Here is a 53508-nt window from a genome sequence, read left to right as displayed (position 1 = left end):
CTGCCTGTCACGCAGGGGGTCGCGGGTTCGAGCCCCGTCCGTTCCGCCACTTATTTAAATTATGCCTGCTTATATTAGCAGGCATAATGTTAAGCGTAATTTAGGGGCGTAGCTCAGTTGGTAGAGCACCGGTCTCCAAAACCGGGTGTCGCGAGTTCGAGTCTCTCCGCCCCTGCCATATAAATAACCCTTCGCGAGAGCGAGGGGTTTTTTTATGTCCAAAAATCAAAGCCTATGTACGGTATTTGGCCATCGCCATGACTTCATGTTCTAGCTAGATAACTACTGAAATAATCTTCAACTTGATTATAAAGCGACTCATCGCCTGTCAGTTGTTCCAAATTAATGCTCAGAAACATGAATCTTCAATCTTTTCGTCCATAATCACACCTGTTTCTGATGCTTAATCAAACAGTCGAAATCAGCTAGTGACACTAATTTCTACGCAGGCACCAAAACTGTTGTTTCGTCTACGAGTAATGCTCCCACACTATTTTTACTCCTTCTTTTCACTGCTGTGATGGCTGCTATTCTTCTATTTTTTATTTTATATCCCCCAATTGCCGTGATTAAGCCAGCAATATCTTTTGTGTGAACACTCCTTTTATTGATCCTATTTCTTCTTTAGCCACCACAAAATTTAAAAAGGTAACGTTCCCAATATATACCTATTTAGCTGAATTTATGTACAAAACGATTGTTATTCTGTGGTGTGACGTTGCTCATTATTACTTTTACAAAATGTACTAAAACTAATTAACATTTTAGCTATCGGGAAGCTCACCTTAAAAAACATTACCTGTTTTTCGAACGACATTATCTGCAAATTGGCCGAACTTCAGGACAGTTAATATCCTGAATGATTATCTGAACTGTTCTGCGGAATGGTAATGAATCAACGGCTCGACGATGGCAAGTGAGGAGATAAATATGTACAGGCGTTTACTGTTAGCAGCAGCTGTAACAGCGGCAATGTGTAGTGCAGTCCAAGCGGCTCCGTTAGTCGTGGGTTTTTCTCAAATAGGTTCAGAGTCCGGTTGGCGCTCTGCGGAAACTAAGGTTTCTAAACAAGAAGCAGAAAAACGCGGGATAACATTAAAAATAGCGGATGCTCAACAAAAGCAAGAAAACCAAATAAAAGCAGTAAGATCCTTTATCGCTCAGGGTGTTGATGCCATTTTCATTGCACCAGTGGTTGCAACGGGCTGGACACCAGTATTACAGGAAGCGAAAGAAGCCAAAATCCCGGTGTTCCTGCTCGACCGTATGATTGAAGTAAATGACCCTTCTTTATACACAGCAGCCGTAGCTTCAGATAGCGTTTATGAAGGAAAGGTTGCGGGTGAGTGGCTCCTGAAAGACGTGGCAGGCAAGCCTTGTAATGTCGTTGAACTGCAAGGCACCGTGGGTTCCAGTGTAGCGATTAATCGTAAAAAAGGTTTCGCTGATGGGATAGCTTCGGCACCTAACGTGAAAATTATCCGCTCTCAATCCGGGGATTTCACGCGCAGTAAGGGTAAAGAAGTGATGGAGAGCTTCATTAAGGCTGAGCAAAACGGCAAGAATATCTGCGCTGTTTATGCGCATAACGATGACATGGCGATTGGTGCCATTCAAGCCATTAAAGAAGCGGGCCTGAAACCCGGTACAGAAATCAAAATCGTCTCTATCGACGGTGTACCTGACATCTTTAAAGCAATGAGTAGCGGCGAAGCAAACGCTACCGTCGAGTTAACGCCAAATATGGCGGGTCCGGCTTTCGACGCATTAATCGCACTGAAGAAAGACGGGACTCAACCGCCTAAATTTATCCAGACAGAATCTCGCCTGTTACAGCCTGACACGGCCAAACAGGAGTATGAATCTAAGAAAAGCCTAGGTTATTGATTCAAAGGCGGAGCTTGCTCCGCCTACTTTCGTCACCTGTATTTGGGCAATAATCGTTTTTGAGCATAGGTACATCTGATGGAAACACTGCTAGAAGTCCGCGGCTTGTCGGTTGAATTTCCAGGTGTTAAGGCATTGGACTCTGTCGATTTTTCTCTGCATCGCGGAGAAGTCGTCGCTTTGTTGGGGGAGAATGGTGCAGGGAAATCGACATTAATCAAAGCATTAACCGGGGTCTATAAGCGCAGCGCCGGTGAGGTTTATTTGGACGGTAAGGCCATTTGTCCAATTGATACGGCTGATGCTCAAAAAATGGGGATTGGTACTGTTTATCAAGAAGTTAACTTACTGCCCAACATATCGGTTGCGGCTAATCTCTTTATTGGCCGGGAGCCATTACGCTGGGGAATGATTGATCACCGGACGATGAATTTGCAGGCGGAAAAGCTACTGACCGGTTATGGTTTAGCATTAGATGTGCAGCAACCTTTAGCGAATTTTTCTATTGCGATACAACAAATTGTCGCGATTGCCCGCGCAGTTGATCTCTCTGCAAAAGTTCTGATTTTGGATGAACCGACTGCCAGTCTGGACGCCAAAGAAGTCAGTATGCTACTGGATATTTTACGTCAGTTACGAGACCAAGGCATCGGCATGGTATTCGTGACCCATTTCCTCGATCAGGTCTATCGGATCAGTGATCGCATCACCGTTTTTCGTAATGGCAAACTCGTCGGCACGAAAACTGCCGCAGAACTTCCCCGCATTGAGTTGGTACAGATGATGCTAGGCCACAGTTTTGATGAGCAATTACTGAAACGTGGTGAACATAATATTGTGGCAAGTAACCCATTGGTTGAGTTTAAAAACTATGGCCGACGGGGTGTGGTTGAAAGTTTTGATTTATCGGTTTCCCCCGGTGAAATTGTTGGCCTGGCGGGGCTATTAGGCTCAGGACGCACCGAAACTGCACAGCTAATTTTCGGTGTCACCACACCGGATACCGGCGAAGCTAAAATTCAGGGCAAGCCGGTCAAAATCAGAACCCCCCGTAAAGCATCAAAGTTCGGTTTTGGCTATTGTCCGGAAGATCGCAAAACGGATGGCATTATTGGTGCGGCAACGGTTCGGGAAAATATTATTCTGGCTTTACAGGCTCAACGGGGCTGGTTGCGGCCCATCTCAATGCGTGAACAAACTCAAATCGCTGAGGAGTTCATTCAGCAGTTGGGTATTCGCACCCCTGGCCCCGAGCAACAAATTCAATATCTCTCCGGCGGCAACCAGCAAAAGGTGTTATTAGCCCGTTGGCTCGCCACAAAACCGCGATTTTTAATTTTGGATGAGCCAACGCGCGGAATTGATGTAGGGGCACATGCTGAGATTATTCGACTGATTGAGAAGCTGTGTGACGAAGGGTTGGCACTGTTAATTATCTCATCCGAGTTAGAAGAGTTAGCGGGATATGCCGATCGCGTCATTGTGCTGCGTGACCGCCGGCATATTGCTCAGCTTGAGCACAGTGAGATTTCCGTTCCTGCCATTATGCAGGCGATTGCGGTGTAATAAGGAGTTACCTCATGGTAAATAGGAGCCTATCGATGCCGCAACGACCGCGCAAAGTTAACTGGGTCTTACCGAAAGGTGCCACTCAATTTGGCGCTCTGGCGGTCATTTTATTAATTGATAGTTTGGTCGCTCCACACTTTTTCTCGATCCACATTCAGGATGGGCGACTGTTTGGCAGTGTCATTGATATCTTGAATCGAGGCGCGCCTGTTGCCTTATTGGCTCTGGGAATGACATTAGTGATTGCCACTGGCGGCATAGATCTATCTGTCGGGGCGGTGATGGCGATTGCTGGGGCGACAGCAGCGACATTAACCAGTGCGGGGCATCCTTTACCGACCGTATTAGCCGCCGCGCTGGCAGTTGGCGCGTTATGCGGATTATGGAACGGCTTCTTGGTGGCGGTATTACAAATTCAACCCATTGTTGCCACCTTGATGTTAATGGTGGCCGGACGCGGCATCGCCCAACTGATTACAGAAGGGCAAATTGTTACTTTTGATAGTGGTGGTTTGGCGAAGTTAGGCAGCAGTACGTTGATGTACTTGCCGATGTCCGTGGTCATCGCATTGAGTATGCTGATTATTGTGTGGCTATTGACCCGCAAAACAGCACTGGGGCTATTTATTGAGTCAGTGGGCATTAACTTACGTTCAGCGCGGAATGCGGGGGTGAGTACTCGGTTGGTGCTCATTGCGGTGTATGTGATCTGTGGTGTCTGTGCCGCCGTTGCGGGCATTATCGTGACCGCAGATATCCGTGGTGCAGATGCGAACAATGCTGGTTTATGGCTGGAGTTGGATGCAATTCTGGCGGTAGTTATTGGTGGCGCTTCCTTGATGGGAGGGCGTTTTAACCTTCTGCTCTCGGTGATCGGCGCTTTGATTATTCAGGGGATGAATACTGGGATCTTACTCTCCGGTTATCAGCCGGAATTTAACTTAGTGCTTAAAGCCATTGTGGTCTTAGCTGTCTTGGTGGTGCAGTCACCAATGATCTCATTTAGCCATATCTTCCGGAGGCAAAAGTAATGTTAAAGCGTAATATTCCTTTGCTGATTACTATTGCCGTTTTTATTCTGGGATATGCTTTTTGTCTCAGCCAGTTTCCCAGCTTTTCATCCACCCGCGTATGGTGTGATTTACTGACGGATAATGCCTTTCTGGGCATTGTTGCCGTGGGTATGACCTTCGTTATTTTATCGGGTGGGATCGATTTATCCGTTGGTTCAGTCATTGCTTTTACCGGCGTGCTGTTGGCAAAGTTAATCGGGACTTATGGTATTCATCCGGTGTATGCCTTCGCCATAGTCTTATTTATGGGGGCGATGTTTGGTGCATTGATGGGATGGATTATCGACTCCCTGAAACTTCCGGCATTCATCATCACTTTGGCGGGGATGTTCTTTGTGCGAGGCATGAGTTTTATCGTGTCTGAAGAGTCTATTCCCATTAATCACCCGATCTATGCCACGCTGGCGAACTATGCCTGGAAAGTCCCCGGAGGGGGGCGATTTACATTACTCGCCTTCATCATGCTAATGGTGGTGGTATTTGGGGTCTTGCTGGCCCACCGTACCCGTTTTGGCCATAACGTCTATGCGATAGGGGGTAACAGTGTTTCCGCTGCGCTGATGGGCGTTCCCGTCAGAAAAACCACCATTAAAATCTACATGCTATCGAGCACACTCGCAGCATTGTCGGGCATTGTTTTCTCGCTCTACACTTCTGCAGGTTATGCCTTGGCGGCCAGTGGTGTCGAGTTAGATGCTATTGCTGCAGTCGTTATCGGCGGCACATTACTCACGGGAGGGATCGGAACTGTCTTCGGCACCCTGTTTGGAGTGTTGATTCAGGGGCTGATACAGAGTTACATCACTTTCGATGGTACGCTCAGCTCATGGTGGACCAAGATTGTCATCGGAATCTTGCTATTTAGCTTTATTGCGATTCAGAAGATGATGAGTGCCTTTTATTTGAATCGCCGAGCTCGCCCTAAGTCACCGCCACTTAATCCTGTATAGCGCTCTGAGTGGCGTTATTCATAGGGGTTTTTAATAGTTGTCGGATCAAGGGTTGCTGGTCACTGTTTTGCAGCCAAACGGCATACAGTGGCCGTACAATTGCGGGTATATCAGCATTAAGTACCAATTGAGGGTACTCTTTTTGCCAATGTTCCGGCAGAAATGCACAACCCCCGGTGGTTTCCAATAGCTGCCGGGTTAAATGGGCTGAGGTGGTGGTTAATACCGGCGACTGCTCACTGTTGAGCAGTCGATTCTCTTGCAACTGAAAATCAGCTCCCCACTCGAGTTTGATATAGGGCGCTTCATTTGCATTTTCATGCTCATTTTCGACATCATTTTCTTTTGATAAATCAATGGCTATAGACGAAAAAAGCCGCAGCGAGAAGTGTCCTAAAAGCTGGCTGGCTAACTCGTCCATTTTCGGCGGTTCGGTGGTTATCAGCAAATCCAGTTGCCGTTCGTGCAACTGTTTCACTAGCGATTGCCGAAGGGCAATACGTGCCTCAAGGCGCAATGAGCCTCGCTGTTGGTACAACTGTTGCAACCAGGAAGTGAGGTAAGCCTCCCAAAGCGAAGCGGTTGCACCAATAGACAATTCAGTATGTTGTAGCGAGTGTGCAACTTCTTTTTTAGCCAGTTGCCAGGTGCTCATCAGTGTTTCAGCATAGGGAACCAACCGCTCACCTGCTGGTGTTAGACGAATATTATTGCGATGGCGAGTGAATAAATTTGCACCTAATTGATTTTCCAACTGACGGATACGAAAACTTACCGCTGACTGCGTTAAGTACAAAGATTCAGCAGCGCGACCAAAGTGGCGAGTTCTACTGACTTCCAAAAAGGTTTTCAGTAATTCAGTATCCACACCTATCTCCAATTTTTTTTATCGTTAAGATTTAAATGTTTTGTTTTACACGATGTCAAGCCTATCTAATACTCCGCGCCATAAACAGCACGACCATGAGAGAATTAGGAGCGTGTCAGATGGCGGATAGCTTCATCACGACCAATCGTTTTTTTGATAATAAACATTATCCTCGCGGATTCTCGCGTCACGGCGATTTCACCATTAAAGAGGCGCAATTGCTAGAGCGCCATGGTTACGCCTTTAACGAACTCGACCTTGGCAAGCGCGAGCCTGCAACGGAAGAAGAACAGCAGTTTGTGGCTGTATGTCGCGGCGAACGTGAACCGATCAGTGCCGAGGAAAAAGTCTGGTCAAAATATGTGACCCGGACTCGTCGTCCTAAACGCTTCCATACGTTGTCAGGCGGTAAGCCGCAGATGGATGCGGTGGAAGACTATACCGATAACGACGACTAATACCCTCTTACCCTTCGTCCTTGAAGCCACAGTGGTATAAGTGCGGTGATGGATAATAGGGGGCTTCTGCTCCCTATTCACATTAGGCTCTTATGCAGCTGCAACAGCAATCGGTCCATACAACGATAACTTAGCGCTTCTGAAAGATGACTTTTTTGGATGCTATTTTCCTTAGACAGATCGGCGATGGTGCGTGCGACTTTCAAAATATGGTGCCAGGCGCGCACCGACAACCCCAATGTCAAAAGAACCTGTTCCAGAAAGGCGGCGTTCTCTGGTGCTAAATAGCAATGTTCAGCAACTTCCTGGCTGCTCAGTTGGGTATTTATCTTTCCAGCCCTATCTAATTGCCTTTGCCTCGCCTGTAATACTCGCAGCCTAACTGTTTCGCTACTCTCCCCCTGATTTTTCTGTGCCCCGAGCATACCTGCGGGGAGCAATGGGACTTCAATCGAGAGATCAAATCTATCCAGAAACGGGCCAGACAGTTTTGCCAGATAGCGCAAAATTTGCTGTGGCGGCGTTCGGTTATGGATGCCCTGATAATGGCCGCTGGGGCTGGGATTCATCGCGGCTATCAGTTGCACTTTCGCGGGAAAGCATACTTTGGCTGCTGCGCGGGAAATAATAATCTCGCCTGACTCCAGCGGCTCACGTAGTGAGTCCAGTACCCGCCGCTCAAATTCTGGCAGCTCGTCCAGAAACAGCACCCCATTGTGGGCCAGCGATACCTCACCCGGACGTGGAATGGAGCCGCCGCCAATCAGTGCCGCCATGGATGCGCTATGATGGGGGGCGCGAAAAGCGCGGTGACGCCACTGGGCGGGTAGTTCGTTACTGTGCAGCAGGCCGTTGATAGCGGCAGCCTCCAGCGCTTCTTGATTGGTGAGTGGCGGCAGTAATCCGGTCAGCCGATTGGCCAGCATAGTTTTACCGGTCCCCGGTGGCCCAAGTAGCAGTAGGTTATGGCCGCCAGCTGCGGCTATCTCCAAAGCGCGCTTAGCCTGTGATTGGCCGATGATATCTTGCAGGTCGAGGTTGCTATCCCAGGATGGAGCCGACTCAAGGGGTTGACCCTGAGCGAGGCTGTTTTCACCCTGCAAAAAACCACACACCGCCAATAAGTGCTCAGCAACCCAGCTGTTACCTTGCGGGATCAAACCTATCTCAAGATGGTTGGCGGTCGGGAGGATTAACTGCCGCTGGGCTTCACGACTGGCGAGTGCTGCCGGAATTGCGCCGCTAACCCGCCTTAGCGCTCCTGACAGGGCAAGCTCACCTAAGAACTCATAGTGCGCTAATTTATCTGTAGGAATCTGTTCTGACGCCGCCAGTATCGCTAATGCGATAGGCAGATCATAACGACCACCTTCTTTGGGTAAGTCTGCCGGTGCCAGACTGACAGTGATCCGCTTCGCGGGAAAGTTAAAACCGCTGTTGATTAATGCGCTTCGAACCCTATCTCGTGCCTCTTTTACCGTGGTTTCCGGTAAGCCGACCAAGACTAATCCAGGTAGTCCATTGCTGATATGGACTTCTACCGTGACATTGGGAGCCTGAATGCCCAGCGTGGCGCGAGTGTGAATGGTTGCCAGTGACATAATGCACTCCTTTGCTGTAATTGTTGCCAGCAAGATAGTGCCTCGGGGATTTTTTCTGTGCGCAGGAAAATGGTGGGTTTGCGAAATGTCGCGAGAAGTTTCGGTGTAACGGCTGCACTAAAATTAAAAATTGCGGCTTGGCCCGCAAAAAAAGACCAGTATGCCGATGTGGGTTTTACTGGTTGATAAATAATACGTTTGTGACGTTTCGTGTGCAGACTCACAAAATAATAATTTAAATAAATATTGTCAGATAACCAATAACTGTGATAACTCTGTAGGTATTCGTTCGACACTAGACAGATGAACAACCTAATTATGAAAGCGATTGTCCAAGTGATTAACCTAGTCCTAATTAGCGTGGTGGTGATTATTATCCCACCGTGCGGGGCTGCACTTGGACGAAGAAAGGCATAGAAATCAAGCCTTAATCTCAAGAGAACCCCCGCACCGAAAGGTCCGGGGGTTTTTTTATTGGTACGTTAAAGACGCGAGGAACATAAAATGCACAACAGAATAAAATCCTGTGCCTCCCGCAAAAGGTCGGGGAAATAACTATGAATGGTGCTCAGTGGGTGGTTCAGGCGTTGCGTGCGCAGGGTGTTGATACGGTATTCGGCTACCCTGGGGGGGCGATTATGCCAGTGTATGACGCTTTGTATGATGGTGGTGTTGAGCATCTACTCTGCCGCCATGAGCAGGGCGCTGCGATTGCCGCTATTGGTTATGCACGAGCAACCGGCAAAGTCGGGGTGTGTATCGCCACTTCCGGCCCTGGGGCCACGAATCTGATCACCGGTTTGGCTGATGCGTTGCTGGACTCCGTACCCGTTATCGCGATCACCGGTCAGGTGGGTTCTGCGCTCATCGGCACCGATGCTTTTCAAGAGATCGACGTACTGGGCTTGTCACTGGCTTGCACCAAACACAGTTTCCTCGTTGAATCACTGGATGCGTTGCCGGGTATCATGGCTGAAGCTTTTGCCATCGCCACCAGTGGCCGCCCTGGCCCGGTTTTAATTGATATTCCTAAAGATATTCAGTTGGCTGTGGGTGAGTTGACCCCGCATTTGATGCCGGTTGAAGAGCACTTGGTTGATTCTGCCGCTGAGCTGCAACAAGCTTGGGATATGCTGGCGACCGCGAAAAAGCCGATGCTGTATGTTGGTGGTGGCGTCGGTATGGCACAGGCGGTTCCCGCGCTGCGTGCTTTTATTCAGGCCACAGGTATACCCGCGGTGGCGACCCTGAAAGGCTTGGGTGCCCCGGATACTGAGCACCCTTGCTATCTGGGGATGCTGGGAATGCATGGCACCAAAGCCGCGAACTTTGCCGTACAGGATTGTGATTTATTGATCGCAGTTGGCGCCCGTTTTGATGACCGCGTAACTGGAAAATTGAATACATTCGCCCCGAAAGCAAAAGTTATTCATATGGATATCGATCCGGCTGAGCTGGGTAAGTTGCGTCAGGTTCACGTGGCATTGCAGGGCGATTTGAAGGTGTTACTGCCCGCCTTACAGCAGCCGCTGAATATCCAACCGTGGCGCGATGAGGTGATGGCGTTAAAACAGCAACATAGCTGGCGTTACGACCACCCAGGGCAGGCGATTTATGCTCCGTTGTTGTTAAAGCAGATTTCTGAGCGCAAAGCGCCGCAAACCGTGGTGACCACCGATGTGGGTCAGCATCAAATGTGGACGGCGCAACATATGAACTTTACCCGTCCTGAGAATTTCATCACCTCCAGCGGCCTGGGCACCATGGGCTTCGGCGTACCGGCGGCGGTTGGCGCACAGATGGCCCGCCCTGATGATATGGTTATCTGTGTCTCCGGTGATGGTTCGTTTATGATGAATGTTCAGGAGTTGGGCACGATAAAACGAAAACAGTTACCGCTGAAGATAGTATTGTTGGATAACCAGCGGTTGGGGATGGTTCGACAGTGGCAGCAGCTGTTTTTTGATGGACGTTATAGCGAAACCAATCTCTCTGATAACCCCGATTTCATCACTCTGGCCAGTGCTTTCAATATCCCCGGCCAACGTATCACCCGAAAAGACCAAGTCGAAGCCGCACTGGATGCGCTGTTTAACAGCGAAGGCCCTTATTTGCTCCAGGTTTCTATCGACGAACTCGAAAACGTTTGGCCGTTAGTGCCGCCAGGCGCAGGTAATGAAACCATGCTGGAGAAAATCTCATGATACAACATCAACTCTCTATCCAAGCCCGCTTCCGCCCTGAGATGTTAGAGCGCGTATTGCGGGTTGTGCGGCACCGCGGTTTTCAGGTTTGTGCTATGAATATGTCACCAATGATTAATGCTGAGAATATTAATATTGAATTGACCGTTGCCAGCGGGCGACCTGTCGATTTACTGTCTTCTCAGCTGAGTAAGCTTATGGATGTCGCCTGCGTCGAGATCCTACAACCTAATTCATTACAGATACGCGCCTGATGCGCCACAAGGAAAGAAAAGAATGACGAAGAAAGCTGATTTTATTTGGTTTAACGGTGAAATGGTTCCGTGGGCAGAGGCTAAAGTTCACGTGATGTCTCACGCGTTACACTACGGCACGTCAGTCTTCGAAGGTGTTCGTTGCTACGACTCCCATAAAGGACCAGTGGTTTTCCGTCACCGCGAACACATGCAGCGTTTACATGACTCAGCCAAAATTTACCGTATGCCCGTTTCTCAGTCGGTTGATGAGCTGATGGAAGCTTGCCGCGAGACACTGCGTACCAATAATCTGACCAGCGCCTATATCCGCCCATTGGTATTTATCGGTGATGTTGGTATGGGTGTGAATCCGCCAGATGGCTATAAGACGGATGTGATTATCGCGGCATTCCCATGGGGTGCGTATCTTGGCCCGGAAGCGCTGGAGCAAGGCATTGATGCCATGGTCTCCTCGTGGAACCGTGTTGCACCTAACACTATCCCGACGGCCGCAAAAGCCGGCGGTAACTACCTCTCTTCTTTGCTGGTGGGCAGTGAAGCACGCCGCCATGGCTATCAAGAAGGGATTGCACTGGATATCCACGGCTTCCTATCTGAAGGTGCCGGTGAGAACCTGTTTGAAGTGAAAGATGGCATCCTGTTCACGCCACCATTTACCTCTTCCGCTCTGCCGGGCATCACCCGCGACGCCATTATCAAACTGGCGAAAGATATGGGGCTGGAAGTGCGTGAGCAAGTGTTGTCACGTGAGTCGCTCTATCTGGCGGATGAAGTGTTTATGTCAGGTACGGCGGCAGAGATCACGCCAGTGCGCAGTGTTGATGGCATTCAGGTCGGTATTGGCAAACGTGGCCCGATCACGGCAAAAATCCAGCAAGCATTCTTCGGCCTGTTCACTGGCGAAACTGAAGACAAATGGGGCTGGTTGGATCAAGTTTACCCAGAGTCATCATCTAAATAGTCAGTAACAGATAAATAGTCAGTAGCAGAAAACCGCAGGTGGTTCGTTCGCCACCTGCAATACAGCTTACTTTTGAAAAGTAACACTCATTTGCAACACCGACTTGATGTGCAAAATAAAAAACGCGGAGTAAAGAGACAATGCCTAAGTACCGTTCCCATACCACCACCCATGGCCGTAATATGGCCGGCGCCCGCGCACTGTGGCGCGCTACCGGTATGACCGATGATGACTTCGGCAAACCAATTATTGCCGTGGTTAACTCATTTACCCAGTTTGTACCGGGCCACGTTCATTTGCGCGATTTAGGCAAACTGGTCGCGGAGCAAATCGAAGCTTCTGGCGGTGTGGCGAAAGAGTTCAACACCATTGCGGTGGATGATGGGATCGCTATGGGCCACGGCGGTATGCTCTACTCTCTGCCTTCGCGTGAATTGATCGCTGACTCGGTTGAGTACATGGTTAATGCCCACTGCGCAGATGCCATGGTCTGTATCTCTAACTGCGACAAAATTACCCCGGGGATGCTGATGGCTTCTCTGCGACTGAATATCCCGGTGATCTTTGTGTCTGGTGGCCCGATGGAAGCCGGGAAAACCAAGCTGTCAGACAAAATCATCAAGCTGGATCTGGTGGATGCCATGATCCAGGGTGCCAACCCCAATGTCAGCGATGCCGACAGTGAGCAGATTGAGCGCTCAGCTTGCCCAACCTGCGGCTCATGCTCCGGGATGTTTACCGCCAACTCAATGAACTGCCTGAATGAAGCGCTGGGTCTGGCTTTGCCGGGAAACGGTTCACTGCTGGCAACTCACGCCGACCGTAAACAGCTGTTCCTTGATGCCGGTAGGCATATCGTTGAGCTGACCAAACGTTATTACGAGCAAGATGATGTCACCGCCTTGCCACGTAGCATCGCCAATAAAGCGGCATTTGAAAACGCCATGACGCTGGATATTGCTATGGGCGGCTCGACCAATACCGTGCTGCATTTGCTGGCGGCAGCGCAGGAAGGAGACGTTGATTTCGACATTAGCGATATTGACCGTCTATCTCGCCAGGTGCCGCATCTGTGCAAAGTTGCGCCGAGCACCCAGAAATACCATATGGAAGATGTACACCGTGCGGGTGGGGTGATGGGGATTTTAGGCGAGCTGGATCGCGCTAACCTGCTGAACCGCGAAGTGAAAAATGTTTTGGGGCTGAATCTGACTCAAACGTTGTCAGCCTATGACGTGATGCTGACCCAGGATGAAGGTGTTAAGCAGATGTACGCCGCCGGTCCGGCCGGTATCCGCACCACCAAAGCCTTCTCGCAGGATTGCCGTTTCCCATCACTGGATACCGACCGCGAAGAGGGCTGTATCCGTACTCGGGAACATGCCTATAGTCAGGACGGTGGTTTGGCGGTGTTGTACGGCAATATTGCCGAAAACGGCAGCATTGTTAAAACCGCAGGCGTGGATAAAGAGAGTCTGGTCTTCCGTGGTCCGGCCAAAGTGTATGAGAGCCAGGATGATGCGGTAGAAGCCATTCTCGGCGGCAAAGTGGTTGCCGGTGATGTGGTGGTGATTCGCTACGAAGGGCCGAAAGGCGGGCCGGGGATGCAGGAGATGCTCTACCCGACCACTTACCTGAAATCTATGGGTTTGGGCAAAAGTTGCGCCTTGCTGACGGATGGTCGCTTCTCTGGCGGCACTTCGGGTCTGTCGATTGGTCACGTCTCACCCGAAGCCGCCAGTGGTGGCCTGATTGGTTTGGTGCAGAATGGCGATTTCATCAATATCGATATTCCGAACCGTGGCATCGTATTGGATGTGAGTGAGTCTGAACTGGCTGCCCGTCGTGAAACTGAAGAGGCCCGTGGCGCTGCTGCATGGTCACCGAAAGCCCGCGAACGTCAGGTATCTTATGCACTGCGCGCTTATGCCCTATTGGCAACCAGCGCTGACAAAGGTGCGGTGCGCGACAAAAGTAAGCTGGGAGGCTAATCCCCATGGCGGTATCACAACCCTTATCCGCTGCCCCCTGTGGGGCAGAGTACCTGCGTGCGATACTTCGCGCGCCGGTGTATGAGGTGGCGCAAGTCACCCCGCTGCAAGTGATGGAAAAGATCTCCTCCCGCTTGGGCAATACCATTTTAGTTAAACGTGAAGATCGTCAGCCGGTACATAGCTTTAAGCTGCGCGGCGCTTACGCGATGCTGGCGAGTCTGACAGAAGAGCAAAAAGCCTGTGGCGTGATAACTGCATCTGCGGGCAACCATGCGCAGGGGGTGGCGCTGTCGGCCAGTAAGCTGGGTATTAAGGCGCTGATTGTGATGCCAGTAGCCACCGCTGACATCAAAGTTGACGCGGTGCGCGGTTTTGGTGGTGAGGTGCTGCTGTTTGGTGCCAATTTCGATGAAGCCAAAGGCAAAGCTATCGCGCTGTCCCAGCAGCAGGGCTATACCTTCATTCCTCCTTTTGACCACCCAGCGGTGATTGCCGGGCAGGGAACGCTGGCGATGGAGTTACTCCAGCAAGACGCGCATCTTGACCGGATATTTGTACCGGTTGGCGGCGGCGGGCTGGTGGCGGGTGTGGCGGTGCTTATCAAGCAACTGATGCCGCAGATTAAAGTGATTGGGGTTGAGGCGGAAGATTCAGCCTGTTTACGTGCCGCGCTGGATGCGGGTAAGCCGGTGGATCTGGCACGTGTCGGTCTGTTTGCCGAAGGGGTGGCGGTGAAACGCATTGGCGATGAGCCTTTCCGCCTGTGCCAGGAGTATCTGGATGAGGTGATCACAGTCGACAGTGATGCTATCTGTGCGGCGGTCAAAGACATTTTTGAAGATGTGCGCGCCATTGCCGAACCATCTGGCGCACTGGCGCTGGCGGGGCTGAAAAAATATGTGCAGCAGCACAATATTCAAGGCGAGCGTTTGGCTCATGTGCTCTCCGGTGCTAACGTCAACTTCCACGGTTTGCGTTATGTATCAGAACGTTGTGAGCTGGGTGAGCAGCGTGAAGCTTTGTTGGCGGTCACTATTCCAGAGCAAAAAGGCAGTTTCTTACGTTTTTGCGAGTTGTTAGGGGGCCGTTCGGTGACGGAGTTTAACTACCGTTATGCCGATGCAAATAACGCCTGCATTTTTGTCGGGGTACGTTTGACCCGTGGTTATGCTGAGCGGGCTGAGATCTTGTCCGAGCTGCAGGAGAAGGGCTATCAGGTAGTGGATCTCTCTGATGACGAGATGGCCAAGCTCCATGTGCGTTATATGGTGGGTGGCCGGCCATCCAAGCCGCTACGTGAGCGCCTGTACAGCTTTGAGTTCCCTGAATCACCGGGGGCTTTGCTGAAATTCCTGCATACGCTCGGCACACACTGGAATATTTCGCTGTTCCATTACCGCAGCCACGGCACCGATTTTGGCCGAGTGTTGGCAGGGTTTGAATTATCGGCATCTGAACCGCAATTTGAGCAGCACCTGGCCGCATTGGGCTACGATTACCATGATGAAACCAATAACCCGGCATTTAAATTTTTCCTTGCAGGTTAAATAAAGCCATCAGGATCGCACCCCTATCTAATGATGGATAGGGGCGCGATCTGCCTTATTAAAATAGAGGAAGTAAATATTAATTTTCTTGATGTTAGTTATTATTAAAAATCATATCTAATAAATCGCCCGTTAATAAATAAATCTCAAACCTTAATTTCATTTTACTCATTGCTGGTTATTGAGTTATGGTGGTTTTGTGTTATTTATTTCAGTGCTCTGTACGAGTGACAGAAATACTGATTATATAGAGAGGTCATTTATGTCTATGATAAACAATCAAACTGAAAGTATTAACCCTGAGAGTAATTCAACGCTACTCAATGAGGGAGGGGCTGTTAAAGTGAATCAGCATCATTTAGAAAAAACTTTATCTGATGTAGCAAAAATAATAGCAGATAAGAACGCTGTTAACCAATGTTCTGGTTATTATCAAGAGAACAGCGATGGCACTTTCCACTCATATTCTACTGAAGCAGCGAATGCAGAAGGGATTAATAACGTCAAAATCCATGTTGAAGCAGAATACATTTCCGATAATATTGTTGGCTATACTATGAATATTACTGAGTTCGATAGCGCAGGGAATAAATTGAGCAACATAGAGAGTAAATTGGCTGCTGATGGAACAACCATAGGCCACCATGAAATGGAAGGTGGAATGGTCAATGATGCTGTTGCTGGCTCACTAATAGGAAAAGAATTTCCATTGGTTGAATCAATACACAGCTTCCCGCTCGGTAGTGTCGATATAGTGGCAACAGATATCATGGCGGTCACGACTTTGGCCGGCGTTGCATTCGCAGGTACAATAATTGCTGGTGTATTTTAATGAGGCCGCAGCATCCTTAAAGGTTTGCTGTTGACTTATAAATAAACCTCAGCTCCAAAGATGTTAATTAACGGCTCAGTGAGCCGTTAATTATTGTATTGACTTATCATACATATATTTTCGTTTATTTCCTTACGGGTTTCTATGTTGTTAAATATTTCAAGATATAATCATTATCACCTAGGGGTTTGAGTAATCTATTGTTTTATATTAAATAATTTTGTTTATCTTCTCCCTCCCTTAGCTAAAATATAACCAATGTTTTTAATGGTATTTATCTAATAAACAATATAGGTATCTGTATGTATAATGCAAAGTATTATAGCCATCATGATGGCAACCTCACTGACTATATTAAAAATAATAGTTATAACAATTCCATGGCATTAGAAGGTTACTCAATACTGGATTTTGTCTCTCATGATGGTAGCGACAATAAATATTTTGTAAAGGCGAGGAAGTATAACAATTCCAATGAACTCATTGGGATTGCAGATGTAACTCTCCATTACCATAATAATGGAAAAATATCTTCACTGTATGAGGATATATACGGTTCTGAGGAAGAATACAATTCTGGGGTGAAAGTGGTTAAATCTATTAATATAGATTTTGACCCTGTCGGCAACATGCTCTACCATCATGAATTCCATGGGGATGGTAGCGGATATACGACTATTCGTCAGGAGTTTGATTCCTCAGGTAAATTAACGTCAAGGATAGAAGAAAATAGGAAACTTAAAGATGGCTCGGTGTACACCACAAATACGGAGGGGGATGGTGCTGCTGTTTCAGTTATTGAAGTTATAGAAGATCTCAGTGGAAAATTATTGAGTAAAAAAGAGTGTACGAAAGATATTAATGACAATGTGATTTTTAGTGCTGAAAATAAATATAACTCTCGGGGCGAGTTAGCTACAAGAGATACTGTAACCCAAGAATTTGATAGTAAGAATAAATTAGATTATAAAGTTGAATTAAAGCAACGGGTTGACTCAAGGGGACGACTGACTTCCAGTGTTGAGACGAAATTTGATGGTGATGGAAAATTAATTAGCAAGGTCACAATAGAACAAAAATATGATATTTATGGTAACCTAATTCAGTTAGAAAAGAAAACATATGATGCTAATGAAAAATTAATAATTTCTATTAAAGGAACGCAGGATTTTAATTATCATCGAATAAAAAAGTCCGCAGTTCTGATAACTGAAAAATTTGGTCCTAATGAAATGCTGACTTCCAGATTAACAAAAGAATATAAGTATAACGATGATGGGAAGTTGGAATGGCGAATTGAGTCACCTCAAAAATTTAATGCTGCTGGAGTTGGAGCTCCCTTCACTAGCAAGAAATACTTTCCTAACGGAACAACAATTAGTTTTAGTGGTTGTTACTCACCTGCAAAGTCAGACCAACTAGTCAGTGCGATAAATGGTTTTGGCATCCTTAATCGGGGACCAGTTATTGAAACTGATGAGGCAAAAAATAAAGCTAGCGTTAAGATTATTTATGCTGACCAGAATTTATCGTCTCAATTTTATTAATATTTAGGACTGAGCATTACAGTAGTCCCCAAAAGGCTTCAATCAACGGCTCACCGAGCCGTTTTTTATCTCACTAATTAAACCCTCCTCTGAACTCCTCAATTAATGATGCCTAAATATAAAACAATAATAGTTAATTTTCTTATTATTGTTTTTGCTTATTTTTCATGTAATTTAATTTATCTCCTTATAATATTCCATATTGTGAGATGCTTAGAGGTAAAATCATTAGCATCTAAGTGCAATACGTCATGCTCTGTTTTATATAACGCAGCTTGACTCTTTTATTTATTGCCCACTTAGATAACATATATCCGTAAAGTAAAACTATCTTAATCTAATGAGTAATATAGGTATCTATATGTATAACAAAAATTATTATGACCATCATGCGACTAATGACAATGACGCTAATATGAAAGAAAGTGGATTTTTAGAACATAAAGATAAAAATGGTGATGAATTGAGAGATAAGCTTAATGAGCGTGGCCAGGTGATTTGGCGTGAGCGACTAGCTTATAATAAGAAAGACAAGACGACTTCAATGGTCATTACAAACTTTGACCGTGACAAAAGAGGCAGGATAATCAACCGCCATCATGAGGTTTATAATACATCTGGAGTGTTAATTGAGCGCAAAGAGAAAATTACAACATTTACTGGTAGCTCTTCCGAAAGTTGGGAGACTCTGTGCCGCGATGGAATTATTATCTCAAAAAATAGGGTTACGACGAATTCCGATAAGAAAATATCGAATAAACTTGAACAGTTGCTTGATCCTAATGGGAATGTTACTTCATCTACTGAGCATAAATATAATAAGAGTAATAAGTTTATTGAATTAGTTAAGGTGGCTAATTCCTTCAATTCCAATGGCGATATGAGTAGCAGTAAAAAAACAGTTTATGATAATAAAAATAATTTACTTTACACCTCAGAAAGAAAAATTACTTATTCCAATGGTGGGCTTAACATTAATGGTGGGCTTAACATTAAAGAGGAAGAGACTAAACGTGATGCTGATAGCAATTTCATTGGGAAAATTAAAACAGAAAAACAAAAAACATCTGATGGGATAATCGTTTCTCTAACGGAAGAAACATATGATGAAAGGGAGGTTTTAACAGGGACAGTCGTTACGAAATTTGACTACTCAGGTAATAAGACTAGCAATGTTAAGTCCAGTGCTTATATTAATGATGCTGGTGAAAAGCGGGAAGTTGTTATACATGATGATTTTGATATGCGTGGAGAATTGAAAGGAAGAGTTGAAGAAAATACTACTATCTTTGCTAATAAGAGACGGAGTGTAAATGTCAAATCTACATACAATTCAAGATTGGAATGTATAAATAAAGCTTCGGTATATAAGGAAGTAAATGAGCAAGGCGATCTGGTTATCAAAAATACAATATCACAGGATCTTGTTAATCTTAAAAATGTTTATATTAATGAAAAATATGATAATGGAATTATCACTGAAAGAACTACGTCAACAGAAGTGATTATACCATCAGATGAATTTAATTTTGATACTAAAAGAACGGGAGTTTTATTAACAGAAAGTTTTGATAAATTGGGGAATATGATTGCTTCTAAGGAGACGGAGTTAAATGAACACGATTCAGAAGTCAGTAGTGTTATTGCAAAACAAGAATTTGATATTAATACTAATAAGTTACTAAAGAGAAGCGAAGAGAAATATAATATGGAGGAGGAGTCAACTGCCAAAATTATAACAAAGTACGACTACCATAGTGATGGGGAGTTAAGAGGCCGTATTGTAACAGAGGATATATCTTATCCTTCTAGACGTATGACTACAAATATACAGAAATCATATGATGCTGATGGAGTACTGTATGATTATGTTGAAATAAATAAGTATTTAAATTCTGGCAAGATACATAAAAAACATGAATATTTAAATTTCGATGGAAATAAAGTTTCCATATATGAAGAATATACTTTGGGTGATAATGGGGAACAACCGAAAAAAGTATATGAAAAGCATGAAATATATAACCTCTCTGGAAAGATTGCCGCCAGAAATATAAATTCTCATGAGGTTGATGCTGAAACAAAAAAGGTGAGAGAAATTAAAGTATCTCAAAAGTTTGATTTAGATGGCCATCTGCAGAGTTGTAGTGGAGGTGAATATATTAACAATAGCAAGGTTAAAGATTTTACCGACATAAATTATTTTGAAGATCAAGGATATATTAATTCTGACATTGCCCGAAGAATACGGAGCGATCATTATCATCATGACCATATCGAGCACCAGGATGTGAAATTAGATCAATTGGCGCTTGATATAAATGGCTTTGACACCAGTGAGGGTGTTGCCACTCCAGTTAATAAGCCTTTTATACCAACGATGAATTCGAATCCGCTTGTTGCTTCGCTATAAGCTATTTCTCAAAGAGATAAAAAACGGCTCAGTGAGCCGTTTTTTTATCTTACCAAATTAACTATTCTAATCTCATCAATTTATGACACCTAAATATAAGGCGATAATTTCGCCCTTATTATTGATTGTTTTCCGTATCATTAGTTTGTTTGCTTATTGAATTCCATGTTGTGATATATTTAGATATATAATCGTTAGCCTCTAACTGCAATAAGTTACGCTTTGTTTTATATGACATAGCTCTACTTCACACTTCTTGTACCCTTAGATAAAACGTATCAATTAAATAATTTTAACCTAATAAATAACATAGGTAGGTATCTATATGGATAATAATAACCCTCATCACCGTCATACTACTAACTATAATGACGTTAGTATGAAAAAACAGGAAATTAAGGAACGTAAAGATGAAAATGGTAATGTATTGAGATATAAGCTTGATGAGAATGGCCGAGTAATTTTTCGTGAGCGGCTGGTTAATAATAAGAAAGGCAAGACGACTCCAAAGATAATTACGAACGTTGTCTATGACGAAAAAGGTAGGGTAATCAATCGCCATAATGAGCGTTATAATGCATCTGGAGAGTTAATCAAGTGTAATGAGCGTATCAATACATATAGTGGTAGCTTTTCCGAGACTCAGAGGATTGATTACCAATGCCGCGATGGAATTATTATCTCAAAAAATAGGACTGTAACTATAAAGGATCCCCTTAAAAATATAGTTAGTACTGTTAAACAGCATCTTAATTCTGATGGGAATGTTACTTCATCTACTGAGTGCAAATATAATAAGAGTAATGAGGTTATTGAATTAGTTAAAGTGACTAATTCCTTTGCTTCCAATGGCGTTATGGTACGCAGTAACAAAGAAGTGTATGATAAAAATAACAATTTACTGCTCACCTCAAAAAGAAAAATTATTTATCTCAATGATGGACTTAACATTATAGAGGTAAAAGTTAATTGCCATGGTGATGGCAAATTTATTGAGAGGATTATAACAGAAAAACAAAAGACATCTGATGGGAAAGTCGTTTGTCTAATAGAAAGTGAATATGATAAAAGTAGATTTTTAACAAGAAAAGTAGTTACAAAATTTGACGATTTCGGTAATAAGGTTAGCGATGTTAAATACAATTCTCATATTGATGATGCTGGTGGCAAGAATGAAAATATTATATGTGACTATTTTGATATAAGCGGGAAATTAAAAGAAAGAGTTAAAGAATGTATTATTACTACTGCTGATGAGAGAAGTCTGACAAGCGTCAAGAGTATATACAATTCCATGTTGGAACTTATTTATGAGGTTGACGTATCTAAGAAAATTAATGACCACGGTGATCTGATTGTCAAAACTGTAAATTCACGTGATCTTGTTAATTTTGAAAAGGTTAGTGTTAAAGAAAATTATGGTCGTCATTCAATTATCACTACAAGAACTACTTCAACAGAAGTAAATATGTCGCCAGATGAATCTAGTTCCGATATTAAGCCAACTAAGGTTTTATTAACGGAAAGTTTTGATTCACGTGGAAATATGGTTGCTTCTGAGAAGGCAAAAGTTAATGCGGACGGATCTATAGTCGGTAATGTTATTGTAAGTCAAAGGTTTGATGATAATAATAATTTGGTGGTGCGAAAAGAAGAATGGTATAATGAGAAAGGCAAGAGGACTGATGAGGTTATAACAAAATACGTGCTCAATAGTGATGGGCAGTTAATAGAAAAATTCATAACAGAGGAAATACTTAATATTTCTGGATTTGGGACTACAAAGATACGGAAAGCATATGATGCTAATGAAAAACTGAATTATAGTATTACGGAAACTGAACATTTTAATTCCGATAATATAAGATATGCATTAGATAAAAAGTATGAATATTTTGATTCATCTGGAAAGATCATCTCCAGACATATAGATAACTATGAAATTGATGCTGATGGAAAAACGGTGAGTCAAATTCAAATATCTCAAAAATTTGATTTAGATGGCAATCTGCAGAGTTGTAGTGGAGCTGAATATAATAACGGAGTCAAGGTTAAAGATTTTGTCGACATCTATCGTGACGGACATAATAGACGGCATGGTTCATCTTACCTTGCCCAAGGAACACGGGGTGATGATGACGATCATTATTGTCATGAACATGTCGAGCACCAGTATGTGCAATCAGATCAACTGACACATGCGATAAATAGCTTTGACACCATTGAGGGTGTCGCGACCCCTATTGATAAGCCTTTTATGCCAAAGATGAATTCAAATACACTTGTTGCCCCGCTATAAATTATTTCCCGCCTGCCATGGGCGAGCTGAGCATTACAGTAGTCCCCAAAAGGCTTCAATCAACGGCTCACCGAGCCGTTTTTTGATGACACAAACCCCCAACTCAAATGGCTCCACCAGTGAGACATCATCCAACAGAGAGATACGGTTGCGCACCGGTTCTGGGCTGTTATCTACCACCACTGATGGGATCAGCGCCACACCACAACCTAACGCAACCATTGACACAATCGCTTCATGGCCGGAAACCGTAGCGTAAATCAATGGGTTAGTGATTCGTTGGCGGCGAAACCATAAATCAATGCGTTTTCGCGATGGGCCGTGCTCCGGTAAAATAAAGGGAATGGTGGCCCAATCAGGCTGATCGACAGACACCTGCGAGCGCACCGCGCAAGGCAGGGCGGGGGCAATCAGCACTAACGGAATTTCACCAATTTGGGTAAAAGCCACACTGCCGGGCAGCACTTCAGGGCGCCCCGCAATCCCCAAATCAGCTTCATTGGACTGCACCTTATCGACCGCATCGGCAGCATCACCAGTGGTGAGCTTGATTTCAACCAGCGGATGACGGGCACGAAAGCGATCCAGAATCGGCGGCAGATGGCTGTAAGCGGCGGTGACCGAGCAAAATAGCCGCAGTTCACCACTCAGTGATGGCCCGTGTTGGCCCAAAGCATGGCGCAGTTGCTGATATTGCAACAATGTCTGCTGCGCAAATGATTTCAACTGGGTGCCCGCATCGGTCAGTTGCACGGTGCGATTATCACGTAAAAATAGCGGCTGGCCGATGGTCTCTTCCAACCGCTGGATCTGGCGTGAAAGGGTGGATGGACTGACGTGCATGGCTTTGGCGGTGCGGCCAAAATGGCGACTTTCAGCCAAATGCAGGAATAATTTTAGGTCACGTAAATCCATCACAGACAGCCTCTTGGGTGAGAATATCCATTGTATTGCATCAGAAATAGTCTGTATTGCAGAATCTGCAATATCACATTGTTAATATATCAATTTCAGCAATGTGTTTCCTGTCATATAGTGAATCCAAGGTTATCCCCTACACCCACAAAACAGAATCTGAACGGAGTAATACCATGGCTAACTATTTCAACACATTGAACCTGCGCCAGCAGTTGGCGCAATTAGGTAAGTGTCGCTTTATGGCTCGTGACGAATTCGCCGATGAAGCTGGCTACCTGAAAGGGAAAAAAGTGGTGATCGTGGGCTGTGGTGCACAAGGGCTGAATCAGGGCTTAAACATGCGCGACTCCGGTCTGGACGTGGCTTACGCTCTGCGTAAAGAAGCCATTGCCGAAAAACGTGCTTCATGGCGCAAAGCGACTGAAAACGGCTTCAAAGTGGGCACCTATGAAGAGTTGATCCCACAGGCAGATTTGGTGGTTAACCTGACACCAGACAAACAGCACTCCGCAGTGGTTCAGGCGGTTCAGCCATTGATGAAAGATGGTGCAGCGCTGGGCTACTCCCATGGTTTCAACATTGTTGAAGTGGGCGAACAAGTGCGTAAAGACATCACCGTGGTGATGGTTGCGCCAAAATGTCCTGGCACTGAAGTTCGCGAAGAGTACAAACGTGGTTTTGGTGTGCCGACGCTGATCGCAGTTCACCCTGAAAACGACCCGAGAGGCGAAGGCATGGCGATCGCTAAAGCGTGGGCGGCAGCCACTGGCGGCCATCGTGCTGGGGTATTGGAATCCTCTTTCGTTGCTGAAGTTAAATCTGACTTGATGGGCGAGCAAACTATTCTGTGTGGCATGTTGCAGGCCGGTTCACTGCTGTGCTTCGACAAGCTGGTTTCTGAAGGTACTGACGCGGCATATGCTGAGAAATTGGTTCAATTCGGCTGGGAAACCATCACCGAAGCGCTGAAGCAAGGTGGCATCACGCTGATGATGGATCGTTTATCCAACCCAGCGAAATTGCGTGCTTATGCCCTGTCTGAGCAATTGAAAGAGATTATGGCACCGCTGTTCCAGAAACATATGGATGACATCATTTCTGGTGAATTCTCTAGCGGTATGATGGCCGACTGGGCTAACGATGATGCTAAATTGCTGGGCTGGCGTGAAGAGACTGGCAGAACGGCATTTGAGAATGCGCCACAGTTTGAAGGCAAAATCTCTGAGCAAGAGTATTTCGACCACGGCGTATTGATGATTGCCATGGTAAAAGCTGGGGTTGAGCTGGCATTCGAAACTATGGTTGATTCCGGTATTATCGAAGAGTCCGCTTATTACGAATCCCTGCATGAACTGCCACTGATTGCGAATACCATTGCGCGTAAACGTCTGTATGAAATGAACGTGGTTATTTCTGATACCGCAGAATACGGTAATTATCTGTTCGCTAACGCCGCAGTTCCCCTGCTGAAAGGCAAATTTATGGATTCACTGCAAGCGGGCGATTTGGGTAAAAGTGTTGCTGGCACGGCGGTGGATAATGCCCAACTGCGTGATGCAAATGAAGCTATCCGTAATCACCCAATCGAAGCGGTAGGTCATAAACTGCGTGGCTATATGACGGATATGAAACGTATCGCTGTTGCTGGCTAAAATAGCTTAGCCCTTGAGTGTGACAGCGTAATTATTTAGCTCTAGCTGCCACACCAGGGATGATGAGTATTATTTTTAGTAGAATTAAGCCGCTGCCATTGATTAATGGCGGCGGTTTTTTTTGTCTCAAATATAGTGTATTGCGTGGCGAAAAAATAATTAAATTAATGCTATCACGGCCCGGAAAAAATATTGTAAGGTGTTAGTTGTGGTTAAGTCCATCACAAAGACCCTATTATTTTCACTCCTGTAGTCAAAAATAATTATAGCTATAACAAATGACCTCGCTAATTAGCGAGGTTTTTTATTTCCGCGTGTGGTGGTTATTGATATTAAAAATATCAATGGAGGTGAATTAAATTAATCAATCAATGAGCAGGTAAATAAATAGTCTCGTGAGTTATAGCATTCAACTCAACTCTCAATAAGGAAATTAATTATGGGTGAAGGACACAGTAATGTAACGGGCCACGGCAGCCGGGGCCCAACCGGTGGTATTAAAGGGGGTCCTGCCGGACGGGGCAGTAGTCATTCAAATCGGGGCAGTGGCTGGGGAACCTCAAATACGCCTTATGGCAAAATTCATCATTATAGCCCGAGCCAATTTGGTCGCAGCAATCGTGGGGGAAATAAGGGCGGTAATCAGCATTCAGGGGTTACCGGCAATACACCGGGTCTGGCACAGCGACCAGATATGCAGGCTTATATGGCTGTCGGGGGTGTACCCGCCGTTATCACATTAATTGATGGGAATTGGGGGATCACCTTAAGCCGGCTTTCGGTGGTGGCGGCATTTGTCGAAAGTAATTTAGCCCGCATCGGCTCATGGGCGATGCGCACCAGCCCTATCGGGGTGGCGGTAATGGGCATGATGCCCTCATCCATCGCCCCTGATCCCCCGATGGGTAATTACTTTACCACCCCGGTTTTGCCCGCCGACAGAGTCACCAATATACCGAAAGAGACGTTACAGACAGCGGCGGATGTTGCGGTTAATGTCCGCATCAGTGATGTGACGGAAGCGGGTGTGCAACAGGCAGTATTAGTCAAAAATCCAGCGGTAATACAACGTGTTCCGGTGGTTAAAGCGGTTCCAACGGCGACACCGAATCTCTATACCGCGCCCGTTCCTGGCGTCACGCCGATACACATCAATGTGGTTGATAGTGTGGTGCCTGCTCATCAGACACCACCGGCAGTGGCTGGCAAACCCAGCGCGATACCCATTGAGAATGCAGTCGTTAAGGAGGTGACTACCTCTGCGGGTCGCCATACCCGCGATGCCATCATCGTCTTTCCTGACGGTACAAATATTGAGCCGTTGTATATCTCAATGATTCGAATCATCAGCACCCATGAGATTCGGGAGGAAGCGCGTAGCGCCTATGAAATGGCGCGGAGTGAACGGGAGGCAGCGGAAAGTGCTCTGGCACAGGGCCAGCCGTTCAACTCGGTTGCAGAAGAGATGGGGCTGAAAAAATCGCTGACGGACAAGCAGGTGACAGAAGTTGCGGCGCATATTCTGCTGCTTGAAAAAAACCTGATGTTGCTGAATCAGGAGGTCACTCAGGTGCAGCAACGCCTTGATTATATTAAAAGTCCTGCATATCGGGGAAGGACATTCAGGCATATTCCCGAGATGCGCAGGTTAATGGCGGTGGCGAGCACCCAACAAGGCGAGGTGAATACCTTAAATCAGAGTATCGCCGCGTTAAGGGCCAGGCAGGCCGCGTTATTAGCCGCGCAGCAACATATTATTGCAGAGATTGAGCAGGCAGAACGGCAACGTATTGAGGAGGATCGGTGGGCCAAAGAGGAAGCGAAAGCACATACCAGATGGCAGGAAGGCATTCGTCAAAATATCTACTCTCTGCCTGTTCATCCGGTGGGGAGTGTCTATTCGTCGGGCTTTGCTATCGCCGGAAAAGGGGCTATTACGCCAGACCCTGAGGTGATGTCCGGATTAAGTGCCTCATTCTGGACGGCACTGGACAAACTCGGCGCTATTGAGTCTTCCCCGGATGCAGACCCGATGGCGGTTATTTTTGCCAGGGTTTTCTATCAATTTAGTATTAAGGAAAGCTGGAAGCAACCATTACTAGCGGGCAGTATCTCTTTGATTAACCGATGGATATCCCCTGAGGCCTGGTTGGCCCATAAAGATGATATAGAACTCCCGGTTCGCATGCTAATTACTGACGGCACATATGGTCAGATGCAGATTCATGCAGTAAAAACCGGTGTGGGCGGTGTCTCCGGCAGGGTAAAAGTTGTTGCTGCACAATATGATGCTATTGACGGCATTTATACTTTCACCACCGATACTTGGCCACGCCGTACTTTGACCTTTACCCCGACGGCAGCACCGGGAACGGATCTCAGCCCGGTGTTACCACAACCGGAGAGTGCGCCCGCCGCCCCGCAGCATACCGGTGAGGTAGCGATCCGGCACACGGTCATCCACACTGTGCTGCCCCAGCCGGCACCAGAAGAGCATGATTTCCATGATTATATCATCTGGTTCCCGGCAGACTCTGGGCTGGAGCCGGTGTATGTTTACCTTAGAAGCCCGCGAGATGAGCCGGGGATCGTGACGGGACTAGGGCAACCCGTGACGGGTATTTGGCTGGCAGGGGCCGGAGAGGGGCTAGGTGCACCGATCCCCGCACATATCGCAGATCAATTGCGTGCCAGACGGTTCAGCAATTTTGATCAATTCAGAGCGGCATTTTGGGCCGCCGTTGGGAATGATCCTGAGCTATCGGGGCAGTTTACCAATATCAACAGGTTAGTTATGCGTAATAAACTTTCGCCATTTCCCCCTAAAAAAGAGCATGTAGGTGGAAGAACAAAATATGAGCTTCATCACATTAAGCCAATCAGCCAGGATGGCGCGGTTTATGGTATAGACAATCTTCGGGTGTTAACACCGAAACGGCATATTGAAATCCACTCAAAGAAAAAGGTGTAATTATGAGCGTAAGAAAATTCACAGAATATACAGAAAACGAATTTCTTGAATTGATTAAGACTCTTTTTGATGGGGGTTTTAGCTCAGAGGAAGAACTAGATGCGCTAGTATTTGCAATTGTTGACGCAGCTGAACACCCTGATGGTACAGATATTTTGTTCTATCCTTCAAACGATAGTGAAGACAGCCCTGAGGGTATTCTGAACGTTATAAAAAAATGGCGAGCCGAGAATGGCAAACCCGGATTTAAAGAGTAAATTAGTTTGCTAAACAATAATATAACCCGTCTTTTATGGCGGGTTATATTACTAAGATAGACTATATGTATAACTATTCATTAATAAAATGATTATCAATTTTTTCTATGGCGGTTATGCACTTTCTGTTTTATTAATCGACAAGGTAATTAATACTATCACGGCCCGAAAAAATACGTGTAAGGTGTTAGTTGTGGTTAAGTCCATCGCGAAGAATCTATTATTTTCATTCCTGTAGTCAAAAATAATTATAGCCATAACAAATGACCTCGCTAAGCAGTGAGGTTTTTTTGTTTCCGTATGTAGTGGTCATATGTTTACCTTAAAAGCCCGCGAGATGAGGCGGGTATTGTGACGGGACTAGGGCAATCCGTGACGGGTATTTGGCTGGCAGGGGCCGGAGAGGGGATAGGTGCACCGATCCCCGCACATATCGCAGATCAATTACGTGCCAGACGGTTCAGCAATTTTGATCAATTCAGAGCGGCATTTTGGGCCGCCGTTGGGAATGATCCTGAGCTATCGGGGCAGTTTATTAAAAGTAATCGTGAGCGAATGAGAGCGAGTAAGTCTCCGAAGACTAGAACAAGTGACTCTGCTAATTTGCGTACATCGTTTGAAATTCACCATATTAATTTTATTAAAGATGGTGGCGAGGTTTTCAATGTTGATAACTTGCGAGTAGTCACGCCAAAGAAACATATAGATATTCATTCAAAGAAGAGAGGACAGTAATGGAATTAAAAAACAGTATTTCTGAATATATAGAGACGGAATTCATTGATTTCCTAAATATTATTTTTAGAGAAAATATTTCTGATGTAGATGATTATTTGGATAAGTTATTAGAGTATTTTGTACGCGTTACTGAACATCCAGAAGGAACGGATCTGATATATTATCCGCCTTCTGATTCAGAATGTACGCCAGAGAAAATACTTGAAAAAGTCAAAAAATGGCGAGCCGAGAATGGCAAACCCGGATTTAAAGAGTAAGTTAGCTTACTAAATAATAGTATAACCCGTCTTTTATGGCGGGTTATATTACTAAGATAGACTATATGTATAAGCACTTATAAGTGAAGTAATTATCAATTTGTTTTATGGCGGTTATGCATTTTTTGTTTTATTAACCGACAATGGAATTAATGCTATCACGGCCCGAAAAAATGCGTGTAAGGTATTAATCGTGGTTAAGGCTATCGCGAAGAACCTATTTTCTTACTCCTGTAGTCAAAAACAATTGTAGCAATAATAAAGAACCTCGCTAATTGTCGAGGTTTTTTTGTTTGTATTGCTATTGCTTATATTAAAACAGAATCAAAAATATTTAAATATAACAAGGAGAGTTGTCATGAGTAATATACCAGATATTCTCACTCGTTGGGGTGTGTGGGCCAGAGATAATAATCGGCTGGACTATCCACATATTGCCAGTGGATTCAAGGGAGTAACCTCAGCAGGGAAACAGCTTGAGTCCTGTAGTGATAATGATGGTTTGGCAATTGATATTGCTGTTGGGTATTTAAAGCACTCTGCCAGAGAAAAAGAGCTGGAGCTTATTATTCGCTATTACGTTTATGGGCAATCTAAAGCTTCAATTGCCCGATTAAAAAAATGTAATGAGCGGGAGATTCGGCGTCAATTACAAATCGCTGAGAGTTTTATTGACGGATGCCTGGTGCAATCAAGTATCGCGTTGGAAATGCATAAAGATTAATTTCGATGGCGCAGAGATCAACCCTGATGATATTTTGAATATTATTAAAAATGGCGTTACGAGAACGGAAATATGGATTTAAAGAGTAAATCATCTTGTCAGTAAATAACGCAAGCCGCCTTTTATGGCGGATTTTTTAGTCACATTAATCCATCAAGTAAATTTCAAGAATAAATTAAAGTGCTGGAGTGAATGGTCAGAGAGAATGAAGGTTTTGGCTATCCATCTATCATCAATAAAATAATAGGAGTGCTATGCCTTATAAAATAGTCGGTGGGATTATAACCGTGTTAGTAGCCTTTTCTCTGTTGCAGTTTGTTCATTGGAATAATCTTGCCAAACAGGTAGAGAAAAGAGAAAAAGAGTTAGCGGCAGAGCGGGCAATGAACGTTACATTGGGTCATATTATTGATACTTATCAGGAAAATAGTAGTGCCAATCGCGTAGCCATTACCCGTCAATTAGAGAGTGAGAGGGTGATTCGCAATGAAAATGAGGAGAAAGTCAGGCAGTTTCAGACTGAAGCAATGGGCGATCCTTGCGCTGTTCAACCTATGCCTGACTCTATTATTAACCTCTTGCAAGAGTAATTTACTGTCACCAAAAGTTACCGAGGTTATTCGATTATCTCCACCAGAGTCAGCATTAATAACCTGTGAAATACCTGCGTTTACCGGTGTTAGTTGGGGGGATGGCGGAATTTACGCCTTGGCATTAAAACGAGAATTACAGATCTGCAAAGGGAGGCTGGATGAGGTGATTGATTTTATGGGAGTAAAAAGTGGCATAAATTAATAGGCTTGACTTAGCTTATGACCTTTAATTAAGGCCGACCCACCAGTAAATGGCGAGCCGAAAACGCTAAGATCAATTTTAAGTATTAATCGTTCGATATCCTGAACTCCCCTCCCGGCTCTTTCCCTCTATTTTAGATTGCTGCTTAGGGCCTGACTATTACCCAAATCATCGATTAAGACAAAATTGAGAGTTGCACTGCCAGCCGCTGGCGAGTGATTAAGCGGAAAATCGAGTGTTGAAAACGGTGCCACCATATCCGGTAGGGCTTCTGCCGAGCCTAATTTAAGTGAAGCTAATGACGCAAAATAGGGTGTCGGGTTATTCACTTTAATCAGGGTGGCATCGCCGTTACGCGCTAAAGTAAAAGTTAATGCTTTAGCTAGAGCGTCCCCCGGCGCGGGTATGCCCTTAGGGCGATTAAATACTTTGTACTGCATACGCAGGGCTAGCGTGACGAAAGATTCATCCTCGACTTTGGTGGTTGATTTAGGCGGAATTTCGTAAACGTTGAGCCAAAATGCGGATTCTCTATCCATCGGTAATTTACTGGCACCTGATAGAATTAATCGCAAACTGCGCTGTGCCTGTGGTTGTAGCCGAAATAGCGGCGGCAATACTAATACTGGCGAAATTGCTTTCTCCGGTGTAGCCATCAAATTGCCATCATCCACCCAAACCTGCACTGCCACCGGATAGCTGTTGCTGTTAACCAGGTGCAGTGACTCCTCTGTGCTACCCTCGCTGAAGATAACTCGTGTTCTTTCTGCAATCACACTCGCCATTGCGGGTGCACTACTAACCAATATCAGCAACAGCAGCAAGTTGCTGATCCCGCTATTTATGCCGTTGAAAAGCACATTATTGGATACGAATAACCACTTGCGCATGTGCATTCACTGCTCCCGCCGTCACAGTTTGCCCGCTGATTTTGCTTAACTCAGCCCGAAAATTCTCCGTGTAGCTATTCCCCCCAGTCACACTACCCGTCTGTTGTTGTGCGCCCTGGAAGATACCATACCAACCACCACTATTACCTGTTTGGGTGACATTTTTTGATAGTAGATTCATGGGGTTATTGTTACGGTAGATGCGGATGCCGACCCCATTTGCCATACCGGCCGCACCATAATTATCAGATACTAAATGGCTGATGCCCCCGCTGCCGTTGATTAATCCCAATGTTTGCGCTTTGGCAACATTGGCTGGCGGCACCAAAAAGCCCATTGCCACTGTACCCGCCGTCACACCGGAGGTCACGCCGGTCTGACACTGAAAATCTACATTAAAATCAGCGGCGCTGGTATGCCCAGTATTAAGTTCTGCCACCGAGATCCGGGGTAATACCACGGTCGGGGTAAAATGGGTGACCGCGCAGATCGTGGTTCGGCGGAAAGTGACATAGTTGAACAACCCAATGGAGGCCGGCCAGGTGCCATACCAACCGGGCCAGTTTGTTAGTGAGTCGGTTCCTTCAACCGGGCCAGTGATGCCCGGCCCTTTAAAGGCGATATAGGCGTTCGGTTGGGTGTAAGCATAGGTATAAGAGGCCGCATTATTGGTGCTGGTGCGGGCATAATCAACGCGAAACAGTTCGGTATATAGATTACTGAAATTTTTGGCTTTGACTAAAATACGCCCAGTGCTGTCAGTATCAAGGTCGGTTAAGCGGCGACCTTTCCATAGGCGAGAGTAATACTCACCAGTGGAGAGATTGGTAAGCCTGATAACAACATTGCGGACATAGGTGGCAAAACCGGAGGGAACATTGCCGGCAATGGCACCATCTTCATTCTTGCCAGCAAAATCATTATCCCCGTTAGTTGCATACATCTCGAACAGTTGATCAACATCTGCCGCCGCACAGCGGAAGAGCACCCGCTCGGGGTCATAGCCGGTATTCAGGGCAAAAGTGGTAAAGTTAGAGGTTGCTGCCGCCAATAAGGTGCCATCCGGCTGAAAGTTAGCATTGGTGCTGAGGTCAATAATGCCCGGTAAGCCGAGCGACCCATTGTTGGTATCCGTTGAGCCAGCCCAGGAACTGGCTGTACCATCACCCGCAGTTAGCTGGTTTTGTGCCGTAATTTTGGTACAGGCTGACCACGCAGAGGTACTGCATAATCCTATTAGCAGTAATACCCCGGACAGCAGGCGCGGGCGACGATAACAGGCAGCAGTTGATGGCCGCGAAACTTCGTAAGATATTAATGGCGCTGTTGGTCTTAACATTATTTTTCTCACATCGTTAACGGCGGCAACTGCCTGTTAAATGAATAATATCTTGCTCAGTATCTTTGGATTCAAATGCATAAGGCAATTCGCACTGGTCGCTGCTGTTTTCACCCCAGCGAACAAAGAGTGAACCTTTTTTATCTTTCACCCGTGCATAAATCTGATTGCCCTGACCCACCATACCGACCAGTTCATCTTTGCTGTTATAGACATCGGCACCTAGCGGTAATCCGTCATCCCCAGTTGTTTGAGTCTGAATCAGCACCGCATAACCGGTCAGTGTTTCAAATTTCACTTTCACTGCGGCCCCAGCATAAGGAACAACGCGGCCCTGATTCTCTTTCAGCTCAGTGTTGCGGTTAATGCCTTTGGTATCTAAACCGATCGTATTGTAATTATAAGGTGTTAACGAAGGCACCAGGGCAAAACCGTTACCATCAATTCTCGACCCTTGTGCATTACGCACGGCAGCTCCTTGAGCACCATCCGCCTCAATTAAGCCAAATGTCTCACCTAAATATGGCCCCAGAGTTAGGCCCTGGCTATGAATTACCGCTGCACCACGAGCACCGGCACCATATTGGGTGTAGTTATTGCCGCGAGAATAGTTCCCATTAACCGTCGCATTAGGGAATTGCTGCTGCACATTCACCCCCCAAGTATTTGAGCTGCTGCCGAAATTGCTATCGTCATAACCGGCATTGACGGAATAGTTAAAGGCATTTCGTTCACCCGCCGTACCTGAAAGTGCTGTCTGGTAATTATTGCCGCTTTTTGGATTGCGGCTAGCAGACATCGATAAATATTGATTTTTACTGCCAATATTTAGCGGAATAGAGACAGTTAAGGTCGCGATATTCTCGGTATTACCGTAGCGCGTTGCCGTGGTGGTTGGATTGGCGTCGTCGGTATCCCAGTTATACAGTGTCGAGGTATAAACACTGCGCTGGCGGCTAATTGCCACGTTATAACTAATATCACGATAGCTATTGGAATAGCCTAACTGTAACTGTGTATCTCGCTGCGTATCGTTATAATAATCATTGGTCGAAGCCGAGGCATACAACTGACCAAAATTACCTAAATTCTGATTAACCGTAGTCGTAAATTGGCTGCGCTGTTGATAGGTGGATGAATCCCAGGTTCCGCCATTTTTTTCCACTGAACGCACACCAAAAACATCATTTAAATCGCGATACCCTTTGGTGGAATAGCGATATCCTGCCAATGAGAATGAGGTCCCGGTTTCACTAAAGGTCTGGCTATAGGTGGCCTGCATCCGCCAGCCATCCTGTGTTTTATCATCTTCAACTTTGGCATGGGAATAGGTGGTATTCAGGCCAAAAGCGCCGACCGAGGTGCCGATAACACCGCCCACGAGCAGTGCCGTATAATCTTGCGCTAACCGCACACCGGTATTTGCTGTTAACTGATTGGTCAGCCCGCGCTCATAGGTAAAGTCGGTGAAATAATTATCGATATCGGTGAAATCGCGTGACTCCCCGATAACGGCATTATAACGGCTCACCCCAGGACGCATTGAATCAGGCACCGCGCTAAATGGCACGGTAAATGTTGAGCGGCTACCATTCGCCTCTATTACCTCAACATTAAGATCGCCCTGGCTGGTGGTGCTATATAAATCGTTAATAACGAAGGGGCCGGGTGCAACGTTGGTTTCATATATTTCCTGCCCATTCTGGCGAATAACCACGCGGGCATTGGTACTGGCAACACCACGGACTTCTGGCGCAAAGCCACGCATCGACTCTGGCCACATACGTTGGTCAGTCGCCATTTTCGCGCCACGAAATGACATGGTGCCGAATAATGTACTGTCGGTGAAGGTTTCGCCCAGCGTTAATTGACTATCTAATTGTGGGATAGGGCGCTGCAAATAAGTGCGGATATTATTCCATTGCGTGTCGCTACTATTCGTGTTGCTGGCATAGCGCACGTTTGATTGCTGGCGCAGTTGCCACAATCCTAAGTTCAAGCCACCCTTGATGCCAATAAACCCGTAATCAGAGGTATTATTCTGCTGACCTTGCGTTTCGCTACGATAAAAGTTGGTGCTGTAGTTAACGAAGGCGAGTTTTTCACCCTCCTGCCACTCTGTCCGCTCAATATAACCGCGCGGCTGCTTTTTCAATAATGCTTGTGGAATAGAGAGTTCTAAACGCAATTTGGCCTGATCAAAGTGGAAAGATGCCCCTTTGACTCGTGTAGCAAGCGGCACACACTGCTCTGTTGGTGTACTTGTTGCGGTGTCTCTTGCAGTATCAGATGCTGTATCCGAAGGGATTGAATCTGTCTCGGCGGTTTGAGGATCTTTGGCAATGGCACCCTCTTTATGGGTTAATTCAATGCCAGCAGCCGTTAAAAACTCATCACTCAGACAGGGATAGACCTCTGAAGAGTCAGCATCTTTAACAAACTTAATGGTTGTGCGTTTGTATGGTTTGTTATTGATCAAGACATCTACAGCATCGTAATCCCCTGCTGTCACAGAATTCTCTTTATTCAGTTGATTCAACCCTGAGGCAAAGTTAGTGCCTAAAAAGAGAGATTCATCAAATTCTAGATTCTGTGATGCTTCCTGCGCTAAAACAGTATCAACATGTAGGATTAAACTGATGCATAACGTTAATGCTTTCTTACGGCCGGAAAATTTCTTTTTTAGAATGACTCGTGCGAAACCCATAAATATTCCTTTACCGGAATGTGACAGTTAAATCCGATAAGTACCGGCATCTTGTCCACCGAAATCATTCACTAGCCGAAAATTAATAACTGGATTAGCAGGTGCTGATGAATTTGGAATAACCCATTCAACCTGAGACATTGGCGGGATCATCTCTGATTTCATTTTAAGGTTTTTACCGCCGCCAACCACTTCACCGCTGGCAATAGTGGCAAAGAAACCGGTTGGATTTTTTCCGGTGACAATCACATTGCTGCCTTGTTGGCGGACACTGAATGTCAGCGCACTGGGAACTTGATCAACCTTGCCAGCAATACCTTCAGGCCGATAAAATACTTTAATGCGGTTGCGTAGCAGGACTAACATTTTATTGTTTTTCTCTGCTTTATTGACGGGCGGCACCTGCAAAAAATTAAGATAAAATACAGATTCTTTATTTGTTGGTAGGCCACTGCCGGTATATTTCAGTCGTAATGTCTGGCCTGCATTGGCTTCAATACGAAAGAAGGGAGGGGTGACGAGAAACGGCGCTTTGCCCGTTTCAGGGGTTGATGTAGCATCACCACTGTCTAACCAAACCTGAACTGCATTAGGAAAGTTGTCATTATTGGTTAATTGTACGCTGTGCTCCTTTTCACCCGCCGAATATATAATACGGCTGCCGCCCATGACGACACTGGCGTTGGCAAAAGAGATACCCATAAACATTAATAAAGTGGCGAACAGATAACGATAGCTGTAGCTAGGTGTATTAAACATGATGGGTATATCCTCTGTAGGAATTTATCGGGTGGGTCACCCACCCGATAGTACAGATATTACAGGTAAGAAACCGCATATTGTACAGATGCAATCACAGAACCCGGTGTTGCTTGCGCAGTAGCAAAGTACTGAACCGCAAAATCATGTTCTGCTGATGTTTGGCCCGCTTTCAATACAATACCTTCTTGCGGCACACCACTATTCAAATCGATGCCCGTTGTTGTTGTCGCATCTTTCAATAGTTGAAGTTCAACATTCTCCGCTGTGCCAGAATTTATTAAGTTACCAGAAGCAGACACTTGATTACCAACGAAAACAGTTTTGATATCAACATCAGCTGCGTCAGCTGTACAACCTGACACACCCAGAGTAAAGGTTGTCTTACCGGCTTTTTTACCTGAAGCATCCAGGTCGGTGCTTGATACTGTCGGCAATAAGACCATTGGGTTAGCTTCAAGGCCATTTACGGTAACTGAACAAGTTTGTGCAGTGACTTCGCCTTGGAAGGTAATTGTATTATTGCTTGCTGCCATTGAAGCCGTTGTCGATGCTGCGAATAATGCCATAGCCAAAGTAATCTTATTCATTTGAAACTCCAATACGATAATTTAAGGTAAGTCAGATTCTCATGAGTATCTAATTGCGAATGAGAACTTAACTTAATAAAGATGAAGTGGTGAATGACTATATGGCGAATGTTATTCGATTATATTCGTCAGCTTCCCACAAGGTTTTTTCATTTAAAGTGACTCAGGGATTTTATATTTCCGCTGCATCCCTTACTTGATGACGACAATAATATAGAAGGTGGTGGTTATTGCACATGAGACAAGAGAACCAATTTGTGTGGGAAAATTCCTACCATTAAGAATTTGGGAATGGTTTTAATATAACTTATTGTATTGTGAGGGGTTTAATCAATATGAAAAAATGAATTAATAAGATCTTTCTTGTTGTTTTTGTTGGTAATGCTTGTTTTTGGCTGTTTTGGCCCATTAATGTAGGACATTTTTGATATTAATTCATCGGTCGTTTTATATAGTTAAGTAAAGATTTTGTATAGAAATAACAGGCGAAAATTATAAATGGGAATATTATTATGTTATTAATTATAGGGCATTATGCTAATGACTTTTCTGACGAGGTGTTATCTGCGCCACCAATTAAGGAGGCGCACATCTAACTTAGTTCCGATATAGCACTTTAATAATGTGATAACCGAACTGAGTTTTTACCGGGCCATAAGGTTGCAGTAGTTCGCAGCTGAAGACCGCTTTATCGAATGCCGGGACCATATCCCCTTTATTGAACTCGCCCAGATCGCCGCCATTACGTTTTGACGGGCAGTTGGAGAATTTTTTCGCCAACTCCTGGAAATCTGCACCGTTATTCAACTGTGCCAGAATATCGTTTGCCTGCTTTTCATCATCTACCAGAATGTGTAGCGCAGAAGCTTTGTTTGCCATGTCACAATCACCACAATGTTATTTGAACGAAGGTTATCTTCATTAGGGTCTAGAAGCGCGCCAGTGTAGCCTATTTTTCTGGTGATGGGCCACTGTAGCGCGTGTTTTACAATTCAAAAGCACAGGCGATTTTTTGTCGGCGGCTGCTTTCTGCTACAATCCTGTTCCCCTGATAACCCAAGAGCGACCCTGCGCCCATGCGATTAAATCCCAGCCAACAACAAGCCGTCGAATTTGTCACCGGACCCTGCCTGGTGTTGGCCGGTGCGGGATCGGGTAAAACCCGCGTGATCACCAACAAGATAGCCCATCTGATCCGCCAGTGCGGTTATCAGCCAAAGCATATTGCCGCGGTGACCTTTACCAATAAAGCTGCACGTGAGATGAAAGAGCGTGTCTCTCAGACACTGGGGCGCAAAGAGTCCCGTGGTTTGATGATTGCGACCTTTCATACATTGGGGTTGGAAATCATCAAAAAAGAGTATGCGGCGCTGGGGATGAAGTCTAACTTCTCGCTGTTTGATGCACAGGACCAACTGGGATTATTGAAAGATCTGACCCACAAGTGGCTGGAAGATGATAAAACCTTGCTGCAACAGCTGATCTCTGCGATCTCCAACTGGAAGAATGATCTGCTTGATCCCGCAGCCGCTGCCGCACAGGCGCGATCCGAGCGCGATAAGTTGTTTGTTCACTGTTATGGCTTATATGACGCCCATTTGAAAGCTTGTAATGTGCTGGACTTTGATGATCTTATCTCCCTGCCGACGTTACTGCTGCAAAATAATCTGGCAGTGCGAGAGCGTTGGCAAAATCGCCTGCGTTACCTATTAGTAGATGAATACCAAGATACCAACACCAGCCAATATCATATGGTGAAATTGCTGGTGGGTAGTCGGGCGCGCTTTACCGTGGTGGGTGATGATGACCAATCGATCTATTCATGGCGTGGGGCGCGACCACAGAATCTGGTGCTGTTGAATGAAGATTTCCCGCAGTTGCAGGTGATTAAGCTGGAGCAGAACTACCGCTCCTCGGGCCGGATCCTGAAAGCCGCGAATATTCTGATCGCCAATAACCCCCACGTTTTTGAAAAGAAGCTCTTTTCTGAGTTGGAGTATGGTGACGAGTTAAAAGTCATCACTGCTAATAATGAAGATCATGAGGCCGAGCGAGTGGTTGGTGAACTTATCGCCCATCACTTTGTTAAAAAGACGCAATACAGTGACTATGCCATTTTGTATCGTGGTAACCACCAGTCACGGCTGTTTGAAAAGCTGCTGATGCAAAACCGCATCCCATATCGCATCTCCGGTGGCGATTCGTTTTTCTCGCGACCTGAGATCAAAGATCTGCTGGCGTATTTGCGGGTATTGACCAATCAGGATGATGACAGCGCATTCATGCGCATCGTTAATACACCAAAACGTGAGATAGGATCGGCGACCATCCAAAAACTGGGTGAATGGGCAAAGGTACGCAATAAAAGCCTATTTCGCGCTAGCTTCGATTTGGGGTTGGGCGAGCATCTAAAAGGTCGGGGTCTGGAGTCATTGCAGCGGTTTACCCACTGGATGGAAGCTATTATCCGGCTAGTTGAACGCGAGCCGGTGGCGGCAGTGCGGGATCTGATCCACGGTATTGATTACGAGAGCTGGCTGTTCGAAACCTCACCTAGCCCGAAGGCCGCAGAAATGCGGATGAAGAACGTCAATCTACTCTTCAGCTGGATGACCGAAATGTTGGAGGGATCTGAGCTGAATGAGCCGATGTCGCTGACACAGGTGGTGACGCGCTTTACCCTGCGCGACATGATGGAACGGGGGGAGAGTGACGGCGAGCTGGATCAAGTGCAATTAATGACACTTCATGCTTCCAAAGGTCTGGAGTTCCCTTATGTGTTCTTAGTGGGCATGGAAGAGGGGTTGCTGCCGCACCAAAGTAGCATCGACGAAGATAATGTTGATGAGGAGCGGCGGTTAGCGTATGTGGGGATCACCCGCGCCCAGCGTGAGCTGTTCTTTACCCTATGCAAAGAGCGGCGGCAGTATGGTGAATTGATTCGCCCGGAACCGAGCCGCTTCCTGATGGAGTTACCGCAGGATGATTTGAAGTGGGACAATGAGCGCCAGGTAGTTAGCCCACAGGAGCGGATGCAAAAAGGCCAGAGTCATCTGGCCAATATTCGTGCTCAGCTAGCCAACGCCAAAAAACAGTAATGGGCGATGTGCTGCCCATTCATTGCCTGATTATGGGGTGACCTGTTTGCCATCAACAGTGACGTTTTTCACCTCGCTGAAATGCCATGGTGTCTCACCGCGTAGCTCGGTGAAGGTAACCTTGTTAAATTCACTGTCACGTAAGTCGCTAATGGCGGTTGGAGCAACCTGTTTTAACTGCACATTATTAACGTGCACTAAACGGTGCCAGGCTTGATTTGCTGTATCCCCTTTGATCTCAATTGACGCACTCTTGCTGGTGGTATTATCCACCGTCACATTTTTTAATGTGAAATCATAGAATTGAGCCGGGACCTTGGCCGGTGGATAGTCGATGTTGGCATTACTGTCGGCATAATCCAATGTCATCACCATCACTTGTTTCGCCAAATCACGCATCGCATTATTGCGGAACGTGACATTACGTGCACCGCCACCAATGGTGCTGGTGCTCTTGGCGCGCAGGCCGATATCAGTCAGGTACATCACATTATTCTCAGCCAGAATATCTTCAATCCAGGCACCGGTATGGCTGCCGGTAACAATGGCACCGTGTCCCATCCGGAAGTAGTTGTTGAATAGCCATGCGCCTTTCATTGGCTCTTGTTGTTGCGCTTTTTCCCCAGTGCCGGCAGCAAAGTTGATGCAATCATCACCGGTATCAAAAAAGTTATTAAACACCATCACATTCTGGCTATTACCAAACTCAATTCCATCCCCATTATTAGCATCATAGGTTTGATGGATTAAGCCATTCGCCACCACATTGTGGTTTTCCAGATTCATAATGCCGTGGAAAGCGGGATTACGGACAGTGAAGCCCGCCAGGTAGACATTTTCTACCCCGCGCAGTGTCATCAAGCTGGAGCGGCGTTGACCGTAGGCATTTTTTAAATCCATACCGTCGGAAACGGCCTTCTCAACCTGATTCTTCGCCAGAATGCCATCTTCATGCACTTTACTGTTTTTGCTTGCCACATATTGCGGTAGCGGGCGGCCTAACTCATCAGTAATTTCAGCGGTTTTGGCTCTTTGCCAGCCATTGCCGTCAATGATCCCCGCACCCGTAATGCGGATATTGCGGAAAGTGCCGGGCTTGCTGTTATTGGGGTCGATGGCATTGATCAGTGATGCTGGGCGCTCAATCGTGGAGTAAGGATAGAGGCGGTAGCCAGCGGGATAATCATCAGGGTTTTCCGAACCGAGCAGTGTTGCCCCAGCTTGCAGATTGAGGGTCATATCACTTTTCAGCCACAGTGCGCCGCTTTTGTAAGTGCCGGAGGGGATCTCGACCCGACAACCCGGCTTGCAGCTATCAATGGCTTGCTGGATAGCCTTGGTATTCAATGTCTTGCCATCGTCGATAGCACCAAAATCGCGCACATTCACAATCTGTGGCTTAACACTGGTTTTTGCATTAATCGGGTTGCTGGCGGCAGATAACGATCCATCGGCGTATTGGGCTTTGACCGTAAACTGATAGCGAGTATTGGGTTTTAAGCCATTGACGGTGAAGTTCTGTAGCACAATTTTATGCTGGAAATCCTCTTTATCGTTAGCATAGAAGTGGTCGATATAGGGCTTAGCGGGGGAGAATTTATCATTGTTATCACTGGCTTTGCCCAGCAATTTTCCCGCAGAGTAAATTTGATAATCAACAATTTTCCCGGTATCTTCCGGCGCTTTCCATACCAGCACAATGCTGCTCTCGTCATAAGCGAGAGTGGGCACCTGTAGCTGCTGAGGAGCATCGTGGTGACTTGATTTAGCGGCCATTGCCAGAGGGGCGCCGACCATCAGACTGGACATCATCACCAGCATACCGGCGGTATATGAGCGTTGAAACTGTAATCGCATTGTGATCCCTTATTATAAAGAAACGCTGTTTTATAAAAATACACACAATGTTTCTTTTTTAAACTGAAGGTGATCACAATCTGATGGTTTTGTGGGGAGGTCACTCAGAAGCTACCGTGTTAAATCAAGCTATTTCTTTCTCAGTATCAGTAGAAACGCCCCCGTAGCTTGCCTTCGGCTGCGCACTCGCAGTACCGCGCGCCTGACCATAAACACGGTCAGCCGTTCCCGGTCGCAAGCGCCCGGCGCTAGTGGACAATGGTATTGTGACGGGTGCTGCTGATATTCCAGCGCTCGAACAGGAATTTGGTGAGATGATGAAACTGGAAAAATGGCTTACCGGGCCTGGAAAACGGCTGTTTGAAGCTGCACTCAACGCTCCACTGGCTGATATCCAGCTACGTTAAGCAGTGTAATTGTAAAAACATCCTCAATGCCAGCAACCTCCGCTGCTGGCATTGAGGGGCCAGTGATGACCTACGCCTCCGGTGGAAACGCAACAACAACTTTCCCTTTCGCATGCCCGGTTTTCAGATATGAAAGCGCACTGAGCGTTTCCTCAAAGGAAAATACCCGATCAATAACGGGAACCAGTTTTCCGGCATCTACCAGCGCAGCAATGTCTGCCAGGCGATCGCCATCCGGATGGACAAAGTGAAATCCGTACCGGACCTGACGACGTGCGGCCAGGGCATTAATTTTACGACTCATCAGCCAGAACAGGGCTTTCATGACCGGATTCATTTTTCTCCGGCGTGCGAAGGGCAGATCAACAGGCCCTGTCAACGAGACGACCTTTCCGCCTGGCCGGAGAATCTGAATTGCTTTCTCTGTGCTGTCACCGCGTAAGGTTCCAAGTACCACATCGTAACCGGAGAGTTCTTTTTCAAATGCCTGCGTTTGATAATCAATAACATGTTGGGCACCAAGTCTCTGGACAAGCGGCACATTCCCACCGCTCGTGGTCGTCGCCACGCTGGCACCCAGATGCCGGCCAAGTTGAATAGCAAAAGTGCCTATCCCGCCTGATCCTGCCGGTATAAACACCTTCTGCCCGGCCTGCAGGTTTACGTACTCAAAAGCCTGCCATGAGGTGAGCGCTACCATCGGTAACGAAGCGGCCTCAGTAAAGTCCAGGCTTTGCGGCTTAAGCGCCGCAGCGCTTTCCGGCACCGCCACATATTCCGACAGCGCACCGTTATCCATATCAAAGACGCTGGCGTAGACGGCATCACCGGAGCGGAACCGGGTCACACTCTTTCCTGTCCCGATTACGGTGCCCGCCAGATCGCTGCCCATCACGGCCGGAAGCGTGAAGTGCAAAATGGGTTTGAAGGTGCCTGCGGGGATCATGTTATCAATCGGGTTCAGGCCCACCGCGTGAACCTTTACCAGTATTTCATTATCTTTAATCACCGGCCGCGGGAGCGTTTCAAAATCCAGCCGTGCATTCTTTCCGTAACTTTTCAGTACCAGTGCTTTCATGTCTTTATCCGTGTAGTAAACGAGCAAACTGTCTGCGGGCGCAGTTAACAGGCCCGATCCTTAGTAGATCTCTGTGTGGGAGGAGGCTGTTCAGGTTTACCTCTCAAAGCCCGAGGCTTTTTCTTATTCCAGCATCCAGCAGAGATGCCGGCATGAAGCGGCGCATGAACGCCAGTTTTGCCGCTGTTTTCCCGGCGGTATAGCGAAGCCGTGGGCGGTCATCCTGTGCGGCGCTCACCACCACCTGGGCAATGACCTCAGGTGAATCTGCGGTCTTCATCGCGTCACTGACAATCTTTTTGATCGCCTGCCGGCGGCACGTTGTTTGTTTCGAACTGTGTGCGGGTGTAGGCAGGTTCAATGACGGACGCCCTGATACCGTCCGAACGCACTTCGTGATCCAGCGCTTCCGTATAACCTTCAACCGCGTGAACGGCTTCCGCTACCTGCTTCCAGCCCGCCAGTGCCTGCTCGCCATGGAAGAAAGGGATGCCCGGCATATTACGGGAGGCAGGGCGGTCGACCACGGTCCCTTCGGTCAGGATCAGTCCGGCCTCACCCTCCGCGCGTCGGCGGTAATAATCGGCATTGGGTTGACCCGGAATGCCTTCCGGGGCCATGCCGCGGGTCATGGGAGCCATGACGATGCGGTTAGGCAGCGTCAGGCCTTTCAGGGTGAACGGAGAAAACAGTACGTTATCTGACATCGATACATTTCTTATAAAATGGGTGTAAAAAATAACCGTATCGGGCAGGTGTTATTCACCCTTCCCCAGATAGCGTGGGGCCGGATGTTCCTGTCTGAACTCAGGAAGCATAGCCTGACGGGCCTGTTGATAATTGTCCCAGTGATGCTCATCGTGCAGGGGCGGGATGGTGACAGCTTCGCGGCGGTCATAACCAACTAGGGCCGCATCCACCATTTCACCGGCGTCCATCACGCCGCTCAGCGTATTCACGTCAACGCCCGAGCGTTCCCAAATTTCTGTGCGCGTGGCGGCTGGCAGCACGGCCTGCACATAGACTCCCTTCGGAGTCAGTTCCAGACTGATCCCCTGCGACAGGTACAGGATAAATGCCTTACTGGCCCCATAAACTGCCATACCCAGTTCCGGGGCCAGACCGACCACGGACGCAAGGTTAACGATGCTGCCTTTACCCTCAGCCGCGAATCTCACTGCGGCTGCGTGCGCAAGGGTCAGCGCTGCCGTCAGGTTAACCGCCGTCAGGCGGTTGATGTCGGCGCTGGTCTGGGTAAGGAAGGTTCCAGCGAGGCTTATTCCGGCATTGTTCACCAGTACACCAATGCGTGTATCCTCACGCAGGCGACTGGCCACCGTATCCACCGACAGCGGATCTGTCAGGTCTGCCGCTAAAACTTCTGCCCGTACTCCGTACTGCGCCTGCAGTTTCTGAGCCAGCGCATCCAGCCGCGTAACGTCACGGGCGACCAGCACCAGATCGTGCCCGCGCTGTGCAAAACGATCGGCATAGATTGCACCAATCCCGGTTGAGGCGCCGGTGATCAGTACTGACGTGTGTTCAGCCATGTTTTTCCTCGGTGGTAAGTATGAAATTTACGTTCAGGGTTTTTTAAATGATGCATGGCATGTATAATAAATGTCAACTGTCATTTAATTCGATATGAGGTGGGTCACTATGCGCTATACAACTTTCGGCAGAAACACCGGGCTTCGGGTGTCCGAGCTGGCTCTTGGTACGGGCAATTTTGGTACTGGCTGGGGCTACGGGTCCGAAAAAGAGGAAGCCCGCGCGGTCTTTGATGGTTTCGCTAATGCGGGCGGAAACTTCATTGATACGGCAGACACCTACCAGACAGGACAGTCTGAGGAACTGGTTGGCGACTTTAATCGCCTCAGATCGCGATCACTTTGTGGTGGCCACAAAGTACACTCTGAGCGCCCGGCCGGATGCAGGCGTGGCACTCACCGGTAACAGCCGGCGCAATATGGTGGCATCGGTTGAAAACAGCCTGAAAAGACTCAAAACCGATCGAATTGATCTGCTTTGGGCCCACTTCGACGACAGGCTAACACCCCTTGAAGAAGTGGTCAGGGCATTTGACGACCTGATACGGTCCGGTAAAGTGCTGTACGCAGGACTGTCTAACTTTCCGGCGTGGAAGGTGTCCAGGGCGGATACCCTGGCCGAGCTGCGCGGCTGGTCGCGTATTGCCGGTATCCAGGTGGAGTACAGCCTTGCGGACCGCAGCGCAGAGCGGGAACTGCTGCCGATGGCCGAAGCTTTGGGCATAGCGACCACGCTCTGGTCACCGCTCGGGGGCGGGCTGCTGACAGGAAAATACCGTACCAGCCAGGAAGGCAGGCTGCAGGGGTTTGGCGGCAGGCTGGTGCACACGGAAAAGGATCCTGCGCTGCTTGATGAAGTCCTTACCATCGCCCGCGAACTTAACGTACTCCCCCTGCAGGTGGCAATTGCGTGGTTCCGTTATCAGGCAGAGCGGTCATCCACGGCGATGATACCGATTATTGGCTCGCGCACCCCGGAGCAGCTTGCAGATACACTTGCGTCCCTGAACGTCAGCCTGTCTGACGAACAGGCGACGCGTCTGGATAACGTCAGCGCGATAGAGGCCGGTACGCCGCACCGCCAGATAGCGGGCTCACTTTCCAGAGCGCAGGGAGCTGGCGCGGAATATGTCAGCGTCTGGCCACCCCGGAGTTAAGACGGACAGGAAGAAATTTACGGGCGCTAAAACGCCCGGATTGTTTAACTGGAAACGGAGGAAAAATGGGACGGGTATCTAAAGAACAGATGGAGCGCAACCGTAACAATATTATCAAAGTATCGGCGGAGCTGTTCCGGGAGCGCGGCCTGGACGGCGTAAGCGTCAACGATGTTATGGCGGCCGTTGGCCTGACGCACGGTGGATTTTACGGTCACTTCAGCTCCAAAGACGAGCTTGAAGCGCTGGCCTGCAAGTGCGCCTTTGACGATACCAGTGAATCTTTCTCCCGCAGCGGCATAAATTCCTTTAACGGCTTCCTGGATTACTATCTTTCTCCAGGCCACAGGGACAGCGCCGGCAACGGGTGTACGGTGACAGCGCTTGCATCAGACGTGCTGCGCAAACCGCTGGAAAAGCCGGTCCGCGAAGCCTATACAGACGGCCTGAAGAAAATGGCAGAGCATCTTGCCGCCATTCAGGGAAATGAGCCGGACGGCGGACCATCCGATTTTCATCTGGCACAGCTGGCCATGTTAACCGGGGCATTAATACTTGCCCGGGCGACCACCGGAGACGAACTGTCTGAACGATTTCTGAGTGCGGCCCGTAATCATCTGCATGAACCTTCATAAAGGTTAAATGGCGCCAGTGGACACCGGTATTATCTGGAGAATTTTTTTTGCAGGAGCGATCAGGAACATAGAGTAGTTAACATATTATGGCGTGTTTCTGGTCCTCTTATGGCACTTCCGACAGAGTCGTGCTCCTGATAACCGTTCAAGATTAATGCTGGCGTGAAAGGTGAAGCGGAGGGCCATAAGCTGCAAAGCAAGGTTATACCTTCGGGAGGGGGACCGGCTCACTCCGCTTCATATAGTGGTAGCTAACCACCATGTGGTTATTACATACAAGAGAGGGGGAGGAGAGAATAAGAGGGGCGACCAGAGCCACCCAACAGCAAAAAAATTTAGTTAAATTCTTCGAGGAAGAGGGGCCACTGGACATAGCTTTGCCAATGGCTCTCTTGTTCCAGCGCTTCCGCTCGATAGGGGTGCTGTTGCAGCCAGCCCTGAGGTAGCAGCACATAGAGTGCTTCACCCTTGGCCTGCAATCTGATTGCAGGCAGTGTATCGTCTCGCCGACGGCTGGCAAAAATAATCGCCAGACGCAGCAAACGGCACAGGTGCTGCGCCATATCTACCGGCAAGGCATTTTGCTGATTCAACAGGGTTAAATCGAGGGTATCACACTGATTTTGTAGCAACGCAGAGAGCAGTAACTTTTGCGCAGGGGTAAAACCGGGGAGATCCAGATTGCGAATCAGGTAAGCCGCATGTTGGGGAGCGCGCTTAAAATCGACGCTAAGGCCAATTTCATGAATCAAACAGGTATTTTGCAATAACTCCCGACATCGGCTGTCGAGATGCCACTCTTTTTCTACCTGTAGCAAAAAGCTATCGGCCAGTTTGCTCACCCGCCTGGCTTGCTCGGTGTCGAGTATATAGCGGCGCTGCAAATTTCGGATGGTGCGGCTGCGAATATCCTGTTCGACCGGTAGATGAAGCATACCGTAGACCAGCCCTTCGCGCAGTGCGCCGCCCGCCAGCGTCATACTTTCAATCGCCAACTCTTGGAATATCGCAATCAAGATAGACAAACCACTGGGGAAAACCAGCGCCCGTTCCAGTGTTAAGCCGGGGATCTCCAACTCCTCCAATTTTCCGCACTGAATGGCTCTTTGCTTGAGTTGCTGCAATTTGGTTAGGGTGATCAGCTCATCCATGCCTTGGGCGACCATGATCTCTTGCAGGGCCTGTACCGTGCCCGAAGCACCGACACAGATTTGCCAGCCATGCTCACGAAAACGCGCCGCAACCGGTTTGATCATCTCATGTGCGGCCAGTTCAGCGCGTTCAAAATTCTCTTTTGCCAGATTGCGGTCACCGAAATAACGTTCTAGCCAGGTGACGCAACCCATTGATAAGCTGACTAAAGTATTCGCCTGGGCGCCATTGCCAGTCACCAGCTCTGTGCTGCCACCGCCAATATCGACCACCAGACGCTGCTCCGGCCCACCGGTGGTATGCGCTACCCCGTGATAAATCAGCCGAGCTTCTTCCTCGCCACTGATGACCTGAATAGGGCAGCCGAGGATCTCGGTTGCCGTTTGCAGGAATTCTTCAGCGTTAGAGGCCAGACGCAGGGTAGCCGTGGCGACCACGCGGATCTGATCCCGAGGAATGTCCTGTAAACGCTCGGAGAAAAGCTTCAAGCATTGCCAGCCGCGTTCCATCGCGTCTTGTGATAAGTGATTCTGGCTATCCAGACCCGCCGCCAGACGGACTTTCCGTTTGATTCGGGCCAGTGTCTGGATACTCCCTGCCACCTCACGTACCACCAACATATGAAAACTGTTGGAGCCAAGATCGATGGCAGCATAAAGTGAGGTGGAACTTAGCATCGTTTTATCAGCTCGGTCGCTTACGGTTATTATTCCGTGGTGCACCACTACGACGTGGGGCAGAGTTACGGCGTGGGCCATTCCCAGTACGGGTACGGGCCAGACGTTTTGGCGCCGGCAAATCTGTTAATAGCGCATCGCTATTATATTTGCTGACCGGAATGCTATGGCCGGTGTAAGTCTCGATAGCCGGTAAGTTTAATGCGTACTCTTCACATGCCAGGCTGATGGAGTGACCACTTTCGCCAGCACGGCCGGTACGACCAATGCGGTGAACATAGTCTTCGCAATCGTCGGGCAGGTCATAGTTGAAGACATGGGTCACCAGAGGAATGTGCAGACCACGTGCGGCAACGTCAGTGGCAACCAGAATATCCAAATCACCTTTGGTGAAATCTTCCAAAATTCGCAAGCGTTTTTTCTGAGCGACATCACCGGTCAGCAAACCGACACGATGGCCGTCAGCAGCCAGATGGCCCCAGATCTCTTCGCAACGATGTTTGGTGTTGGCAAAAATAATGCAGCGGTCTGGCCACTCTTCTTCAATCAAGGTCTGAAGCAGACGCATTTTTTCTTCATTTGAAGGGTAGAACAGCTCTTCCTGAATGCGGTGGCCCGTTTTTTGTAACGGTTCCACTTCAACATATTCTGCATTATTCATCTGTTCGAAGGCCAATTCACGTACACGGTACGAGAGGGTGGCAGAGAACAGCATGTTTAAACGCTTATCAACGGAAGGCATACGGCGGAACAGCCAGCGGATATCTTTGATAAAGCCCAAATCGTACATACGATCTGCTTCATCCAAGACCACAACCTGAATCGCACCGAGGTTAATGTAATTTTGTTTAGCGTAATCGATTAAACGGCCAGTCGTCCCGATCAGAATATCAACGCCACTTTCCAGCACTTTAAGCTGTTTGTCGTAGCCATCACCACCATAAGCCAGACCTAATTTCAGCCCGGTCATCTGGGAAAGTGACTCTGCATCGGAGTGAATTTGCACGGCTAATTCACGTGTTGGTGCCATAATCAAAGCGCGTGGTTGATTAGTCTGGCGACCCTCTTGTGCGGGGTTAGAAAGCAAATAATGGAAAGTAGACGCTAAGAAAGCCAGCGTCTTGCCGGTTCCTGTTTGCGCCTGACCCGCTACATCACGCCCAGAGAGAGTGAGTGGCAATGCTAGCGCCTGGATCGGCGTGCAATACTCAAACCCTTTGTTTTCAAGGGCTTGAATAACTAGCGGGTGCAGGGCGAAGTCGGAAAACTTCTGTTCGGTCAAGTGTGTTTTGCTCATAGTGTGGTAGAATATCAGCTAACTATTGCTTTACGAAAGCGTATCCGGTGAAATAAAGTCATCCTATTGTTGGTTAATGCTACACCAACGAGGTAGACACAATCCTTTGGAGTAGAACATGAGCGATAAAATTATTCACCTGAGTGACGAAAGCTTCGACACTGACGTGCTAAAAGCCAGCGGCCTGGTTCTGGTAGATTTCTGGGCTGAATGGTGTGGTCCGTGCAAGATGATTGCTCCGATTTTGGATGAAATTGCTGAAGAGTACGAAGGCAGACTGACCATCACTAAACTGAACATTGATGACAATCAGGGCACGGCACCTAAGTATGGTATCCGTGGTATCCCGACATTGTTATTGTTCCGTGACGGTGAAGTGGTTGCCACCAAGGTGGGTGCATTGTCTAAAGGCCAGTTAAAAGCATTCTTGGATGCAAATCTGTAATTAGCCGTCTATACAACCCAAGTGATTGGCGTTGCAGTAAGACAGTAAACGAACAAAGCCCGATGAGCTGACTCTGGTCAGTGATTCGGGTGAGTGAGCGCCGCTAACGTAGCTGTGGCGTCAAGGACGCAGGGGAGTTTAGTGGTGGCTGTGATTTCTCACACTGACCGCTAGACGCCTGCAAAGAAGCGTGTTAAGTTTACTCCACTGCGCATAAAACATTCCTGTGTACAGAGTCCAGGTTTGTAGCATCTAGCTTATTCTTTAGTATCTAATAAATAGTCTGTAGCATCTAAAAAGTTTAAATCTAAAGTTTTACTCTATGTCGAAATAATGTGGGTTGAGAATAATTATGAACTCAATCAGTTTTTTGACAGTCTAACGGCTTTACAAAATCAGTCGAAGGCACCTTCAATCTTTTTACCGTTGTGTCGCGCAAATCTCGCGTAAGTGATGACTTACGTAGTTTGCCTAAGGCCGGTGATTGAATGTCCCATTAAACAGGCACGGATGACGCTGCCATACCATTCACGACCATAGTTCGAGACATACCCCGAGTTTAAGAACCCACCATTATGAATCTTACCGAATTAAAGAACACGCCGGTTTCTGATCTAATAACACTTGGCGAAAATATGGGGCTGGAAAACCTAGCCCGGATGCGTAAACAAGATATTATTTTCTCTATTCTTAAGCAGCACGCGAAAAGTGGAGAAGATATCTTCGGTGACGGTGTGTTGGAGATATTGCAGGATGGATTTGGTTTCCTCCGCTCTGCAGACAGCTCCTACCTCGCCGGTCCTGACGACATCTATGTATCCCCAAGCCAAATTCGCCGTTTCAACCTCCGTACTGGTGATACCGTTGCCGGTAAGATTCGTCCGCCTAAAGAGGGTGAGCGTTATTTTGCATTGTTGAAAGTTAACGAAGTTAACTATGACAAACCGGAAAACGCCCGTAACAAAATCCTGTTCGAAAACTTAACCCCATTACATGCCAACTCTCGTCTGCGCATGGAACGTGGTAATGGTTCGACGGAAGATTTAACTGCCCGTGTACTGGATTTGGCATCGCCAATCGGTCGCGGTCAACGTGGTCTGATTGTGGCACCGCCTAAAGCGGGTAAAACTATGCTGTTGCAGAATATTGCGACCAGTATCGCTTACAACCACCCTGATTGCGTATTGATGGTATTGCTGATTGACGAGCGCCCGGAAGAAGTGACCGAGATGCAACGTCTGGTTAAAGGTGAAGTCATTGCTTCTACCTTTGATGAACCGGCATCCCGTCACGTTCAAGTCGCTGAAATGGTAATTGAAAAAGCAAAACGTCTGGTTGAGCACAAAAAAGACGTTATTATTCTGCTGGACTCCATTACCCGTTTAGCTCGCGCCTATAACACCGTCGTACCTGCTTCAGGCAAAGTACTGACCGGTGGTGTGGATGCAAATGCCTTACATCGTCCAAAACGCTTCTTTGGTGCCGCACGTAATGTTGAAGAGGGCGGAAGCCTGACCATCATTGCTACCGCGTTGGTTGATACCGGTTCTAAAATGGATGAAGTTATCTATGAGGAGTTTAAAGGTACTGGCAACATGGAATTGCACCTGTCCCGCAAAATTGCGGAAAAACGTGTCTTCCCGGCTATTGATTTCAACCGCTCTGGTACACGTAAAGAAGAGCTGCTGACAACCACTGAAGAGCTGCAAAAAATGTGGATCTTGCGCCGAATCCTTCATCCAATGGGTGAAATCGATGCGATGGAGTTCCTCATCAGCAAGCTGGCAACAGCAAAAACTAACGATCAGTTTTTTGATAATATGAGACGCTCGTAAGTTTATCGGAATTAGTCAAAACGCCACGCTCAGTCGTGGCGTTTTTTGCTTTTGGAATATAGGATACTCGGGTTTGCTATTCATTGAGTCGATCGCAAGATCGAACTAACGGTTATTTTGGTATTTATTCTCACTACCAGCGAGAAAATACCAAAAATAGAGTTGGGAATAACAAGCAAGACTGTCATCATATTCAGAAATAACTGAAAGCGTGGCGAAGGCATGGTTTGCGCCACCCCACATGCTAAGCTGTTGTATCTATTTGCAGAGAGCGGTTAAACGTGAACTTACTCACTATGAGTACTGAAATATTTGTTATATTCCTGTTTTCTCTGGCATTTTTATTTGTTGCTCGCAAAGTTGCCAAGAGAATTGGATTAGTCGATAAACCTAATTATCGTAAACGCCACCAAGGGTTGATCCCATTAGTGGGTGGAATATCTGTGTTTGCGGGTATTTGCTTTACTTTTCTGATCACCAATCAGCAGATCCCCCATTTCCGTTTATATCTTGGCTGCGCCGGTTTATTGGTATTCGTCGGCGCGCTAGATGATCGGTTTGATATCAGCGTAAAAATCCGAGCCTTTGTTCAGGCACTGGTCGGCATCGCCATGATGGCGATCGGCGGGCTTTATTTACGCAGCCTGGGACACACTTTTGGCCCATGGGAAATGGTATTAGGGCCTTTCGGCTATGTCGTGACGCTGTTCGCGGTATGGGCGGCAATCAATGCTTTCAATATGGTGGATGGCATCGATGGTTTGCTCGGCGGCCTCTCCTGTGTCTCTTTCGGCGCGATGGGTATTTTGCTCTATCAAAGCGGACAGATGGCATTGGCACTATGGTGTTTTGCCATGATTGCCGCAATTTTGCCGTATATCCTGCTTAACCTCGGGTTGTTAGGGCGTCGCTATAAAGTCTTTATGGGCGATGCTGGTAGCACCTTGATTGGTTTCACGGCGATTTGGATGCTGCTGCAAACGACACAAGGGAACTCACACCCGATTAATCCGGTTACCGCATTATGGATTATTGCCATCCCATTGATGGATATGATAGCCATTATGTATCGGCGCTTACGTAAAGGGATGAGTCCGTTCTCCCCAGATCGTCAGCATATCCATCACTTAATTATGCGTGCAGGTTTTACCTCGCGGCAGGCTTTTGTCTTAATCACTCTGGCTGCGGCGCTATTAGCGGCGGTAGGTGTTATCGGCGAACGGCTAACATTCATCCCTGAATGGGTCATGTTGGCACTATTCT

At 47.1% G+C, this 53508-nt stretch carries 43 protein-coding genes, 1 tRNA gene and 3 pseudogenes; 31 read left to right on the top strand and 16 right to left on the bottom strand.

Annotated elements, in window-relative coordinates:
• Positions 1–102 precede the first annotated feature (102 nt).
• From AACW11_RS10020 to yjfF, 5 genes are all read left to right on the top strand, one after another.
• A tRNA-Trp gene (locus tag AACW11_RS10020) sits at positions 103–178 on the top strand.
• 752 nt (positions 179–930) lie between these two features.
• Positions 931–1887 carry a galactofuranose ABC transporter, galactofuranose-binding protein YtfQ gene (gene ytfQ / locus AACW11_RS10015; protein WP_019213113.1) on the top strand — a complete coding sequence of 319 codons (957 nt, stop codon included), beginning with the start codon at positions 931–933 and terminating at the stop codon, positions 1885–1887.
• A 78-nt stretch (positions 1888–1965) separates the two neighbouring features.
• Complete coding sequence (ytfR, locus tag AACW11_RS10010; RefSeq protein WP_212586670.1) at positions 1966–3453, top strand: galactofuranose ABC transporter, ATP-binding protein YtfR; 1488 nt, start codon at positions 1966–1968, stop codon at positions 3451–3453.
• Positions 3454–3467: 14 nt separating this feature from the next.
• Positions 3468–4487, top strand: a complete 1020-nt coding sequence (gene ytfT / locus AACW11_RS10005; protein ID WP_138775911.1) for a galactofuranose ABC transporter, ATP-binding protein YtfT — start codon at positions 3468–3470, stop codon at positions 4485–4487.
• A complete protein-coding gene (yjfF, locus tag AACW11_RS10000; protein ID WP_032899126.1) occupies positions 4487–5479 on the top strand; it encodes a galactofuranose ABC transporter, permease protein YjfF in 993 nt (330 codons plus the stop codon). The genes ytfT and yjfF overlap by 1 nt, the downstream gene beginning before the upstream one ends.
• Here the strand turns inward: yjfF and hdfR are convergent.
• On the bottom strand, positions 5466–6347 hold the full coding sequence (hdfR, locus tag AACW11_RS09995) for an HTH-type transcriptional regulator HdfR (protein WP_212586669.1): 882 nt from the start codon (positions 6345–6347) through the stop codon (positions 5466–5468). The two genes, yjfF and hdfR, sit on opposite strands and share 14 nt — an antisense overlap.
• A 119-nt stretch (positions 6348–6466) precedes the next feature.
• Here hdfR and AACW11_RS09990 point away from each other — a divergent pair, with 119 nt between their 5' ends.
• Positions 6467–6805, top strand: a complete 339-nt coding sequence (locus AACW11_RS09990; protein WP_212586668.1) for a DUF413 domain-containing protein — start codon at positions 6467–6469, stop codon at positions 6803–6805.
• Positions 6806–6882: 77 nt separating this feature from the next.
• Here AACW11_RS09990 and AACW11_RS09985 read toward each other — a convergent pair whose 3' ends face one another.
• The gene (locus AACW11_RS09985) at positions 6883–8406 is read right to left on the bottom strand and encodes a YifB family Mg chelatase-like AAA ATPase (protein ID WP_212586667.1); all 1524 of its coding nucleotides are present in this window, start codon (positions 8404–8406) and stop codon (positions 6883–6885) included.
• A gap of 318 nt (positions 8407–8724) precedes the next feature.
• On the opposite strand from AACW11_RS09985, the gene ilvL reads away from it, so the two are divergent.
• From ilvL to AACW11_RS09935, 10 genes are all read left to right on the top strand, one after another.
• Positions 8725–8823: an ilv operon leader peptide gene (ilvL, locus tag AACW11_RS09980; RefSeq protein WP_071822504.1), complete on the top strand. Its 99-nt coding sequence runs from the start codon at positions 8725–8727 to the stop codon at positions 8821–8823.
• Positions 8824–8963: 140 nt separating this feature from the next.
• On the top strand, positions 8964–10610 hold the full coding sequence (ilvG, locus tag AACW11_RS09975; RefSeq protein ID WP_212586666.1) for an acetolactate synthase 2 catalytic subunit: 1647 nt from the start codon (positions 8964–8966) through the stop codon (positions 10608–10610).
• Positions 10607–10864 carry an acetolactate synthase 2 small subunit gene (gene ilvM / locus AACW11_RS09970; protein ID WP_032899018.1) on the top strand — a complete coding sequence of 86 codons (258 nt, stop codon included), beginning with the start codon at positions 10607–10609 and terminating at the stop codon, positions 10862–10864. Before ilvG ends, ilvM begins: the two co-directional genes overlap by 4 nt.
• 22 nt (positions 10865–10886) lie before the next feature.
• The gene (locus tag AACW11_RS09965) at positions 10887–11828 is read left to right on the top strand and encodes a branched-chain amino acid transaminase (protein WP_005279322.1); all 942 of its coding nucleotides are present in this window, start codon (positions 10887–10889) and stop codon (positions 11826–11828) included.
• Positions 11829–11968: 140 nt separating this feature from the next.
• Positions 11969–13819, top strand: coding sequence for a dihydroxy-acid dehydratase (ilvD, locus tag AACW11_RS09960; protein WP_212586665.1), 1851 nt, complete (start codon positions 11969–11971; stop codon positions 13817–13819).
• A gap of 5 nt (positions 13820–13824) precedes the next feature.
• Positions 13825–15369 (top strand): threonine ammonia-lyase, biosynthetic, encoded by a 1545-nt coding sequence (gene ilvA / locus AACW11_RS09955; protein ID WP_212586664.1) that lies wholly within the window; start codon positions 13825–13827, stop codon positions 15367–15369.
• 262 nt (positions 15370–15631) lie between these two features.
• On the top strand, positions 15632–16201 hold the full coding sequence (locus AACW11_RS09950) for a hypothetical protein (protein WP_212586663.1): 570 nt from the start codon (positions 15632–15634) through the stop codon (positions 16199–16201).
• Positions 16202–16503: 302 nt separating this feature from the next.
• Positions 16504–17748 (top strand): hypothetical protein, encoded by a 1245-nt coding sequence (locus AACW11_RS09945; RefSeq protein ID WP_212586662.1) that lies wholly within the window; start codon positions 16504–16506, stop codon positions 17746–17748.
• A gap of 361 nt (positions 17749–18109) precedes the next feature.
• Entirely contained in the window at positions 18110–20161 is a 2052-nt protein-coding gene (locus AACW11_RS09940) for a hypothetical protein (protein ID WP_212586661.1), read from the top strand.
• Between the two features lie 325 nt (positions 20162–20486).
• A complete protein-coding gene (locus AACW11_RS09935; protein ID WP_212586660.1) occupies positions 20487–22460 on the top strand; it encodes a hypothetical protein in 1974 nt (657 codons plus the stop codon).
• Between the two features lie 33 nt (positions 22461–22493).
• Here AACW11_RS09935 and ilvY read toward each other — a convergent pair whose 3' ends face one another.
• Positions 22494–23375, bottom strand: a complete 882-nt coding sequence (ilvY, locus tag AACW11_RS09930; protein WP_212586673.1) for an HTH-type transcriptional activator IlvY — start codon at positions 23373–23375, stop codon at positions 22494–22496.
• 176 nt (positions 23376–23551) lie between these two features.
• Here ilvY and ilvC point away from each other — a divergent pair, with 176 nt between their 5' ends.
• The 8 genes from ilvC to lysC all read left to right on the top strand — a co-directional run bounded on the left by ilvC (position 23552) and on the right by lysC (position 30772).
• Positions 23552–25030, top strand: coding sequence for a ketol-acid reductoisomerase (ilvC, locus tag AACW11_RS09925; protein ID WP_212586659.1), 1479 nt, complete (start codon positions 23552–23554; stop codon positions 25028–25030).
• A 439-nt stretch (positions 25031–25469) separates the two neighbouring features.
• Entirely contained in the window at positions 25470–28001 is a 2532-nt protein-coding gene (locus AACW11_RS09920) for an S-type pyocin domain-containing protein (protein WP_212586658.1), read from the top strand.
• Positions 28002–28003: 2 nt separating this feature from the next.
• A complete protein-coding gene (locus AACW11_RS09915) occupies positions 28004–28258 on the top strand; it encodes a bacteriocin immunity protein (RefSeq protein WP_212586657.1) in 255 nt (84 codons plus the stop codon).
• Positions 28259–28609: 351 nt separating this feature from the next.
• Positions 28610–28993 (top strand): HNH endonuclease signature motif containing protein, encoded by a 384-nt coding sequence (locus tag AACW11_RS09910; protein WP_339379053.1) that lies wholly within the window; start codon positions 28610–28612, stop codon positions 28991–28993.
• On the top strand, positions 28993–29253 hold the full coding sequence (locus tag AACW11_RS09905; protein WP_212586656.1) for a bacteriocin immunity protein: 261 nt from the start codon (positions 28993–28995) through the stop codon (positions 29251–29253). Before AACW11_RS09910 ends, AACW11_RS09905 begins: the two co-directional genes overlap by 1 nt.
• A gap of 358 nt (positions 29254–29611) precedes the next feature.
• Positions 29612–29977 carry an antiterminator Q family protein gene (locus tag AACW11_RS09900; protein WP_212586655.1) on the top strand — a complete coding sequence of 122 codons (366 nt, stop codon included), beginning with the start codon at positions 29612–29614 and terminating at the stop codon, positions 29975–29977.
• A 254-nt stretch (positions 29978–30231) separates the two neighbouring features.
• Positions 30232–30567, top strand: a complete 336-nt coding sequence (locus AACW11_RS09895) for a DUF2570 domain-containing protein (protein WP_249192936.1) — start codon at positions 30232–30234, stop codon at positions 30565–30567.
• A complete protein-coding gene (gene lysC, locus AACW11_RS20835) occupies positions 30464–30772 on the top strand; it encodes an Rz1-like lysis system protein LysC (protein WP_445285812.1) in 309 nt (102 codons plus the stop codon). The genes AACW11_RS09895 and lysC overlap by 104 nt, the downstream gene beginning before the upstream one ends.
• A gap of 128 nt (positions 30773–30900) precedes the next feature.
• Here lysC and AACW11_RS09890 read toward each other — a convergent pair whose 3' ends face one another.
• The 6 genes from AACW11_RS09890 to ppiC form a co-directional block, all read right to left on the bottom strand.
• A complete protein-coding gene (locus AACW11_RS09890) occupies positions 30901–31668 on the bottom strand; it encodes a fimbrial biogenesis chaperone (RefSeq protein WP_212586654.1) in 768 nt (255 codons plus the stop codon).
• Positions 31634–33001: a fimbrial usher protein StbD gene (gene stbD, locus AACW11_RS09885; RefSeq protein ID WP_212586653.1), complete on the bottom strand. Its 1368-nt coding sequence runs from the start codon at positions 32999–33001 to the stop codon at positions 31634–31636. The genes AACW11_RS09890 and stbD overlap by 35 nt, the downstream gene beginning before the upstream one ends.
• Before the next feature lie 16 nt (positions 33002–33017).
• Entirely contained in the window at positions 33018–35708 is a 2691-nt protein-coding gene (locus AACW11_RS09880; RefSeq protein ID WP_212586652.1) for a fimbria/pilus outer membrane usher protein, read from the bottom strand.
• Between the two features lie 27 nt (positions 35709–35735).
• Positions 35736–36467, bottom strand: coding sequence for a fimbrial biogenesis chaperone (locus tag AACW11_RS09875; RefSeq protein WP_212586651.1), 732 nt, complete (start codon positions 36465–36467; stop codon positions 35736–35738).
• 59 nt (positions 36468–36526) lie between these two features.
• Entirely contained in the window at positions 36527–37057 is a 531-nt protein-coding gene (locus tag AACW11_RS09870) for a fimbrial protein (RefSeq protein ID WP_212586650.1), read from the bottom strand.
• A gap of 597 nt (positions 37058–37654) precedes the next feature.
• Positions 37655–37936: a peptidylprolyl isomerase PpiC gene (ppiC, locus tag AACW11_RS09865; RefSeq protein WP_005275718.1), complete on the bottom strand. Its 282-nt coding sequence runs from the start codon at positions 37934–37936 to the stop codon at positions 37655–37657.
• Between the two features lie 197 nt (positions 37937–38133).
• Here ppiC and rep point away from each other — a divergent pair, with 197 nt between their 5' ends.
• Positions 38134–40155, top strand: coding sequence for a DNA helicase Rep (rep, locus tag AACW11_RS09860; protein WP_212586649.1), 2022 nt, complete (start codon positions 38134–38136; stop codon positions 40153–40155).
• A gap of 30 nt (positions 40156–40185) precedes the next feature.
• Here rep and AACW11_RS09855 read toward each other — a convergent pair whose 3' ends face one another.
• Complete coding sequence (locus AACW11_RS09855) at positions 40186–42012, bottom strand: glycosyl hydrolase family 28 protein (protein WP_212586648.1); 1827 nt, start codon at positions 42010–42012, stop codon at positions 40186–40188.
• A 251-nt stretch (positions 42013–42263) separates the two neighbouring features.
• Here AACW11_RS09855 and AACW11_RS09850 point away from each other — a divergent pair, with 251 nt between their 5' ends.
• Positions 42264–42419, top strand: coding sequence for a hypothetical protein (locus tag AACW11_RS09850; protein WP_212586647.1), 156 nt, complete (start codon positions 42264–42266; stop codon positions 42417–42419).
• Positions 42420–42489: 70 nt separating this feature from the next.
• Here AACW11_RS09850 and AACW11_RS09845 read toward each other — a convergent pair whose 3' ends face one another.
• The 4 genes and pseudogenes from AACW11_RS09845 to AACW11_RS09830 all read right to left on the bottom strand — a co-directional run bounded on the left by AACW11_RS09845 (position 42490) and on the right by AACW11_RS09830 (position 45047).
• Positions 42490–43497 carry an NADP-dependent oxidoreductase gene (locus AACW11_RS09845; RefSeq protein ID WP_212586646.1) on the bottom strand — a complete coding sequence of 336 codons (1008 nt, stop codon included), beginning with the start codon at positions 43495–43497 and terminating at the stop codon, positions 42490–42492.
• Positions 43498–43600: 103 nt separating this feature from the next.
• A pseudogene (locus AACW11_RS09840) lies at positions 43601–43940 on the bottom strand (oxidoreductase); the annotation flags it as partial.
• A pseudogene (locus AACW11_RS09835) lies at positions 43914–44204 on the bottom strand (oxidoreductase); the annotation flags it as partial. The pseudogenes AACW11_RS09835 and AACW11_RS09840, both read right to left, overlap by 27 nt.
• Positions 44205–44255: 51 nt before the next feature.
• On the bottom strand, positions 44256–45047 hold the full coding sequence (locus AACW11_RS09830; protein WP_212586644.1) for an SDR family NAD(P)-dependent oxidoreductase: 792 nt from the start codon (positions 45045–45047) through the stop codon (positions 44256–44258).
• 109 nt (positions 45048–45156) lie between these two features.
• Here AACW11_RS09830 and AACW11_RS09825 point away from each other — a divergent pair.
• A pseudogene (locus tag AACW11_RS09825) lies at positions 45157–46204 on the top strand (aldo/keto reductase).
• Between the two features lie 65 nt (positions 46205–46269).
• Positions 46270–46839, top strand: coding sequence for a TetR/AcrR family transcriptional regulator (locus tag AACW11_RS09820; RefSeq protein WP_212586643.1), 570 nt, complete (start codon positions 46270–46272; stop codon positions 46837–46839).
• Positions 46840–47174: 335 nt separating this feature from the next.
• Here AACW11_RS09820 and ppx read toward each other — a convergent pair whose 3' ends face one another.
• Both ppx and rhlB read right to left on the bottom strand, forming a co-directional pair.
• Complete coding sequence (gene ppx / locus AACW11_RS09815) at positions 47175–48668, bottom strand: exopolyphosphatase (RefSeq protein ID WP_212586642.1); 1494 nt, start codon at positions 48666–48668, stop codon at positions 47175–47177.
• A gap of 7 nt (positions 48669–48675) precedes the next feature.
• Entirely contained in the window at positions 48676–49965 is a 1290-nt protein-coding gene (gene rhlB / locus AACW11_RS09810; protein ID WP_212586641.1) for an ATP-dependent RNA helicase RhlB, read from the bottom strand.
• A 118-nt stretch (positions 49966–50083) separates the two neighbouring features.
• Between rhlB and trxA the strand changes: the two genes are divergently transcribed.
• The 3 genes from trxA to wecA form a co-directional block, all read left to right on the top strand.
• The gene (gene trxA, locus AACW11_RS09805) at positions 50084–50410 is read left to right on the top strand and encodes a thioredoxin TrxA (protein WP_004877077.1); all 327 of its coding nucleotides are present in this window, start codon (positions 50084–50086) and stop codon (positions 50408–50410) included.
• Between the two features lie 575 nt (positions 50411–50985).
• Positions 50986–52245, top strand: a complete 1260-nt coding sequence (rho, locus tag AACW11_RS09800; RefSeq protein ID WP_004704159.1) for a transcription termination factor Rho — start codon at positions 50986–50988, stop codon at positions 52243–52245.
• A 281-nt stretch (positions 52246–52526) separates the two neighbouring features.
• Positions 52527–53508 (top strand): UDP-N-acetylglucosamine--undecaprenyl-phosphate N-acetylglucosaminephosphotransferase (wecA, locus tag AACW11_RS09795; protein ID WP_212586640.1); only part of this gene is annotated, 982 nt, incomplete at its 3' end.

This window comes from Yersinia sp. Marseille-Q3913, assembly GCF_963892745.1.
Classification (GTDB): Bacteria; Pseudomonadota; Gammaproteobacteria; order Enterobacterales; family Enterobacteriaceae; genus Yersinia; species Yersinia bercovieri.
Note: the sequence above shows the minus strand (reverse complement) of the source record. Positions and strands in the feature narration are given on the sequence as shown.

Coding starts and splice junctions, on each gene's coding strand:
- ytfQ (WP_019213113.1), top strand. CDS start 931: ATGTACAGGCGTTTACTGTTAGCAGCAGCTGTAACAGCGGCAATGTGT.
- ytfR (WP_212586670.1), top strand. CDS start 1,966: ATGGAAACACTGCTAGAAGTCCGCGGCTTGTCGGTTGAATTTCCAGGT.
- ytfT (WP_138775911.1), top strand. CDS start 3,468: ATGGTAAATAGGAGCCTATCGATGCCGCAACGACCGCGCAAAGTTAAC.
- yjfF (WP_032899126.1), top strand. CDS start 4,487: ATGTTAAAGCGTAATATTCCTTTGCTGATTACTATTGCCGTTTTTATT.
- AACW11_RS09990 (WP_212586668.1), top strand. CDS start 6,467: ATGGCGGATAGCTTCATCACGACCAATCGTTTTTTTGATAATAAACAT.
- AACW11_RS09985 (WP_212586667.1), bottom strand. CDS start 8,406: ATGTCACTGGCAACCATTCACACTCGCGCCACGCTGGGCATTCAGGCT.
- ilvL (WP_071822504.1), top strand. CDS start 8,725: ATGAAAGCGATTGTCCAAGTGATTAACCTAGTCCTAATTAGCGTGGTG.
- ilvG (WP_212586666.1), top strand. CDS start 8,964: ATGAATGGTGCTCAGTGGGTGGTTCAGGCGTTGCGTGCGCAGGGTGTT.
- ilvM (WP_032899018.1), top strand. CDS start 10,607: ATGATACAACATCAACTCTCTATCCAAGCCCGCTTCCGCCCTGAGATG.
- AACW11_RS09965 (WP_005279322.1), top strand. CDS start 10,887: ATGACGAAGAAAGCTGATTTTATTTGGTTTAACGGTGAAATGGTTCCG.
- ilvD (WP_212586665.1), top strand. CDS start 11,969: ATGCCTAAGTACCGTTCCCATACCACCACCCATGGCCGTAATATGGCC.
- ilvA (WP_212586664.1), top strand. CDS start 13,825: ATGGCGGTATCACAACCCTTATCCGCTGCCCCCTGTGGGGCAGAGTAC.
- AACW11_RS09950 (WP_212586663.1), top strand. CDS start 15,632: ATGTCTATGATAAACAATCAAACTGAAAGTATTAACCCTGAGAGTAAT.
- AACW11_RS09945 (WP_212586662.1), top strand. CDS start 16,504: ATGTATAATGCAAAGTATTATAGCCATCATGATGGCAACCTCACTGAC.
- AACW11_RS09940 (WP_212586661.1), top strand. CDS start 18,110: ATGTATAACAAAAATTATTATGACCATCATGCGACTAATGACAATGAC.
- AACW11_RS09935 (WP_212586660.1), top strand. CDS start 20,487: ATGGATAATAATAACCCTCATCACCGTCATACTACTAACTATAATGAC.
- ilvY (WP_212586673.1), bottom strand. CDS start 23,375: ATGGATTTACGTGACCTAAAATTATTCCTGCATTTGGCTGAAAGTCGC.
- ilvC (WP_212586659.1), top strand. CDS start 23,552: ATGGCTAACTATTTCAACACATTGAACCTGCGCCAGCAGTTGGCGCAA.
- AACW11_RS09920 (WP_212586658.1), top strand. CDS start 25,470: ATGGGTGAAGGACACAGTAATGTAACGGGCCACGGCAGCCGGGGCCCA.
- AACW11_RS09915 (WP_212586657.1), top strand. CDS start 28,004: ATGAGCGTAAGAAAATTCACAGAATATACAGAAAACGAATTTCTTGAA.
- AACW11_RS09905 (WP_212586656.1), top strand. CDS start 28,993: ATGGAATTAAAAAACAGTATTTCTGAATATATAGAGACGGAATTCATT.
- AACW11_RS09900 (WP_212586655.1), top strand. CDS start 29,612: ATGAGTAATATACCAGATATTCTCACTCGTTGGGGTGTGTGGGCCAGA.
- AACW11_RS09895 (WP_249192936.1), top strand. CDS start 30,232: ATGCCTTATAAAATAGTCGGTGGGATTATAACCGTGTTAGTAGCCTTT.
- lysC (WP_445285812.1), top strand. CDS start 30,464: ATGAAAATGAGGAGAAAGTCAGGCAGTTTCAGACTGAAGCAATGGGCG.
- AACW11_RS09890 (WP_212586654.1), bottom strand. CDS start 31,668: ATGCACATGCGCAAGTGGTTATTCGTATCCAATAATGTGCTTTTCAAC.
- stbD (WP_212586653.1), bottom strand. CDS start 33,001: ATGTTAAGACCAACAGCGCCATTAATATCTTACGAAGTTTCGCGGCCA.
- AACW11_RS09880 (WP_212586652.1), bottom strand. CDS start 35,708: ATGGGTTTCGCACGAGTCATTCTAAAAAAGAAATTTTCCGGCCGTAAG.
- AACW11_RS09875 (WP_212586651.1), bottom strand. CDS start 36,467: ATGTTTAATACACCTAGCTACAGCTATCGTTATCTGTTCGCCACTTTA.
- AACW11_RS09870 (WP_212586650.1), bottom strand. CDS start 37,057: ATGAATAAGATTACTTTGGCTATGGCATTATTCGCAGCATCGACAACG.
- ppiC (WP_005275718.1), bottom strand. CDS start 37,936: ATGGCAAACAAAGCTTCTGCGCTACACATTCTGGTAGATGATGAAAAG.
- rep (WP_212586649.1), top strand. CDS start 38,134: ATGCGATTAAATCCCAGCCAACAACAAGCCGTCGAATTTGTCACCGGA.
- AACW11_RS09855 (WP_212586648.1), bottom strand. CDS start 42,012: ATGCGATTACAGTTTCAACGCTCATATACCGCCGGTATGCTGGTGATG.
- AACW11_RS09845 (WP_212586646.1), bottom strand. CDS start 43,497: ATGAAAGCACTGGTACTGAAAAGTTACGGAAAGAATGCACGGCTGGAT.
- AACW11_RS09830 (WP_212586644.1), bottom strand. CDS start 45,047: ATGGCTGAACACACGTCAGTACTGATCACCGGCGCCTCAACCGGGATT.
- AACW11_RS09820 (WP_212586643.1), top strand. CDS start 46,270: ATGGGACGGGTATCTAAAGAACAGATGGAGCGCAACCGTAACAATATT.
- ppx (WP_212586642.1), bottom strand. CDS start 48,668: ATGCTAAGTTCCACCTCACTTTATGCTGCCATCGATCTTGGCTCCAAC.
- rhlB (WP_212586641.1), bottom strand. CDS start 49,965: ATGAGCAAAACACACTTGACCGAACAGAAGTTTTCCGACTTCGCCCTG.
- trxA (WP_004877077.1), top strand. CDS start 50,084: ATGAGCGATAAAATTATTCACCTGAGTGACGAAAGCTTCGACACTGAC.
- rho (WP_004704159.1), top strand. CDS start 50,986: ATGAATCTTACCGAATTAAAGAACACGCCGGTTTCTGATCTAATAACA.